Genomic DNA, 57671 nt, shown 5'->3' with positions numbered 1-57671 from the left:
TTAAATAAGACCCATTTTCATAGAAATAACTCTTGGTACCATTCCTTTGTCTCTGGGCATATACGCCGCGGTAAAAAGCTGTCCATGCACCCGTTTGACCATCAATCGTTATTGGCTTTTCGTAATCACTGTTAATTCCATCTCTGTACATCCATTCTTTTGTTTGGTTGTAAATGTGGGCACCACTTAGCCAATCCCACTGCATAGAAAAAGTAATAAAATCCTTAATAGTAAAATCATTGATGAATGACATATTGAATTTTGGATTAGGATCGCCGAAACTATGTTGTGTGGGTGTAAAATAAGGTTGTTTTGTTAATTTATTTGCCACCCAACCATTACTTGCTACCGTATAACTTGCCTGGTCAGCTTTAGCAATGTAAGGACTGCCATCTGGCCCCAATTCATCCACACTATGAAGGCCTAAATAACCAAAAATCTGACCCACTTTTAATCCCTGCGTCAGCACATAGTTAGTGCTGCCTGCACTTGAAACTAAAACCACTTGTGGTCCTTTAACTGAAGATATAATAGAAATTTGCTTTCCAAAATTTGTGGTGAAATTCCAGCTGAAATTTCTGGTAGCCACTATGCTCGCATTTAGAGAGGCCTGAAGACCATGAGATTTCAATCCAAATACATTGTCTGTTATATTGCCGATTCCGGTTGTAGGAGCGGCATCAAGTTGCCAGATTGCATTATCGGTACGACGATCCCAATAGGTAAAAGATAAATTGATATTCCTGAACCATTCATTTTTTCCAGGTTTAAAACTCATATCTGTTCCTATTTCCAACTCTTTTGAAACTTCTACATTCAACTTTGGATTGGGCTGGCTTGATCCAACATAAAAAGCATTGCTGTTACCCAACGTACGGGTGCTAAGCGTAACATAACGCTGAAATGGGCCAGGCTGGATACCTGCTTCCCCATAGGCAGCCCTTATTTTAAAATCAGCAATGATATTGTCAATATTTGCAGCATGCCAGAAATTCATCGAAGAAGGTCTTAGGTATGCATCTCCTCTCGGGAAAGTAAAAGGCTTGGATCCCTGACCAAAGGCAGAAGAATAATCACTCCTGAATCCACCAGAAACACCGCCAATATCCCCATAATCAAAACGTTGTGTTACCAGGTAACCATAGGTAATAAATGGCTCTTTATAATCTGAAGTTACTTTAAAGGATGTTGCCTGGCTGGCAGTATAAGGTGAGTAGGTGGGTACGCCTACAGCATACGAACCGTATTGCTGGTACTTGTTGCTTCGCCAGTCTACTGCACCTTGAGTGGTAGAAATTATTGGAATTTTCAAATGAAAATCTTTTTGAAAATCAAGCCTTACAATTGCAGTGGTAAGTGAATTTTGAAAAATTGTTTTAGACCTGCTATCGTCAATTTCCCCGTTCCTGTCTGGTGCGTTAGAAGCCACCCAATGGTCCGTTTCTACAGAACTTTGATTATTGGATTGATTGAGCACATTGTACCTTGAATCTTCGCTCCTGTAATTAAGTCCATATTTTGTATCAAGCTCTACAAAACGAGGGAACTTATAATTTAGGTCAAAATTTTGCACAACATCTACCTTATTATCCTTGGTGTCTGAATTTTGATTAGTATAATTTGGGTTATTGCCGTTTACACCAGCCGCGTTACCTATATATACAGAGTAGTTACCATCTGCATCCTTATAATTATAATCAGCAAAGGGTCTTGAGTTAAAAACAGGATAAATCAGCCCTTGATTACCATTAATGGTATTTTGGGTATAAACTACTTGTGAAATGGAACGAAAATGAAGGTTTTTAGCCAATTCAAAACCAACGTTAGAAGTCAGATTCGAACGGTCATTAAACCCCATCTTTCTGAAATTACTCTCCTGGTGATTATTTGAAGCGCTGATGGCAAAATCAAATTTATCTTTGGCGCCAGACATACTTATTGAGTTATTATACAGATTAGCGGGTACAAAAAACTCTTTAAAATGGTCGTAGTATTTTAGATTTTTATCATAAAGTTTTTTGGTTTGGTTAGTTGGGTCAAGGGCATTCCATGTAAGATTTGCACTTAATACACCTGCGGCATCGTAGCTAAGTACATTTCCTGCACCCGAAATAACTTCATTGTTAGCATTCGTATTAAAAGCATGAGTTTTAGCCTTTCCAACATTACCTAAATTGAGGTAAGTATTATTGGCGATGCTGGAAGAAATATCGATATTTAATTGTCCTGCCTTCCCTCTTTTCGAAAACATCTGTATAACGCCGTTGGCACCCTGTGCGCCATAAATAGTAGCTGCTGCGGCACCTTGAACCACTTCAATTCTTTCAATACCATTCAGGTCGATTGTATTGATATCTGTTGCACCCAATTGGATTCCATCCAGAACAATTAGAGGATTTGTGCTGCCTTGTAAGGTATTGATACCTCGCAGTAATATCCTGGCCTGGGCGCCGGGAACACCGCTGATGCTACTAATCTGGGCTCCGGCAATTTTACCTACAAGAGCCTGGTCAACAGAGGACGTTCCGCCCTGAGGTAGTTTATCAGCTGTTATTGATTCCACAGAGATTGCAAGTTTTTTCTTACTTGTAGCCACACCAACACCTGTTACTACAACCTCGCTTAACGCTTTTAAATCCTGCACTAATGAAATTTCCAGATTACCTGACCCGGAATACTTAACTGATTGGCTGATATGACCAATATCGGTAACATCTAAAGTCATACCCGATTTTGATACAATTTCAAATGTTCCGTCAGATTTTGTTGTTACCGACGTTCTTTCACCTTTTACTCTGACTGTGGCACCTGAAACCGGTGATCCATCTTTGGAGTCCGTCACTTTGCCTTTAATCGAGGTTTGGGCAAAAACGGAGCATGTGCTGCAAAAGAGCACGACTAGCATTACTACAGTTTTTCTCATAAGAATTGTTTGGTTTATAAAATAATAAATAAATGTAGTAAATAAATAGTCACTACCGTTTAAATAATTTAACCATTTATTTGCATATACAATTAATCAAATAATTTATATATATATTGTTTTATTTTTAAAATAACCAAAATGATGTGCTAAACATGATTTAGTTGAATAAATTATCTCTTTTGAAAGTAATTATTTAAAAATATTCAAAAAAATAAGCATTTAGTAAATATGTAAATAAAATTAGTTGTAAGATCTAAATCTAAATTATATTCTGCCGGTGAAGAAATGATCCTTTACATAGCCTTAATATTCGAAGAGTGCTGTATTGTTGTTTGTTATTTTATCTTACCATAAAACCAGTTTGGAATTTTGATGTATAACATTTAGTGCCAAACCCAATATGCCATTTTTAATATGAGTCGCATTCATGGTATTGCCGAAATCGCCACCGGTAAAACCTTTGGCAACTTTACTTTGCCTCACCGGTAAACGGTCGAATTTTCACTCAGTCTTATTTTTTCAAATGGATGTATAATGAAGCATCCCATAATGGGTTTGTCGGATTATCTTACCTACATTAAGTATTGAGTCTACATTACTTGAAATCCTATTAGAGCTACAACCAATAAGGTTTTTTTACATGGTATATAAATTTTGCTCAAACGAATAAGTATAATAATTTAATGTTAATCCTGTGTTACCTAATTGTTACCTTTTAAAAATGGCTTTATTCTGTTAAGTCAATACCCAACCTTTGCCCAAACTTTTAAGCCATGGGATTAAATTCAATATTCAAGATTTTTTTACCTAAAGACCGGGTGTTTTATCAACTATTTGAAAGTGTAGCAGAGGAGTTGGTTAAGATGGGTTATAAGTTAAAAGAAGTGGTAAACGAACCTGATTTTGATAAAAGGGGGCAATTGATTCAGGAAATTGAAGATATGGAACATGTCAACGATGATTACACGCATAATATTTTTATAGAATTAGGCAAAAATTTCATTACTCCTTTTGACCGGGAAGACATTCACTATCTGGCTACATCGCTGGATGATATTGCTGATTACATTTACGCTTCTGCAAAAAAAATAAATTTTTACAGGGTAAATCCCAACGAAACCGGCTTTCTTAAAATGGCAGAATTAATTGCCGTTGCGTGTGTGCAGGTACATAAAGCGGTTACAGAATTACGCAATATGAAAAATATGCGCCAGATAACCGATGCATTGGTTGCTATAAACAGTATAGAAAACCAGGCAGATGATATTTTTGATATGAGTATTGAACGGCTGTTTGCTACCGAACCAGATGCAAAGGAAGTAATAAAGAAAAGAGAAATTTACCAGGTAATGGAAATAGTAACTGATAAGTGTGAAGATGCTGCAAACGTTATTGAATCTATCATTGTTAAATACGCCTAACCTAATTAGCTAATTAGATATTGTGCTGATGTGCTAATGGTAACTGCAAATTGTAATCACCTGGTATTTCATTAGCAAATTAGCTAATCAGCAAATTGCCAAATTATTTGTTATGACCCTGCTCATCGTTATTGTTATTTTAGCTTTAATATTCGATTATATCAATGGCTTTCATGATGCGGCCAACTCAATTGCCACCATTGTTTCTACAAAAGTATTGACGCCCTTTCAGGCAGTAATTTGGGCAGCCTTTTTCAATTTTGTTGCTTACTTTATCTTCAAAGATCACGCTGTTGCCAACACAATTGGTAAAACAGTTCACCAGGAATTTATTACGCTGCCGGTAATATTAGCCGGTTTAATTGCCGCCATAATGTGGAATTTATTAACCTGGTGGTACGGCATTCCTTCTTCATCGTCGCACACTTTAATTGGTGGCTTTGCTGGTGCTGCCATTTCACATGCCTTTTTAACCAAAGGGTTTTCTAACATTGCTACCATCATAGAAATTAAAAAAATTACGGAGATTATATTGTTTATTTTTCTTGCTCCGTTGATTGGTATGGTTATTTCCATTTACATTAGTGTAATTACCATCATGCGTAATACCTGGGCAAAGATTGGATTAATTATACTAACAGCAATTGGAACCTGGTTTTTATTTGCCCATTTTGAACAAACTAAACTGGAAGAAAACCTGGTAAACTTTTATAAGATAGATATTCTGAAAAAAGAGCTTGCAGAAGATCCCACCAAAGCTGCTAACTATGCATCAGCCGTTGCTTTTACAGATGCTGCTAAACCAATGCTGGCTGATTATAAATCGCTGGGCGCAACAAAACTTGCAGAAAAGATCAAGACGAATGTAGACGGTAAAGTTGATGCCATTGCATTATCGAAAGCTTTGGCAAAAGGAGATAATTCAATTATTGTTTATGGTATTTTAATAATGATATTCATCTTTATTTGCGCCTATATTTATTCTGAAAAAATTAAGTCGCCCAATGCTTACAGAACCGGCAGAATGTTTAAAAAACTGCAATTGATTTCCTCAGGCGCTTTCAGTATCGGGCATGGTGGCAATGATGCCCAGAAAGTAATGGGTATAATAGGTGCTGCTTTTGTTGCCTACAATAGCACAAAATATCCTGATGTAGGCGTTGCCCTGAAAGAACTTAGCTGGGTACCTTTTGCATGTTATACCGCCATTGGTTTAGGTACCATGAGTGGTGGATGGAAGATTGTAAAAACAATGGGTACTAAAATAACCAAGGTTACACCATTGGAAGGAGTAGCTGCAGAAACTGCTGGTGCATTCACTTTATTTATGACCGAACAAATGGGTATCCCTGTAAGTACAACACATACCATTACTGGTGCTATTATTGGTGTAGGTGCCACCAAACGGTTAAGCGCCGTACGTTGGGGGGTTACCGTAAGCCTGCTGTGGGCATGGATACTAACTATTCCGGTAAGTGCCTTGCTTGCAGGTATTATTTATTTGATTACTTCGCTTTTTTTAAAATAACAAAGCATAACTGTTTTCCTTTCTACTCCACTCAGCAACAACGGGTTATTTTTATTTTGATGAAAACATACCCTAAATTTGCGGAAGCTGTATTCAGTAATTGAGGCAATGCCCTCAACAAATGCCTGGACGTAGATAGCACTTTATGAAAATATATCTGAATTTTTAATAACTGAAGTATGAATAAAATATTGGTTACCGGTGGCTGCGGCTATATTGGGGTACATACAATTGTAGACCTGGTGCAAAACGGGTACGAAGTAATTTCTGTAGACAATAATTCCAGGAGTAATATTGCTATTTTGGAAGGTGCAGAAAAAATAGTTGGTAAAAAAATAAAAAACTATGTAGTTGATCTTTGTAATTTAAAAGATACAGAAATGGTTTTTGAAGAAAACAAAGACATCACTGGCATTATACATTTTGCGGCTTATAAAGCCGTGGGGGAGTCGGTTGAAAAGCCTTTGATGTACTATGAAAACAATATTGGTTCGCTGGTTAATATTTTAAAATGTGCTGAAAAATATGCCATATCTAATTTTGTTTTTTCTTCCTCCTGCACGGTGTATGGTAATCCTGACGCCATTCCGGTAACAGAAGAAACCCCGCAAAAGCCGGCTGAATCGCCCTATGGAGCTACGAAACAAATGGGTGAAGTTATCGTTTGCGATGCCGTAAAAAGCAATACCATCCAAGCAATATTGTTGCGTTATTTTAACCCGGTAGGGTCACATCCTTCCACTTTAATTGGCGAAATTCCTTTGGGCAGGCCGGCAAACCTGGTGCCTGCTATTACACAAACTGCCATCGGTAAATTACCTACTATGCACGTTTGGGGAAACGATTATGACACAAGAGACGGCAGTTGCCTGCGGGATTATATACATGTTTGTGATATTGCTCATGCACATACACTGGCGCTAAATTTACTTTTTGGCAAACAAAATAAAGTGAACCCTGAAATATTTAACCTGGGTACGGGTGATGGCTTTACAGTACTGGAAGTGATTCATGCATTTGAAAAAACCAGTGGTGTTAAATTAAATTATACGGTAGGGCCACGCCGCGGCGGAGATGTGGTAGCCATTTATGCCAATAATAATAAAGCAAAAACTGAACTGAACTGGCAGCCTAAATACAGCCTGGACCAAATGATGGACAGCGCCTGGAAATGGGAACTGGCTCTACAAAAGGCCTGATAATTCTTTTACAAAAAAACCGGCATTTAAATCAATCACAACACTTTATCTTGCGCCCTAATTAAAAAAAGCAAGTCAATATTTTATGTTAAAAGATATACAGGTAACAGGCAATAAAGATACCCGCAGTGGTTTTGGAGATGGCATTTTAGAAGCTGGCAGAAAAAACAAAAACATAGTAGCATTAACAGCAGATCTTTTAGGATCGATGAAGCTGAATGCTTTTGTAAAAGAATTTCCAGAACGTTTTATACAGTGCGGTATAGCCGAAGCCAATATGATTTGTGTGGCTGCTGGTTTAACCATTGGAGGTAAAATTCCTTTTACTACTACTTTTGCCAATTTTTCTACCGGGCGTGTATACGACCAAATTCGCCAATCTGTTGCCTACAGTAATAAAAATGTAAAAATCTGTGCTTCACATGCAGGATTAACTTTGGGTGAAGATGGAGCAACCCACCAGATTCTTGAAGATATTGGCATGATGAAAATGTTACCAGGTATGACAGTTATTGTTCCTTGTGATTACAATCAAACAAAGGCTGCAACAATTGCCATTGCTGACTATGAAGGTCCTGTGTACCTGCGTTTTGGCCGACCGGTTTGGCCTGTTTTTACAAAAGAAAGTGATTTTGTAATTGGCAAAGCCCAAAAAATTTCAGCTGGTAAAGACGTGAGTATTTTTGCCTGTGGCCATCTTGTTTGGAAAGCCATTGAAGCAGGAAGAATTTTGGAAGAAAAAGGGATTAGTGTAGAAATTATAAACATTCATACCATTAAACCGCTGGATGTTGCGGCCGTGCTTGAATCTATTACAAAAACCAGGTGTGCCGTTACCTGCGAAGAGCATAATATTATTGGTGGGTTAGGAGACAGTATTGCACAGGTTGCTGCAAAAAATTTACCCATCCCCATTGAGTATATTGGAACCAATGATACTTTTGGGGAAAGTGGCAAACCTACTGAACTTTTGACCAAATACGGTTTGGATACACCCAATATTGTCGAAGCTGCCAAAAAAGTGATTGCCAGAAAAAATGGCTAAATTTGATTAAACTTTTTACTATAAAACCAATCTTACGATTGGTTTTTCTATTTTTATACCTGCTAAACAAATATGGACCAACAACATTTAGACGATAGGGAGTTATTGCTACAGTTTAAAACCCCTGCAACAAAAGAGAAGGGATTTACCGGCATTATTAAAAAGTACCAGGAAAAACTGTACTGGCACATACGCAGGATGGTGGTAGATCATGAAGATGCAAATGATGTATTGCAAAATATGTTTATCAAAGTTTGGAATGCACTGGATAATTTTAGGGAAGACAGCCAGTTATATACCTGGCTTTACCGCATTGCTACCAACGAAAGCCTTACTTATATTGAACAACAAAAAAAGAGAGCATCTGTGTCGCTTAGTGATGTAGAGAATGGGTTGAGCAATAAATTGAAAGCCGACAAGAATTACGACAGTAATAAAATAGAGTGGAAACTACAATTGGCCATGCAACAGTTGCCGGAAAAACAACGGGTTGTTTTTAGTCTGCGCTATTATGATGAAATGCCATATCAGAAGATGAGTATTGTGCTTGAAACCAGCGAAGGCGCTTTAAAAGCCAGTTATCATCATGCAGTAAAAAAAATAGAGGACTATATATTAAATCATTAAACTTCTTATCTCCTTCGGGGTCTTAATAACGAATGCAATTGGACAATGACATATTAATTGAATTACAAACGCTGAGCCCGCTTTTAGCAAGGGTACAGAAAAAAAATATTTTTTCTGTACCCGATGGTTATTTTGACACCTTGAAGGATACTATTTTAATTTGCTTAAACGAACGAGAAATAATAATCCCTGTCCTCCAAACCGCAGATATTCCAACCAGTTATTTTGACAATTTATCATCGGCGATTCTGAATAAAATAAAAGAACAGCAGCAGGAAAATATTACGTCTGAAGAGGCTTTATCTCCCTTATTAAAAAATTTACAGCATAACAATATTTTTAAAGTACCGTATGAGTATTTTGATAATCTTGCTACCGCTGTTTTGGGTAACATAAAAGAGTTGGAAAACAATACTACAAACGGGCAGAAAGAAATATCACCTCAATTGCTGAGCATTCAACATAAAAATATTTTTGAAGTACCCGAGGATTATTTCAGTACTGTACCAGGAAATATTTTAAATGCGATTAAAGTTACACCAGCCAAAGTAGTAAGTATATTTAAGGTAAGAGGGCTATTAAAATATGCAGCCGCAGCGTTAATAACCGGTGCAATGGCTTTAGGTGTTTATAAATATGTTAATCAGCCCGCAGCTACCCATATTTCCTTCGGTGCAGATGTAGTCAGACTAAGCCCTTCTATTGAAAAAGGCAAAAATATGAATGAACAACAATTTGATGATGCATTGAATAATCTAACAAAAGATGATATTACCAGATACCTTGAAAAAAACGGCAGTGAAGTAGATATGTCTCTGCTAAGTTCCAGCCTGGATGAAATTGATTTGCCTAATAATGTAGAGTACCTGCTGGATGAAAAAACTTTAGACAATTATATTGATAAAATTAAATTTCAGAACTAAACAGAAAGGAGAAAGAGATATGAAAAAGCTATACTTTTTGCTGGCATTTGTAACCATTACAGGTTTGGCAAGTGCACAGGATGAACAACCACCTTCTGATAAAAAAATTGCAGATATTGAAGCGCTTAAAGTAGCATTTATCAGTAAGGATTTGGAACTTACAACTGAAGAAGCGCAAAAATTCTGGCCTGTTTATAATCAATATTCCAAAGAATTAAAGGCAACGAGAAAAGATAATCCGGATCCCTTAGACAGGGATGAAAAAGTATTAAACCTAAGAAAGGGGTATAAGGAGCAACTTACAAAAATATTGGGACCACAAAGAGTAAACAAAATGTACAATGCCGAAGGAAGATTTCATGCATTATTGTTTAAAGCAATGCGCAAACAAAATCAAATGCAAACGAGGCCCAACAGACCTTTGAGAAGAAATTTTTAGTTTTGGCTCTAACAATTTACAGAGGTCAGCGCTGAATACAGTGCGGTCACTGTTTTATACTATCGTCTTTTAAAATGCAAAAAAGGGCGTTTTAATATCATGGTAAAAAAGAAAAGTCCATTTTTGTTGCTGACCTGTTTGCCACCATTGCTGCCGTAGTTCCATACACTTCTTACCATTAAAATCATATTTTGCAATAAAACGGCTTTTCATCTGTTGCAACTGAGGCGCAACATCACCACCAAAAAATATTATTTTATCTTCTTCCTCAATCCAGAACACCTGGTGAAAAGGAGAATGTCCACCAGTAACTTCATACCTGATATAGCCGTCAATAATGCCATTGCCTTCCGTAAAAATTACTTTATCTGTTTTGGTAAGGATGTCAAAATCTTCCGGATGATATGAGGTGTTTGCCTTATCCAATCCAAATGCCAGTTCATCTTTATTAACGTAATACATGGCGTGAGGAAAATTGATAAAACGTTGGTGAAGTACTTTGTCTTCAATACTTACACCGCCGGAATGATCTTTATGCAAGTGACTCATTAAAACTTTGGTTACGTCCATGGGGTTAATGCCATTATTCAGCAGGTTTTGATGTATTTGCAAAACCCCCTCCTTATCGGTAAAACCAAGGCCGGTATCAATTACAATAATATCATTTTTTGTAACGATACAAAACGGTTGTACTTCCACCAGTAAACTGCCCGTGGAACGTTGTTGCAAATCGTCCTTGTTTTTATCAAAAGCAACAAATTGTTTTGTTTTATCAACAGTGAAAGCGCCTTCGCTGAGTGGAATAATTTTCATTGAATGCCCCTGTCTTCCGGGGGATGAATTTTAGACTCCAAAATTAAAGGAGTAATTATTTAAATAAATGTCTGTATTAAATTGGTTAACCTTATCTCAACACCATTTGCCTGTCTGCATCCAGCCTTATCAGTATAAAAAGTAAAATGGTAAACGATAGTAATGATGACCCGCCATAACTTAATAAGGGTAATGTAATGCCAATAACCGGAGCCAGCCCGATGGTAACAGAAATGTTTACTGCCACATGGAAAAAGAAAATGCTTGCAACGCTATAGGCATACACTCTGCTAAAAGTGCTTCGCTGCCGCTCTGCAATAGTTACAATGCGTAAAATTAAACCCAGGTAAATCAGCATCAGCAAACTACTGCCCCAAAAACCAAAATTTTCACCTACAGACGTAAATATAAAATCGGTATGTTGTTCCGGTACAAAATCGCCCTCGGTTTGCGTTCCTTTTAGAAATCCTTTACCAGCCAAACCACCGGAACCGATGGCAATTTTTGATTGCTTCACATTGTAATTCTGCTGATTATTTTTTTTCTGTTTTGCTTTTTCATCGGCAGTACTAATAATCTCTCCTGTATTTTTATTTACAAATGGATTGTCAACACCCACCATACTAAATATCCGGTCGGCCTGGTATTTTTTAAATACATGTTTAAATGTAAAAGGTACTATCACCCCCACAAATAAAATACAAAAAGCCCAGCAGCCTGCAATCATCAACAACAATCTATTGTTACGCCTGATTTGCCTTTTATTTATAAAGAGCGCCAGAGCACCCCAAACCGTAAATGTAATCAGTAAAGTTTTGGTACTTAACAGCAGTGAAGCAACGAGCAATACCGCCATCGAAGCCCCAAATATCAAATATCCCGGGGGCAGTCCTTCGCGGTACATGGGGATGAGAAAAGAAAAATATACCAACGCAAGACCCGTTTCACCCTGTAAAATTGATAAGGCAGCAGGTGTAAAAGAAATAGCCGCAGCTACCAGTTGAGCTGGTGGCTTACTAAAATTTGTTTCTGTCATTGACAGAAATTTTGCCAGTGCCAGCGAAGTAAATATTTTACACAATTCCACTGGCTGCAAATTCATAAAGCCTAGTGGTATCCAGCTTTTAGAGCCTTTTATTTCTTTACCAACAACAAAAGTAGCCAGTATTAAAGCTATCCCTGTCAGGTATGATAAATTAGCCGTTGCAGTAAAGAATTTGCTATCAGTTAATAAAATTAAAACAGCCAGTACTACGCAGGCTCCGAAGTAAAAAAATTGTTTGCTGTAATTTTTTTTAAATCCTAAAAAACTTTGCAAAACACCATCGCCACTGCGGTATTCTACAGAAAAAATACATAGCAGGCCAATAGCCACCAGTATGGCATACAGCCATATCAATATCCAATCCACGCCTTTTCCTATTTCCGGACTTTTCTGATACATTTTAAAAAAGTAGTTTTAATTTTTTACAGTGTCTTTGAGTTCCGGTTTTCTTTTTCCGTTGGGTAAAACAGCTTCTGTTTTTATTACAGGGCGGTCATTATTACTATCTTTTTTAGGCAATTCTTTTTCGATGGTTGTATCAGTATCTTCCTTTATTTTTTCCAGTAAATCTGATTCATCGTCCTGTTCCAGCCCAATGGTATCCTTTATCCCTTTTAGATAGCCTTTTGCAACCAGGTAAGCTGAATCTTTCAAATGACGCAGCGAGTCCTGTGTTTTTAAAGCAGCATAAATACGGGCGGGTATCAAATTAAGGTTAGACAACTGTTCAATTTGTGCCAGCCTTGCCGTACCGGTAACGGAATCTTTTAAATATTTTTCAATCATCAAACCAACAATAGGCGCTGCATAAGTTCCTCCAAAATGACCGCTGTTTTCCACAACACACATTATGGCGATACGGGGATTATCCCTTGGTGCGAAGCCGCAAAAGAACGCATGGTTAGGTTGCTTGACTGATCCAATATAATTTTCAACCGTACCTGTTTTTCCACAAATGGTAATACCTTCTACTTTGGCTCCTACGCCGGTACCTCTCTCAACTACCCCCTCCATACCGTCATGTACCGCATCAAAAACGCTATCTGGAATATCAATTGCATTGTGTTCTTGAGTAAAAGCTTTTAGCAAACCAAATTTATCACCTCCTTCAATAGAATCAACCACATGCGGTATTTTATACCAGCCTTTATTGGCAAGATATGCCATCTCATTGGCTACCTGCAAAGGCGTTACGTTTACCTCACCCTGTCCAATGCTTACAGAACGAAAGTTACAATAGTTCCATTTTCCATCGCCGTAAGCTTTGTCAAAATGAGCCGGCGTTGGAATATTGCCCCTTTTTTCCGAAGGTACGTCTACTCCTAATCTATGCCCAAGTCCAAAAGCATACATATACCTGTCCCAGCTTGCAAGGCTGCTATCAATTGTTGGATATTTTGGATTATTAATTACCTTTTGCATTACGGTGGCAAAATAGGTGTTGTCTGATATAGTGATGGCGCCCCGCAAGTCAAATACGCCCTTGTCTAAACACTTCATTGGTCTGCTGGTACCACAACCATAAAAAGCTCCGGTACAGACAACTTTAAAATGCGTATTAATCACGCCTTCGTGCAAACCTACCAATGCCTGCAATGTTTTAAAAGTAGAACCGGGAGAATAAGTTGCACCCACCGTTCTATTTAATAACGGTAAAGCCGGATTAAGAAAGAGTTCGGAAAAATGCTTTCTTCTTTCGCTGCCTGAAAGAAATTTTGGCTTGTAAGTTGGCGCACTTACCATTGCCAATATACCACCCGTTCTGGGATCAATTGCCACAATTGAACCTAATTTATTTTGCATCAGCTTTTCACCCAATTCCTGCAAGTCAATATCAATGGAAGTATGCATATTTTGACCTGCGATAGCTGCCGTATCAAACTTGCCATTTTCTAATTTTTCAGTCAGGCGGTTTTTATTATCCCGTTTCCAGTATTCAATACCTCTTTCGCCCATCAGTACTTTTTCATAACTGCGTTCTATCCCCGTCATACCGGCGTAATCCCCGGAAACATATCCTTCCTCTTTATGTCTTTTTAAAAAATTGTTATCTACTTCTGCGGTATAACCCAGCACATTGGCCGCCGCATCATAAGGATAACTTCTCACAGACCGCTCCTGCAGATAAAATGCCGGTGCAAATTTGTACAATACTTCATTAAGCATAGCCATTTTTGCTTCGCTTAATAAAGCTTCAAAAACAGATGGCCTGGTTCTGCCATTTTTAACAATCAAATCCACAACTCTTTTTTTAAACTGTGCTGTATCAATTTGTAAAATTTTGCACAACGCAAAAGTATCAACGCCTTTTAATTTATTGGGCGAAAGCATCAAATCGGAAATGATTGTATTTTGCAGCAGCACTTTATTGTGACGGTCGTATACAATGCCTCTGTCCGGATAAACTACCTTTCTGAATTTACCCTGATCGTCGGCCATTATTTTGTATTTGGATGAAACTATCTGCAGCGAAAAAAGCCTTGCAATGATAATAACAAACATAAAGGCAAAAATTAAGCGGATTACATTTTGGCGGGATTGGTTAAAGACGGACAATTTTTATGGTTTAATTTGTTGTTTATTATATTTCAGTATCGATACACTTACCAAATTTAAACTATAGTTGGGCTAAATAAAATAAGACTTTAAAAAATAAGCCATTACACTGTGTTAGTTCTGAATTTTTGTTTTCTTGAAAACAGCAATTCTGCAATAACAATTAATACCAGGCTGATGAGTGTTGAAAACAATGTTTTTATAATGAACTCCCAATAATTTCCAAACTGCAGGGCCTCCAGCAAAAACAACCAGGTATTGTGCAGCAGGGTTAATACCCCGGCATATATCATGTAGGGGATAAAGCCACCCATGCTTTTTAAAGAGGGTTCTTCGTAATTGGTTTCGGCACCCTCATGTGGTATCATAAAGTTAATTACGAAAGGTCGTACATAAGCAATCAGCACACAGGCGGCTGCGTGAAAGCCTGGGTTATGGTGGAAACTATCCAATGCATAACCCAGTAAAAATGCCAGTATCATTTGCAGGGTACGGCTAAACTTAAATGGCATCCAGAAAATAAATAAAATATAAATGTAGGGAGTTGCCATATAGCTAAGGTGTACCCTGTCCAGTACAAAAAACTGTACCAGTATCAGTAAAATAAACCGCAGGATATTTTTAACCAGTGTACTCATAGTTGCTGCCCGGACAGTTAATTATTGATCTTTGTTTTTGCTTTTTCCACTAACTTATTAATTTCCTCCCTTTGGTAATTTTCAATGGCATACACGTATTGAAGATTATAGAAATTAGCAGTGGATTTTATTTTGATGATGTAATTATTAGTACTCTTTTCAGGCATCACCTCTTCTACGGTACCAATCATTAAGCCATACGGAAACGTAGTAGTGATGCCACTGGTAAATACGGTATCGCCTTTGGCTACTTTTACACTTTTTCTTACATTGATCATGGAAAGATAATTGGGTTCTTTTCCGTCCCAAATAATGGTACCTCCGCCCTGCGGATCGTTTTTTAGTATTGCATTTATCCGGCTGTCTTTGTGCAGCAGGCTCATTACTACCGCATAATTTTCGCTAACATCTGTTACAATACCAATTACACCGTTATTGGCATCTATAACACCTTCATCTTTTTTTACCTGCTGTGCAGTGCCCCTGCCTAAGACGATAAAATTATTTTGTGTAGATACTGAATTTGAAACTACTTTGGCCGCCTGGTATGCCCACTTGCGATGATGACCCAGCGTATCGTAGGGGATAGAATCAGTTACTACTTTAGTACTTGTGTCAGGTATCGCAAAGTTTTCTTTCATTAAATTGAGAAGGCGTTCATTCTGTCGCTGAAGTTCCAGATTCTTTTTTTTTAGTGCAAAAAAATCATCCAGTTTGGTATATTGCTCATTTACCCTGCCGGTAACTTCATTCATATACACAGAAGCTCTAGCATTATGGTAGCGGTTGTAATGCACTATTAAATAAATACAAAACCCCTGCAGCACCAGGAAGACAATAAAATTAAAATACCTGCGGATGAAAAGAAAGATATTACGCATGAAGCATTCCTCCAAATCTCTCGGCGGGAGAGCAATTTGAGTATATGATATGTAGCACAGTTTTCAAAACAAAAGAACTTAAACTCACGAACGGTTATAAATAATCCAGCAAAAAGGGAAGTTAAATCAGCGCATTACAAAAGGATATTTATCGTAATTTTTCAACGCAATACCCGTACCTCTCACCACGCTTTTCAATGGATCGTCCGCAACATGTACCGGCAATTTTATTTTTGCGGCAATGCGCTTATCCAAACCCCGCAACAAAGCGCCGCCACCGGTAAGGTATAAACCACGCCGGTAGATATCTGCAGCCAGTTCCGGTGGGGTAGTTTCCAATGCCTTTAAGATGGCTTCTTCTATTTTAAAAATACTTTTATCCAATGCTTCTGCTACTTCCTGAAAACTAACCATCACCTGCTTGGGAATACCCGTAACAAGATCACGGCCATTTACAGGAATATCATCTGGTGGATTTTCAAGATCTTTCATGGCAGCGCCAACCTGTATCTTTATCTGTTCTGCGGTACGTTCGCCAATGAGTAAACTATGGTAACGGCGAAGTGCCTCCATAATATCTGCTGTAAATTCATCACCGGCAATACGAATGCTTTGATCACAAACGATACCAGCCAACGCAATTACGGTAATGCCCGTAGTGCCACCGCCAATATCAATAATCATATTGCCTACTGGTTCTTCCACATCAATACCAATACCCAATGCTGCAGCCATTGGCTCATGTAAAAGATATACTTCTTTGGCACCAGCCTGTTCAGCACTGTCTCTTACTGCACGCTTTTCAACTTCGGTAATACTGCTGGGTATGCAAATCATCATCCGCCAGCTTGGGGCAAACAACGGTTTTTTGGGATAGATCATTTTTATCATTTCCCGTATCATTAATTCTGCCGCATTAAAATCGGCAATTACGCCATCTTTTAAAGGACGTACGGTACGTATGCTTTCATGGGTTTTTTCGTGCATCATTAATGCCTTTTTACCCACCGCTAAAATATTTTTAGGATTGTTTCTGTCAAGGGCAACAATGGAAGGTTCGTTTACGACCACTTCGTCATTAAAGATTATCAGGGTATTTGCCGTGCCCAAATCCATGGCGATTTCCTGAGTGAAAAAGTTAAAAAGACCCATAATTTGTTATAGAGAAAAAGGATGTAAGATAATGAAGGCAAAGTTGAACTAATTTATTTGAATTAACAATGACAAATACTTTATTTTTCAATAAATTAAAGAAAGATTTTAATGATCAGACAATCATGAAAACCTCCTCGGAAAAGCGCTCTGCTAATTTGTCCAGTCAATCAATAAGGCAGGTAACCCGCTGGTTTAAAAGTTCAGTTTTACTCAGATAATAATTTTGCCTGCATTGTCAATCACCTGAATTCAAAGCCAATATCTTCCCGGTAATACATACCGTCAAAATGAATTTGTTCCAGCATATAATTAGACTGCTCTGCGGCTTCAGCGAGGCTTTCACCAAAAGAAGTAACGGCTAAAACACGCCCACCATTGGTAAGTACCTTATCGCCTTGCTGCTTTGTACCTGCATGAAAAATGACGGTACCTTCCAGCACAGTATCCGTAAGGCCTGTAATAACTTTACCGGTTTCGTGTTCATTGGGATAACCGCCGCTAACAGCCATTACTGTTACTGCATATTGTTTGCTGATACAAATGTTGATTTCATTTAAACGTTGCTCTGCCGTAGCAGATAAAATTTCCACCAGATCGTTTTCAATTCTTGGAATGATTACTTCTGTTTCAGGATCTCCCAGGCGGCAATTGTATTCTATTACAAATGGCTCTCCCTGTACATTTATTAACCCGATAAAAATAAATCCTTTGTAATCCAGCGACTCTTTTTGTAACCCTTCAATGGTGGGTTTAATAATTTTTTGGGTAACAATTTCCATATAAGCTGCATCTGCAAAAGGCACCGGGCTAACGGCACCCATGCCGCCTGTATTGGGTCCTGTATCTCCAATGCCAATTTTTTTATAATCTTTTGCTTCCGGTAATATCACAAAATTTTTTCCATCTGTTAACACAAAAACACTTACTTCAATGCCATCCAGGAATTGTTCTATTACCACTCTTTTTCCGGCTTCACCAAATTTAGAATTTTGAATCATCAACTGAAATTCGGCCAATGCTTCAATGTGGTTATTACAAATAATTACCCCTTTACCTGCTGCCAGTCCATCTGCTTTTAATACTATTGGCAACGGGTGGTTGCGGATGTATTGAATGCCGGCATCGTAAGTGCTGGTGTCAAATTCTTTGTAAGCAGCCGTTGGAATGTTATGCCTTTCCATGAATGCTTTGGCAAATGCCTTACTTCCTTCCAGCTGCGCCGCTTCTTTGGATGGCCCAATCACCTGTATGTGAGCAGTGTCTTCCCGGTTTTTAAAATAATCATAAATTCCTTTTACCAATGGTTCTTCGGGGCCCACTATCAGCATGGCAACTATATTTTTTATACAAAAAGCAGCCAGGCCTTCAAAGTCATTTACAGCAAGTGGAATATTGGTTCCAAATGGGGAAGTGCCTGCATTTCCAGGGGCAATAAACAGGTGGTCGCATAAGGTACTTTTATTAATTTTCCACGCCAGTGTATGCTCCCGTCCGCCGCCGCCTACTAATAATATGTTCATGGGTTATTTTTTATTAAAAATATCTTTGAAGTTGTTAAAAAATAGAATTTTCATTTGCTCATCTTAAGCTGATACCTGCCGTACAGGCTGCAACCACTCCTGGCAGACCCACGTGGCGGATGTCATCACCGGCCACTCTTAAGATTATAAAGCTTTCTGGAAATCTTTATTAAACAACTTCTTCGGTCTGCGAATTTAAAGCAGCCACCACAGTTAACCATAAATTTTTTAAAAAGTATACTCCCGTTGTTTTTAAGAAATAGCAGAATGGTTAGCCGTACTTAAAAGAAAATTACTACTTTGGAGGGATGAACTATATTTATCAGCAGCACCTAAAAAATATACTATGATTGAAAAACCCGTTTCAGCCAAACATCCACGTGGCTTGTACGTATTGTTCTTTACAGAAATGTGGGAAAGATTTGGATTTTATTTAATGATAGGTATTTTGCCTTTGTTTCTGCGGGCTACTGATAAAGGCGGCAGGGGAATGGACAATGCTTTATCCATTGATGTAGTAGGTACTTATGTTGCGTTGGTTTATCTCACACCTTTTTTAGGAGGTCTGCTCGCTGACCGGTATTTAGGATACCGCAAATCAATTTTTATTGGAGGCGGTTTAATGGCGTTGGGATATCTGATACTCGGCATTCCGGGTAGTAACAGCTTATTGTTTGCCGGCCTTGGTTGTGTTATTGTGGGCAATGGTTTTTTTAAACCCAATATCAGTACCCTGCTGGGCAATATTTATAATACAAAAGAATTAAAACCCAAAAAAGACATTGCCTATAATATTTTTTATATGGGGGTAAATATTGGTGCCTTTATCTGCAATTTTGTTGCGGCCTACTTAAGAAATAATTATAACTGGGGCTATGCTTTTATGGCAGCCGGCGTGGGAATGATTATTGCTTTAATTTGGTTTGCGTTTGGCCAGAAATATGTAAAGCAGGGCGATATTATGAATCCGGTTCAAAAGGAAGACATGCCCATGTCGAAAATTGTATTGTATGTTTTTGTGCCTGCGATCATTGCCGGTGCCATTGGCTGGTTTATTCCCGGTAATATTATTGGCTCCGATTCCAACGACGCATTTATTTTTGCCTGCGTTCCTATTATTATCTTTTATTTTAGTATTTGGGCAAGATGTAAAGGCCTGGATAAAAGGCGCATTGGCACATTGCTTACCTTATTTGGAGTAGCCATTATTTTCTGGAATATTTATAACCAGAACTCTACTGCCCTTACCATTTGGGCCGAAACCTACACTAACCGGGAAACGCCACCTGCCGCAGAAAAACTATTAACGCCTTTTGCTTTTTTAGAAAAAGTAAACACCAATCCACATGAAGTTCCTGTAATTGACAATCAGTTTAGAACCAGTTTGGGCACGGATGGAAAGGTAATTACAGGCCTTGGAATAAACCCGTATTTTAAAAATTTACCCAAAGATAAATGGCCACCGCAGGGCCAGGATCTCAAATTGGTGTCAACAGAAATTTACCAATCCATCAACCCGTTCTGGATCATTTTATTAACGCCTGTTATTGTCGGTCTTTTCGGATTTTTAAGGGCAAGAGGCAAAGAGCCTTCCACACCGGAAAAATTTGCCTGGGGAACTTTAATCGCCGGCTTGTCATCGCTTGTAATGGTGTTCGCCTGCCTTTCAACCAATATCTATTTAAACAAAGTTTCTTCAGGATGGATATTTGCCAGCTATGGTGTATTCACTATCAGCGAATTATTTATGAGCCCGGTGGGTTTATCGCTGGTATCAAAAGTAGCACCCAGGCGGTTTACTTCGCTAATGATGGGTGGATGGTTTATTACTACTTCACTGGGGGGGAAAATATCAGGAATTTTAGCCGGCTTCTGGGATCAGTTTGATAATAAAGCTTTTTTCTTTGCAATCAGCGCCGTGGCAGCCATTGTAGCCTGCTTCTTTATATTTCCACTTACGAAAAGATTATCAAAAGTTGTTGATGAAGCTACTGCACAAATTGAATAGGCCGTTAGCTATGATCAAATGATAGAATCATTAAATTTTAATTACTACGTAACCGGTTTTGCAGATGCCGGTTATTTTTTGTAAAAAAAACTGCTGCCATCATGATAGAGAAGAAAATATTTAAACCCTTTGTTAGTGCAGACACCAACATGAAAGAGTTTACTGTAAAGGCATTGGTGATGGGAAGTATTTTTGGAATTTTATTTGGCGCTGCCAATGTTTACCTGGCACTCAATGCAGGGCTTACTGTTTCTGCTTCTATCCCGATAGCTGTGCTGGCAATTACATTGGGCAAAAGGTTATTCAAAACTACCATTCTCGAAAATAATATCATTCAAACAACTGGATCGGCAGGCGAAAGTATTGCATCTGGTGTAGTGTTTACCTTACCGGGCTTCTTATTTTTAACAGCCAAAGACTCCGTTCATTATTTTGATTATGTGATTATTTTGGTATTGGCAATTTTTGGTGGTTTGTTGGGTACACTGATGATGATTCCGCTTCGCCGTTCCTTGATTGTAAAAGAACATGACACCCTTCCTTATCCCGAGGGAACTGCCTGTGCGTCTGTTTTAAAAGCAGGAGAAAAAGGAGGGGCTGTGGCAAAAACTGCTTTTTATGGATTGGGTGTTGCCTTTGTATATGCCATTTTTCAAAGAGGGTTTAAACTCATTTCAGAAACATCTTCGTTTGCCACAAAAGTAACCAATAAAATTTTTCCCTCCGCAACAGTAGCAGCTGATATTACTCCGGAATATTTGGGTGTTGGATATATTATAGGTTTTAGAATTGCCGGCATTTTGGTGGCGGGTGGCATGTTAAGCTGGCTGGTGTTGATTCCTTTATTGTCTTCTCTAATTCCAGACCAGATGATTGCGCTGCAACAGATAAAATTAGGACTGTTGGCAGATATTACAAAAGCCAGTCAGAATTCAGGAAGCTGGAATCCAGTTACCCAAACTTTTGCCAATAAAGCCGATGCCATTTACCGGGCCTATATCCGGCAAATTGGTGCCGGTGCCGTGGCAGCAGGTGGAATGATTACGTTGATAAAAACTATTCCTACCATCATCTCCTCTTTTAAAGAAAGCATTGCATCTGTAAAAAATAAAACGGAAGGAGCCGTTAGCCGGACTGATAAAGACCTCAGTATAAAGATTGTTTTATTTGGCAGTATCGCATTGGTAGTTTTTATGGCTGTATTACCTATTATTCCTGGCAATAACATTTTAAATAAAGCGTTGGTCGGAATTTTGGTGATTATTTTCGGGGCATTTTTTGTTACGGTTTCTTCCAGGATTGTGGGGATTATCGGCTCCTCTAATAATCCTATTTCAGGAATGACAATTGCTACCGTAATGATTACCTGTTTAATTTTTGTTGCCGTAGGCTGGACAGGACAATCTTACGAACCAATGGCACTGGTAGTAGGCGGCATGGTTTGTATTGCCGCAGCTAATGCGGGTGCCACTTCGCAGGATTTAAAAACAGGCTATCTTGTTGGCTCTACCCCAAAATATCAGCAACTGGCACTTTTTGTTGGCGCCATTGTTTCCTCTATCGTTATCGGCATTACTATAAAAGTTTTAGATACGCCTTCCACAGCGATGGCAGCGCAGGGAATTACCCACGCCATCGGCACCAAATATAATGCCCCACAGGCAACATTGATGGCCACTTTAATAAAAGGTATTTTATCTTTTAACCTTGATTGGAATTTTGTATTGGTGGGTGCGGCCCTGGCGTTGGTGATGGAATTGTGTGGTATTAAATCGTTGAATTTTGCCGTAGGTGTTTATCTTCCTTTGTCTACAACCTTACCAATTTTTATTGGAGGAGCCATTCGTGGTTTGGTTGACAAAGTAAAAGCAAAACAGCTTACGCAATTAAAAGACGGAGAAGAAGATTTACAAACAGGCAATTTATTTGCTACCGGTTTGGTAGCAGGTGGATCTTTGATGGGGGTAATATTTGCTTTTTTAAGTGTAAATGAAGCCATTGCCAACAGTATGGAAAAAATAAGTTTACAAAGTTGGCTGATAAAAATATTGAGTGAAAACGGTTATTATTTATTGGGCGCTTTTTTATTTGGACTGATGGGCTGGATGTTATATAAAACAGCTATGAAGAAAGCTGAGATAGAAATGGAATAACAGCTCACTCAACAATTAAATATTGTAAACAGGATTATAAAGAGCAGCACGAAGTTTAAATGTACACGTGTGCGACGCCACTGCAGCTGCACATAGCTGCTGTATTTGCCGGGCCAAAAATTGTTTTATAAAAAATCTAAATACCTGTTCTTTGTGCCAAGAATAAGGGAATCATCTGCGCCAAGCCATTTATTTAAAACAGTGGCATACACATTTTTAAAATCTACGGTGTGTTTTAAATCGCCTTCGTTTAAATCGGCGAGGTCAGGCATGGCATTGAGTATGCCTTTTTGTTTTAAACCACCACTAATAAAAAACATATTATTGGCCGTTCCATGATCGGTTCCGCCACTGGCATTCTGCGTTACCCGCCGGCCAAATTCGCTAAAGGTCATCATCAATACATCCTCAAAAAGGTTGTTCTTTTTCAGGTCGCTTGTAAATGCTTTTACAGCATCATTCAATTCAGTAAATAATCTTTTTTGTTGATTTTCCTGGTTAACATGTGTATCAAAACTTCCCAAAGAAACATAATATACTTTGGTGTTGATATCGCTCATGATCAATGAAGCAATTGTTTTAAGATCTTTACCCAATGCAGTAGCAGGGTAGGTTTCAGCCGTTGGATGTACTTTACTTTGCTGAAAAATATAATCGGCACTGCTGAGTGTTTCACTCATTGTTTTGTAGAGATAGTCTACCGTTTCTTCACCCGTGTGATGGTCTGCACTCAGGTCTTTAAAATATTTTTCGTTGCTGGTGCTGTACAATCTTCGCGGATCTTTAAAAGCCAGTCCGTTGGTATTATTTCCTTTTAATGCAAGGCTTAAAATATCATCAATTTCCAAAGCCTGCGTTGGCTTGTCACAACCCTTACATTGCGCATCTAAGTAACGGCCAATCCAACCCGTGCTTACATATTCATTGCTATTACTGGCGGTTTGCCAAATGTCCATACTTCTAAAATGAGAGCGGTCGGGATTGGGGTAACCTACATTATTTAGTATGCCCAGGCTACCATCGTTGAACAGCTCTTGAAAGCCCGCCAATGCTGGGTTCAACCCTACTTCATCTGTTAGTTGTACAGCATTGGTTTTGGTAATACCCAGCTTAGGTCTTTCCTTGTAGTAGATATCATTGGTAATGGGAATTACAGTATTCAGTCCATCATTGCCACCACTAAACTGTACCACCACCACCACCTTATTACCAGCAGGCACCATCGCTGGCTTTTCAAAAGCTTTTAAAAATTTAGGTAACATTAAAGATGCTGTAGCCAGTGAACCAACCTGTAAAAAATGTCTGCGTTTAATAAGCATAATAAACCCCTCCTTATTTAATCTTTAAAATAATATTTAAACCTGTAAGCATATTCAAATCATCTTGCGCTGTCTTTCCTCCTTCGGGCAGTTGGAGGTTGCCTTCAACACAACTGATACTCCGGTGTGCTCATCAAATTTATTATAGCACTTTTTATAAAGTTTTCCCTGCTTTCATTGTTGAGATATTTTGCTAGTAAAACAGTACTCAGTTTACTGTTGCTTTGCAGAATAGTTTTCGCAATATTATCCTGCAAATTTTCCCGTGGCACTCCTTTAAATATAGCGGCTACCGCTTCCCAATTAACAGTTACCGTACCGGTTTTTGCCGCATAAGCTTTGTTTACCCGGGCGGTTACTTTGTCGTCCATCATTTGACCCATCATAACATCATCATCGCTTTTGGGGCGAATATTGATGGCTTCATCTGTTGTTAAAATTTGTGGAATGCGCAAGCGCAACATTAGTGTGCTGCTATCTATCCAGCTTTTCCCTCCTGGCCATCCTGCCACGTTGGGCGGATAAAAAAGGATCTGTCCAAGTGCCCTTTGAAATAGTAATTGGGCATTATTATTTTGCATGTCCATTGGTAACAACCTGCGGATACCTGCAATCAATTCTACTGGTGATTTTATTTTTGTGCCGATATTTTTTTCTTCATAAAACCAATCGCTGGTAAAAACATCTGTCATCAGTTTTTTGATATCATACCCACTTTCATACAACCGGTTGGCAAGCCACGTAATTTTTACTTCATTTGTTTTTTCATTTACAAAATAGCGGTATATCTTTTTTGTAATAAAGTAAGCCGTTTGTTTTTGTTCCAGTAAAATATTAATAATATCATCACCGTTAAAATTGCCGGCCTTACCTAAAAAAACTTTACTGCCAGTATCATGTTGAAAAGGCCGGAATAAAAATTCACCCTGCTGATTAAAACCCCATCCTGTAAAGGCCCGGGCAGCTTCCTTTACATCATTTTCTGTATAGTTACCGCGGCCCATGGTAAACAGTTCCATTACTTCGCGGGCAAAATTTTCGTTGGGATGTTGCTTTTTGTTTTGCCGGTTGTTTAAAAATTGTAACATGGCCGGGCTTTTACTTACCGATCTTAACATGTCACTGAATTTTCCGAAAGCATTGCTTCTAATTATATCCAGTAATTGTTGCTGATAATAAATATTGACCACCCTGCATGCAAAATGCCCATGCCAGAATAAACTCATCTTTTCCCTCAGCTGTGCCTGGCTGTTGATCATTTCATCCAGCCAGCGAAGGTTTAAGCTTTTAAGATCTTCCCTGGATTGCTTTTGTAAGGCCCGTTTTTCATCTTTTGTAAGTTTTTCCATCTGCGCTACATCCCGCATCCCTGTTACCAAACCATCCGTTAAATTATTCGCTACTTCTATTTTTTCCAGTGGCTTTGCAGAGGTGGTTAACAAAAGTTGCCACAATTGTTTTGAAGTAATATTATCGAGGCTGGCAGCATTTTCAGCCGTTGGGCCAAAACCGGCCCGCCATAAAAGATGTTGATTTTTTAAACGGTTGGATAAAGGCATATGTCTAATTTAAGTCAGTTGCTATTGACTGATTTAATACGTGCTGGTTTAACGCTCCTTTAATATTTTTAGTCTTCTATACTATATTTTAACAGGTTTCAATTAGCTACATTAAATGGTTACTTAAAATAGAACTGGGCTAAACATGTAGCCTACTTTCAATTTTTATTTTTTAGCAATCAACCATCGCATGCCAATCTATATCGGCACAACGCTGCCCAGACTGGAAGAAAAACTAAAATTATTATTTACCCCTTTGTAGTTTGGTACATTCTCCCCTGTTGCTCTGTATTTGTTCTTGTGTAGCCTAAAGTAACGAGATTGTTTAAAGCCATTTCAAGAAAAAGGCATTTAGTTATTTGATAAGATACGCCAGGGTAAATCATCGCACTAATAGAGTAACCTTTTACTGTGTGAAAATAATCCGGGATACCATTGTTTAAATCTTTCCTGTAATTTGACTGTCCGCCCAGGCTGGCATCCGCAAAAACAAAGAAGGCTTTCGCCAACGGCAGGTATTTGCGCACATAGATTGATGCGCCAATATTTTTTACATTATTATGAATAAGTGGCGGGTTTTGATTGTAATCATAATTGTAAGAAGAAAAAACAAGCCGGACTCCTAAAACGACATTATCCCTTACAACGCAAGCAAAAGACGGGCTTAAATTAAAAGAAGAATATTTTGGGTAGAAGGAGTGGTCGCTCGGATTATTTGATTTATAGTCAGATGAGAAAAGCCTACATCTCCACCCAAAAAATGCGAACCTTTTGAAATTTGTGCAGCAGCACTGATGCCGGCAAAAAAAGTAATAGCAAGTAAAAAAATTTTCATAGAGCAAGCTTAGATTATTATAAAGTATACGCAACTATTGAGCCACCCGTGGGCTCATTCGCTGCAATATATCTGTTAAATAAAATCAAATAAGGGGGGCGCCGAAATATGAGTGCAAAACTTTAGGGAGGTTAATACCAGTTTCGGTTTGATTATTTTCCAGCAGGCATGCAACGACCCTCGGCAGTGCCAATGAAGAGCCATTTAAAGAATGTAACAGTTGTATTTTCCCGTCCGCATTTTTATAGCGTATCTTCATCCGGTTGGTTTGATATGTTTCAAAATTGCTTACAGAACTCACCTCAAGCCATTTTTGTTGGGCTGCACTAAACACTTCAAAATCGTAGGTGAGGGCGCTGGTAAAGCTCATGTCACCACCGCATAAACGCAGTATCCTGTATGGTAACTGAAGATGATTTAACAGCCTTTCTACATGGGTTACCATCGCTTCCAGCACATCGTAACTTGTATCAGGATGCACCAGTTGTATAATTTCTACTTTATCAAATTGGTGAACCCTGTTTAAACCACGTACATCACTGCCAAAACTACCAGCTTCTCTTCTAAAGCAGGGAGTGTACGCCGTCATTTTAATGGGTAGCTCTGTTTCCTTTACTATCTCATCCCGGTAAATATTTGTTACGGGTACTTCGGCGGTTGGTATTAAATATAAACCATCTGCTGTTGCATGATACATCTGGCCCTCTTTATCGGGCAACTGGCCGGTACCATACGCACTGGCTTCATTTACCATCAATGGTGGTAAATATTCTGTGTAACCCGCAGCAGTATTATAATCTAAAAAATATTGTATTAATGCCCGTTGCAGTTTAGCTCCTTTGCCTTTGTACAATGGAAATCCACTGCCGGTTATTTTGGTTCCTGTTTCAAAATCAACCAGATCGTATTTTTTTATTAAATCCCAATGTGGCAAAGCATTTTCAGGCAATGAAGGTTTTATGCCACCTTCTTTTACCACTTCATTTTCTTCCGGGCTTTTACCTTTTGGAACAGATGTATGCGGCAGATTGGGAAATTTAATCATGGAATCATGCAGTTCTCTTTCAGCAATATTTAGCTGATCATTTAATTGCTGCAGGGTAGATTTATGCTGTATAACCTCCTGTTTTTTTTGTTCGGCAGCTTCCTTTTCACCTTTGCCCATCAGCAACCCGATGGCTTTACTGGCCGCATTTAAATCGGCTTGTAAAGTTTCACTTTCAACTTTAAGTTTACGTACCTGCTCATCTATTTTCACTACTTTATCCACCAACAATAAATCGTCAAAGTGCTTTACACTTAACCGCTCTTTTACCAGGTCTGTATTTTGACGAATAAAACTAATCTGTAACATTTTAAATAAATTTTTTCCAAAGATAGAACACAGAGAACGCTGATGAAGCAGATTTTCACACATTTTGATTTTGCTGTTTCAAATAATTAATTGAAAGCTGTTTCAAATTATTTGTTCTCTATCATTAAAAATCTATCCATTGCTTTTTTTCTTATCTATATAAATTTATAATTACTATGTAATATTTTTTATTAGTTATTAAAAATCTGTCATTGGTATCCTCCTTCTTTTACAGCTGTTTTAGCCCACCTAGCTTCATCCGAAATGAAACTTTCAGGCTGGCGTGTTCCATCTTCCTTATTAAATTATCTTTGCCAGATGGACCATGCAAAAGAAGATTTACAGGTTAGGTGGCTAAAGCTTCGCATTAAACTAAAGGAAAAATTTGGCATTAAGCCAGATATGGATGGCATATTGTTTTTGATTGGTGTACAGGAACTGGGTACCGCCAAACAGGTGTACACCAAAGAACAAAAGCAAGACCTGATGCACATTGCGGTTTGCACCTTATTGTCACAAAGCGGTTATTATGTTATGGAGGGATTGGATGAAGAAGGTTGGCCGCACTTTAAACAATTAAAGCCTTTGCCGGAATTCAATATGTACGAGCAGGAGAATTTTTTAAAAGACCATGTTTTGCTTTACTTTGGGCAGATTTTTAAAAAAGAAGATTAAGAATGCAACCATTTTTTAAGTTTATTTTGCCATTAATCTTGTGTATGCCTGTTTATTTATTGCAGGCACAAGGAATTAAAAAACCTGTAAAAAAGCTACCGGTTCATACAATAATAAGTAATGTTGTTGTAAAAGAAAGTGTGGCTGACACAGAAAAAATAACAGCTCCTGTACGCATTAAAATCACTACCAGCCTGGGCGAGATTATAGTAAGGTTATCAGACAAAACTCCTAAGCACCGGGATAATTTTGTAAAATTGGTGAATGCCCATTTTTACGACAGCTTACTTTTTCACCGCATCGTTAGTGGTTTTATGATACAGGGTGGCGACCCCAACAGTAAAAATGCTGCACCAGGAATTTTGCTCGGTAATGGAGATGTTGGCTATAAAATACCTGCTGAATTCGACTCTACCCTTTACCACAAAAAGGGTGCATTGGCTGCCGCAAGAGACAATAACCCACAAAAAGCCAGCAGCGGTTGCCAGTTTTATATTGTGCAGGGAAAGAAATACAGTAACACTGAACTGGATATGATTGAAGCAGAGAAGGGCATTTATTTTTCTCCTTCAAAACGCATGACCTACGCAATGAACGGCGGTACCCCTAAGTTAGATATGAACTATACCGTTTTTGGAGAGGTAGAAACCGGTATGGAAATAGTGGATGAAATTGCCCTATCGCAAACAGATAACAATAACCGGCCCCTAACTAATATCAGTATGAAAATGGAAGTGATGAAAGAAGATGAAAAATAAGTTAATTTGCGGCTGAAAGCAAAAAACTGAAAGTATCAGTTTAAAATATCAGACATCAGTAAATTTTTTACACCTAAATTATACATCATGAATGTTCCTTCAAATCTCCGGTATACAAAAGACCATGAGTGGATTGCTTTAGACAATAATATCGCCACCATTGGTATTACAGATTTTGCACAGGGCGAATTGGGTGATATTGTGTACGTGGATATTGCAACAAAAGGAAAAACCCTTGCAGCAGAAGAAATATTTGGCACTGTAGAAGCCGTTAAAACCGTCAGTGACCTTTTTTTACCGGTTTCCGGAATAATTATTGAAATCAATCCTGCGCTGGAAGCCCAGCCTGAACTGGTTAATACTGATCCTTATGGCGAAGGCTGGATGATTAAAATGACTGTTGATAATGTGAGCGATGTGGCAGCACTAATGAGTGCAGAAAATTATACATCTCTGGTAGGGTAATTTTAAAGTTTGGATTTTATTTATCCATATATTATTTAAATTCAGTAATTTTTTTGTAATTAATGCAAGCAGAAAATAAAGTTTCGGTTAAAAAATTTATTCCGGGTATCATTTGGCTGGGCGTGGTATTAACACTTGTTATGATACCCGGAAAAGAATTACCTGAGTCAGAATTTTTATTTAAGATCAACTTCGACAAATTTGTGCATGTAGGTATCTTTGGTTTGCTCGCTGTTTTATTTTGCTGGCCATTTTACAAAACCAACATTGACAGCAAAAAAAAGATCCGCTATTTTATCATCATCGCTTTACTAACAAGTGTATTCGGCTATTGCACCGAACTGATGCAGAAATACTGGGCAGAAGGAAGAACGTATGATTTAATGGACTGGCTGGCCGATAGCACCGGCGCATTGGGAGCTTTTGTTTTTTGCAGGATGTTTTTTATCAGTAAAAAACAGCCATAACAGCTATTTAACTATTGTAAGATAGAAATTAATCATTCTTTAAGTTTACCCCCATTTCTTACTTCAGAGCCTTTTATTTTAAGGCAGGTAATTTTTTTTGCCCACAATATTTTTATGATAAGAAAAACATTCATTAATTGCTGCATGCAGCAGTTTTTAGTACATTTGCCTATATGATGAACGTAGAGAACATGGAATACAATACCACACGTAGTTATTTAACGATGCGGGAGTATGGCCGACATATACAAAAAATGGTTGATTATGTGCTGACCATTGAGGACAAGGAAAAGCGTCAGCGCAATGCTATGAGCCTTATTGAACTGATGGGATTTTTAAACCCGCATTTAAAAAATGTGGAAGATTTCCGTCATAAATTATGGGATCATTTATTTTTGATCAGTGATTTTAAATTAGAGGTGGATAGTCCTTACCCGATCCCCACCAGGGAAACATTAAAGGCGAAACCAGAGCCATTACCTTATCCAAAAAGATACCCTAAGTTTAACCACCTGGGTAAAAATATTGAAATAGTTATCAATAAGGCTTTGAAAGAAGAAAATCCGGAAAAACGCCAGGGTTTTGCCAATGCAATTGCCTACTACATGAAGCTTACTTACAGTAACTGGCATAAAGAACTGGTGCATGATGATAACATACAGACCGAACTGCAAAGCATGACAGATGGTCAACTGGAGTTTAATAATCGCCCGTTTGTGAAACACCGGGTAGATAACAGGACGGATGATTATCCGGCCCGTGGTGCCAGCAATGGATACCGCAAAAATTTTAGTGCCAGAAATAATAACACCAACGCAGGAAGAGATAATAGGGGGGGAAATACCGGAGGTGGAAATAGAGCTGGTAGCGGTGGTAATAACAGGCCAGGTGGTGGAGACAACAGGAATAATAACACCCGGAATTTTAAAAAAAGATTTTAGAAAGAATTACCTGGTTCAGGCGCAAATAAAAAACCCTGGTTCAATATTTGAATCGGGGTTTTTTATTTAAAATTGTTACTTTCATTTTTAGAATTTTTCATTTTCATTGTAGCATATATTTTATGAGTTCATTTGAAGTAACGGGCGGCAAAAAACTTTTCGGCGAAATAACTCCGCAAGGCGCCAAAAACGAAGCATTGCAAATTATTTCAGCGGTATTACTTACAGCAGAAAAAGTAACCATCAATAATCTTCCCGACATAATTGATGTAAACCTGTTGATAGAATTACTGGGCGAAATGAAAGTAAAAATTAACAGGGTAAGCAGGGATACCTGTATTTTTCAGGCAGATGATGTGGATGTGGATTACTTAAACAGTGATGCTTACCACAAAAAAAGCGGCAAGCTAAGAGGCTCTGTAATGCTTGCGGGGCCTATGCTGGCACGTTTTAAGAAAGCGTATATTCCAAAACCAGGTGGTGATAAAATTGGCAGAAGAAGACTGGATACCCATATCATTGGATTTGAAAAACTGGGTGCTGGTTGTGAATACAATCCCGATGGCTTTTTTTATTTGGCGGCCGGTAAATTAACAGGCGCCCACATCGTATTGGATGAACCAAGTGTAACCGGTACCGCCAATATTTTAATGGCCGCGGTAATGGCAAAGGGTATTACCACTATTTACAATGCAGCCTGCGAGCCGTACCTTCAGCAACTGTGCAAAATGCTGAACCGCATGGGTGCCCGCATCAGCGGCATTGCAAGCAACATGCTCACCATTGAAGGTGTAGATGAATTAGGAGGCACCGAACACCGCCTGTTGCCTGATATGATTGAGGTAGGCAGTTTTATTGGTCTTGCTGCCATGACGCAGGGCGACATTACCATTAAAAATGCAGGGCTGGAATATTTGGGTGTAATCCCTGAAAGATTTCAGCAACTCGGCATACATATGGAATTTATTGGGGATGACATTCATATCCCATCGCAGGAATTATATGAGATTCAGAAATACATGGATGGGGGCATTTTAACTATTTACGATCATCCCTGGCCGGGCTTTACACCCGATCTGTTGAGCATCGTTCTGGTAATTGCCACGCAGGCCAAAGGCAGTGTGCTCATTCACCAGAAGATGTTTGAAAGCCGTTTGTTTTTTGTTGATAAATTGATTGATATGGGGGCACAGATAATTTTATGCGATCCTCATCGTGCTGTGGTAGTAGGGCTTGAAAGAGAACAACAACTGCGGGGTATTACAATGAGTAGTCCGGATATCAGGGCTGGCGTGGCTTTGCTAATTGCGGCGTTAAGTGCTCAGGGCAAAAGCGTGATACAAAATATTGAACAGATAGACCGGGGATATCAAAATATTGATTTGCGGCTGCAGGCGTTGGGTGCCGGTATAAAAAGAATTGATTAGTCTGTACAGTTTTCTTTTCTTTGCAAATGGCCATCCCCAATAAAATCATCATCATTACAGCCCCATCGGGCGCAGGTAAAACATCTGTAACGCTTCATTTAATGCGTACCTTTCCGCAACTGGCTTTTTCTGTTTCAGCCGCCACCAGGCAGCCAAGAGGCACAGAAAAAAATGGGGTAGATTATCATTTTATAAGCATGGAAGCTTTTAAACAAAAAATTCAGCAAAACGAATTTGCTGAATGGGAAATGGTGTACGAAGGAAAATATTATGGCACGTTAAATAGCGAACTTCAACGCATTTGGGATGCCGGAAAAATCCCCATACTGGACATTGATGTAAAAGGCGCCATACATGTCAAACTGCAATATCCAAATTCTTCACTCAGCTTATTTATTGTTCCTCCATCGGTAGCCGCATTAAAATCCCGTTTGGAAAGCCGTGGTACAGAAACGGCAGAATCGCTGGCTGCAAGGGTTAACAAAGCAGCATACGAAATTTCTTTTAAAGACCAGTTTGATGAACAAATTGTGAATGATACGCTGGAGCATGCCTGTAGCGACGCAGAGCGCATTATACGGGCATTCATCAACAGTTAAATTGATTTTTCTTTTAAATCAATGTTTGTTATTATTTTTACTTTATGGATTGGATTGCACTTATAGCCATTATTATTTCTTTACTCCTGATTGGGTTTTTTTCGGGGATAGAAATTGCGTTTGTATCTGCCAACAAGCTTTCGATGGAGTTACGAAAAAAGCAGGGTACTTACAGCGGAAGGGTTTGGGGCGAATTTGCTGATAAACCTGCCCGGTTTATTGGTACAACGCTGGTAGGCGTAAACCTGGTGCTGGTGGTGTATGGCTTGCTGGTAGGTGAGTTTTTATATCCCCTGTGGCACTATATTGAATTGAAATTACCTTTATCCCTGGCAGATTATGTGAAATACATCAAGCTTTTGGTAGAAATAATTTTATCTACCCTTATTGTACTGTTCATCGAATTTGTTTTTAAAGCATTTTTCAGGGCAACCAACGAAAGCATTTTAAGCAATGGTTTTATAGCCTGGATTGTACAATTTTTTTATGCTGCTTTTTCTGCCACTTCTACCTTTTTTGTAAATATAGCCGAGTGGATATTGAGGTATATTTTTAATGTAAGGCTAAATGAGAAAAAAGAAGTGTTTACCAAGATTGACCTGGAACATTTTATGCAGCAAAGCAAACATCATGATGAAGAAGATACCAGCGATATCAATAAAGAATTATTTGAAAATGCGCTATCGCTGAGCGAAATTAAAATAAGGGAATGCCTGATACCCCGCAAAGAAATTGAAGGGGTAGATATTACTACCAATATTGAAGTGGTAAAAAATACATTCATCGAAACAAAGCTAAGCAAGCTGGTGGTGTATGACGAAAATATTGATAACATAGTGGGTTACGTTCACCAGTTAGACCTTTTTAAAAATCCGTTGGATATTCAATCTATATTGTTGCCCATTCCGGCAATTCCTGAAAGCATGAGCGCTACAGACCTGATGAATAAATTTAGTAAGGAAAGAAAAAGTATTGCCTGGGTGGTGGATGAATTTGGGGGTACTGCGGGCATTGTAACCATGGAAGATTTACTCGAAGAGATTTTTGGCGATATCCGTGATGAACATGATACTGAAGAATTTGTAGAAAAACAATTGGCCGCTAACGAATTTATTTTTAGCGGAAGGCTGGAACTGGATTACATAACCGAAAAATATGAGCTTAATTTTCCGGATAGCGAAGACACAGAAACCCTGAGTGGTTTTATCATTCATAACCGCAATGAAATACCCAAACAAAAAGAAACCTTCACCATAGGGAATTACCAGTTTGACATTTTAAACGTAAGCGATACCCGGATTGAAACGGTGAAATTGAGGGTGTTGAAATAACGAAGATCAGCAATCTTTTTAGAAAGGTATTGTCCTGTTTTGCAGCTTCTCCAATGTACTAGCGTAATATCAAAAAGCATGGGACGGAGTACAGCCTATTGTATTTTTTCATTTTGTGCGCAATAAATTAATAGTTTTTTGTCAACCTCTTTCTGCACAGCATAAAGGCTTGTACATTAGCAGGATCCGATTGACACCCCTATTTTTGCAGTAATGAACATAGTAATCAATATTAACTCATTGCCGAAAATGGGGCAGTATGATGACAGGTTTTTTTTGAAGGATTGTATTCAACAATTGATCATCAGTCATCCACAACATAATTTTTTTATAATTTCTGCTGATAAAAATGAGCCGCTGGCATCTTTAAAAAATTCCAGTATAGTAAAATCAAATTCCTATGGTGATAATGTTAGAATGGCACTATGGTATGCCTGCAGGTTACCCCGAATTCTAAAAAATACAGAGGCTGCTATTTTTATAAATATGGCTGCCATTTGTTCTTTAAAAACCACGGTGCCACAATGTTTGATATTGCAGGAATCTCCAACGGTTGCCAGCTCCACCGTATTTTTAAAAAAAACGGAAGTGTATTTAAAAAAGGCAATAACCATTATTGCCTCAAGTGAGTTTTTAAAAAATGACATTTGCAAAAATTTTAAAATTACTGAAGATAAAGTACAGGTAATTTATAACGGAACCATCAATAATTTTTTACCTATTGGACAGCCGGAAAAAGAAGGCACCAAAGAAAAATATGCAGACGGAAAAGAATATTTTTTATTTGCAGGAGAATTAAACAAGGACAATAATTTAGTGAATTTATTAAAGGCTTTTTCCTTTTTTAAGAAAAGGCAAAAGAGCAATATGCAATTGCTGATTGTAGCAAACAATTATTTACCTGGTAGTCTTTTTGAAAAAAGTTTGCAATCATACAAGTATAGGAACGAGGTAAAATTATTACCAAACCTTCCTGAAGATGAACTTGTAAAAATTATTGCTGCCGCTTATGTGTCTGTATATGCGACATTTAAAACCGCTTCTTATCGTTCTGTAGTACAAGCCATGCAATGTGGCGTACCTGTAATTGTAAGCAATACCCTTTTAATGAATGAAATTTGTAAGGATGTTGCTTTATTTACCGATCCTGCCGTTTTTAAAAATATCGCTGATAAGATGATGCTGGCTTTTAAAGACGAAACTTTACGAAATGATTTGGTTGCTAAAGGCAAACTACGGGCAGCCAGTTTTAATGTTTCTGCAGCCAACGATTTACTATGGCAATGCATTGAAAAAAATGCCGCTAAAAACGATTAAACACAAACGCTTTATCTTTGTCTGCATAAATTAATCACTATAAAAAAGCAATCTGGAAAACAGGTAATAATAATTGTATGAACCAGTCTACTATAAAAATTGATGTGCTGTTAGACCCCAATAAAATTCCGGAGCAAATAAGCTGGGTTGCCAGCGATAGCAATGCAGATATGGCCCAAAAAGCAAAAGCAATGTGCATTGCTTTTTGGGATGGTGCAGATAAAACTGCACTGCGCATTGACCTTTGGACAAAAGATATGATGATGGATGAGATGGCTGATTTTTATTACCAGATGCTAATGACAATGGCAGACACTTTTAAAAGAGCTACCCAACAGCAGGAACTGAGCGATGATATGAAAAAATTTGCCAAAGAGTTTTTTGATAAATTCAAAGCAATGCAATTGAAAGAACAACAATAAATTTACAGCAGCGGATTTACTAATGTGCTAATAAAGAAATAATTCTTTAACGAAAAAAAAGTCCTGTACTGTTTGTGCATGGCATTATACCAATGAGTCTTGAACAACAAATAATGACAGAAATGAAAGATGCCATGAAATCGAAAAACGAAGGTGTTTTACGAAGCCTTCGTGCAATAAAAGCAGAGATCATCAAAGCAAAAACAGAGCCGGGGGCCGGAGGCGAGATTGATGCGGCAACCGAACAAAAATTTTTACAAAAAATGATGAAACAACGCAAAGATTCACTGGAAATTTTTGAAAATCAGGGGCGTGAAGATTTAGCGGTAAAAGAAAGAGAGGAGTTACAAGTGATTGAAAGATTTTTACCCAAGCAAATGAGCGAAAGTGAAATAAAAGAAGCTGTAGCAGCCATCATAATCCAAATGGGTGCAGCTTCACCGGCAGATATGGGCAAGGTAATGGGTGTAGCCAGTAAACAATTGGCAGGCCTTGCAGATGGAAAAACAATCAGTACCATTGTAAAAGATTTGTTGAGCAAATAAAAAATTCTTGTTGATAGATATCATTTTTGTCATATTGATTTTAATAGCCATTATTAAAGGTTATCAAAAAGGATTCATTATAGCCGTCTTTTCGATCATCGCATTTATACTTGGCCTTGCAGCAGCACTAAAATTATCTGCGGCAGTGTCGGTTTATCTGCAAAACCACGTAACTGTTTCTGCCAGTTGGTTACCATTTATATCTTTTGCGATCGTTTTTTTGATAGTAGTTGTATTGGTTAATCTCGGTGGTAAGTTAATTGAAAAAACTTTTGAGATTGCATTGCTTGGCTGGCTTAACCGCATTGTGGGCATTGTACTGTACGTTATGTTGTACCTGATTATTTTCAGTGTGTTTTTGTTTTATGCACAAAAAATACATTTGTTTAATGAGGCTGCTGTTGAATCATCTAAAGTATATCCTTTTGTAAAACCCTGGGGGCCTGTTGTTATAGATGGGTTTGGTAAAATTATACCGGTTTTTAAAGATATGTTTACACAACTGGAAGGATATTTTGACAGTCTCTCTTCCAAAATTGTTCATTAATTTCAGGCATTATTTTATTTACTGTAATTTTAACCCTAATCACTATTTTAGTGGTTGGTATCATTTATATTTTTATCAGTTCCAGCAATGAGTTACGAATTTAAACAAGACGGGAAATTTAAATATATAGAAGTTGGAGAGGGCGAACCATTATTACTGCTTCATGGCCTGTTTGGTGCATTGAGTAATTTTAAAGACCTGATTGAACATTTTAGACAAACGCACAAAGTAATTGTACCCATACTTCCTTTGCTTGATATGGATTTATTACATACCTCCGTAGGCGGTTTAGAAAAATTTGTTCATCGGTTTATTGAACACCGGAATTACACCAACATTCATTTACTGGGTAATTCTTTAGGTGGGCATGTGGCATTAATACATGTTTTAAAACACCCTGAGCGTATTAAATCGTTGATATTAACCGGCAGTTCCGGCTTATTTGAAAATGGCATGGGCGATACCTATCCTAAACGAGGCGACAAAGAATATATCCGTAAAAAGACGGAACTTACCTTTTACGATCCTGCTATGGCAACAGAAGACCTGGTAAATGAAGTATTTGAAATAACCAATAACCGCATTAAGGTAATAAAAATAATAGCCCTGGCAAAAAGCGCTATCCGCAATAACCTGGGCGAAGAATTGAATGATATAAAACAGCCTACCTGCCTCATCTGGGGTAATAACGATAGTATTACACCCCCTTTTGTTGGTAAAGAATTTAACAATCTTATTCCAAACAGTGAGTTGCATATTATTGACAAATGTGGCCATGCACCGATGATGGAAGTGCCACAGGAATTTAACAGCATACTGGATACTTTTTTGGTAAAACAAAAAACACCCGTTGCAACAATTAAACAAATTTAATTGTCTATTCTTAAAATAAGTATTCAACCGTTATTCTAAGGATACAATTATTCTTTTATGCTTACAGCAGAACTGATTAATACAAACATTCCGAGACTGCAATTGCAGGACTCAGTTGGCAAGGCGCTCCGTCTTATCAACGATTATCGTGTTACACATCTCCCTGTGATAAATGATGAAAAATATTTGGGAATGATTAGTGAAGATGATCTGCTGGATGCCTATGATGAAAAAACAGGGGTTGAATCATTGCAGGAACATTTTGTGCATGACTCGGTAAAAGACAATGTTCATTTTTTAACTGCAGTCAATTACATCAGTTTGCATGAAACTTCCATAGTGCCGGTTATTACATCTTCCAATGCCTTTGTTGGTGTAATAACAGTACCGGATCTCTTAAAAACATTGGCTGCTTTTTCAGGTTCAAACGAGTTGGGAGGTATCATCGTAATGGATATGGAACGCTCCCAGTTTGCCGTTTCGCAGATAAGCCGTATTGTAGAAAGTAATGATGCAGTTATATTACATCTCAACACAACAAGGCACCCCGACTCTGAAATACTAACTGTTACGCTTCATTTAAACAAGCAGGAAATTACTGGCATTGTTGCAGCGTTTGAAAGATATGAGTACAATGTTATTTATACTTTTTTTGATGAAAAATTTGAGGATAATATAGATACCAACTACCGGCATTTAATGAACTACCTGGACATTTAACTTTCTTTGCTTATTTCCATTCCTATCTCCTGTAAGAAAATTGCTGCATTTTTTTAAAAATGCCGGTTATTTCATAACCGATTGCTCCAGGGTTAATCTGGTATTTTAACTAAATAATTTTGAGTAAAATATATTAGTCAAATTAGGAAAGTTTGTAAATAATATAGTTATCGTCTGTTCAGCTAAACAGTTTATTTTTACACTGATTGTGTTAATTGCGGGTATAGTAAAAGCTTTTCCGTTTATGGACAAAAAGTATTAAAAATGAAAATTGCAATATATAGCAGGGGTATAGAAAATGATCAGCATAAAGACATTGAAACCTTTATGGAAGAACTGAAAACCTACAATGTTGAACCTGTTTTTTTTCAGGATTTTTTTAACCAGTTTTATTCAGCTGTAAACATGCGGGGCAAATACAGCACATTTAATGCAGCTGAAGATCTCGACGATAGTTTTGATTTTATGATCAGTCTGGGCGGAGATGGTACCCTGCTGGATACGGTAACTTTTATACAGGATAAAGGTATCCCCGTGCTGGGTATCAATTATGGCAGGCTTGGTTTTTTGGCCACTATTGGTAAAGAAGATCTTAGCAGCGCCATAAAAGCCCTGGTTGACAGAACCTATGTACTTGATAAAAGAACCCTTATTCACCTGAATGCAGATCTTCCTTTATTTGGCAATGCGCCATTTGCTTTAAATGAGTTTGTAATACATAAAAAAGACACCTCGTCCATGATAAAAATTCATACTTATTTAAACGGCGAATTTTTAAATACTTATTGGGCAGATGGCTTAATTGTTGCCACGCCAACGGGATCTACCGGTTACTCACTCAGTTGCAACGGTCCGGTTGTTTTCCCGGAAAGCGGCAATTTTGTAATTACACCGGTGGCTCCGCACAACTTAAACATACGGCCAATTGTAGTTCCAGATGATAATATTATTTCTTTTGAAATTGAAAGTAGAAGTGATGGCTTTTTATGCAGCATGGATAGCCGGAGAGAACTGGTGCCAAAAGAAGTTCAGATTGCCGTAAAAAAAGAAGATTTTTCCTTTAACCTGGTGCGACTAAACGAAAATAATTTTTTACAAACCCTGCGCAATAAACTTTCCTGGGGGCTTGATAAGCGCAATTAATTTTCGTTCCTGCCGTTATCTGTTATTACGTAAAGTTCTTTTAATAAGTAAACGGGCTTAACTGATTTTTACAAAACAATTCTTTACTTTGCAATTATGAAAAAAAACATCCTTTCCCTATTCCTGCTTTTTACCCTGCTTTCCGGGGTAAATGCTCAGTCAGATTATGGCACGGTTCAGCAGGGCGAGTTTGGGATTACTGCCGGTGTAGCACACTATTTTGGCGACTTAAATACCCGGGCTCAGCTTAACAGGCTTAAACCTGCGGTGGGTATTTTTTACAGAAAGCAATTTAATAATTATCTTGGTCTGCGGGTTAGTGCGCATTATGCCCAACTTGGTTATAGCGATATTTACAGTAAAAATACTTTTCAAAATACAAGGAACCTTAGCTTTAATACTGACATTATTGAGTTTGCTGTACATGGAGATTTCAATTTTTTTAAATACGTTCCCGGCGATCCTGAATTTTCATTTACACCCTACGTATCTATTGGTTTAGGCATTTTTAGTTACAATCCATATGCATATTTAAATAATAAAAAAATATTTCTTCGTCCATTGGGTACCGAAGGACAAAATATTAAATATATTGGGGCTGATGGCAAAGTAAGAAAACCTTATGGAAGTACGGCTGTTTGTATCCCCATCGGTCTTGGGATAAAATACAGCCTTAACAACAGCATGAACTTTTCTGTTCAAGTTGCGCAACGCCTTACCACTACAGATTACCTGGATGATGTGAGTACAACTTATGTAGGGATAGATAAGTTTCCGCCATTGAATGGACGGCCTTCCATCGCTGGTATTTTGCAGGATAGAAGTATTGAAAAAGTTGCTGTTCCCATTGGTACGGAAGGCATGCAACGTGGGTTGAGCAATCAAAAAGATCAATATATAATCATTGAAGTAGGTCTGTCTTTTAATATTAGCAGTTATGTGTGCCCTAGTGCCAAATAATATTTTTATGGGAAATTTTTACTGCCGGATATAACTCCGGCATTTTTATTTGAGGTAAGTATTAACAGGCTAACATTTGCTTAAAACGCTTATTGCAACTAAATTTTATTACTTTTGCAGCCCAAAGTCAGCCACTTGGGCAGATGATATTTTATATGAGTTTGAAGGATACTATCAATATGCAAAAATTGCCCCGTCACATAGCCATCATAATGGATGGCAACGGAAGGTGGGCAAAAGAAAAGGGGGAAGACCGTCTTTTTGGGCATTTGCATGGGGTGGAAAGTGTAAGAAATATTGTAGAAGGCTGTGCAGAATTAGGTATCGAATATCTTACCCTGTATGCATTTAGTACCGAAAACTGGGACAGGCCTGCCTATGAAGTAACTGGCCTAATGGAGTTACTGGTAGATACTATCCGCAAGGAAGTTCCTACACTAAATAAAAATAATATTAAACTGCATGCCATTGGCGACATAAGCATGTTGCCTGAAAATGCGCAAAAGGAATTAAAAGAAGCATTTGAAGAAACAAGCACTAATACAGGGTTAAACCTTATTATGGCACTAAGTTACAGCAGCCGGTGGGAACTGATGGCTGCGGTTAAACAAATTGCAATTGACGTAAAAGCCGGCTCTCTTCAGCCCGAACAAATTACGCAGGATACGTTACAACAATACTTATCTACCAGTAGTTTCCCCGACCCTGAGTTAATGGTGCGCACAAGCGGTGAATACCGTATCAGTAACTTTTTATTGTATCAGCTTGCTTATGCCGAGTTATATTTTACCAATACCCGCTGGCCCGATTTTAGAAAAGATAACCTGTATGAAGCGATTATAGATTTTCAAAACAGAGAAAGAAGATTTGGTAAAACCGGCGATCAGATCAGGGAAGAAATACCCATCTCATAACTTTATTGTTTGTTCTTAAGGTAAATTGTTTTAAAAAGAAATACCTCTTGAATAATCAATAAAATTAATAACCCATGCAACGGATTAATAGTCATCGCATATTTAAAACATTTTAAAGGGCAATAACAATTTTTTTTAAATATGTTGAAAGTGCGGGATTGTTTAACAAATAGTTTTCATTATTGCAAGTAATTTGCCGATTAGTAAAAAACCAATTAATGCACAGGATTTACCAGAACTTATTATTGATAGTTATTACAGTTTTTGTTGGCAATACAGCGGTTGCTCAGGTAGTTCCTGATACGTCCCACCCAGTTTCTGTTAATCCGCTGCTAATGGACATTTTCAATGCTAAAACTCCTAAAGCATATACCTTGGCGGGTATCACTGTAACAGGTAACAAAGGCTTTGACGGTAACCTTATCATCTCTATCTCTGGTCTGGCAGTGGGCGATAAAGTACAACTTCCCGGATCAGATGCTTTTAGCAAAGCCATCAATAAATTATGGAAACAAAACCTGATAGCAGATGTAGCTATTTATTTTACCAAACTGGAAGGCAAGGATTTGTATGTGGAAATAGCCATTACTGAAAGGCCACGTTTATCCGACTTTAAATTCAATGGTATTAAAAAGGGAGAAAAAGATGATTTAGCTACCAAAAGCGGTCTGGTAAAAGACAGGGTAGTAACGGATAATATGAAGATGAGTGCTACGGATGCTATTCATAAATTTTTTGCAGATAAAGGGTATCGCAATGTAAAAACAGAAGTGAAAGAAAGCAAATCACCTTCTTCTGTAAATGCGGTTATTTTAATTTTTAATATTGATAAAGGAAACAAGGTAAAAGTAAACTCCATTGATTTTTCAGGCAATAATAATGTGGATGATCTGAAACTAAAAAAGCAGATGAAAGGTACACATGAGATGTCAAGGTTGACTTTGTATCCACCAAAAAGTACCAGCCCTTTCGGTGACAGTGTGAGCCAGGAGTCTTTTAAAAATTATTTGCGGGATTACGGATACCTGTCTATTTCAAAAACCAAATCTTATTTAGATCCCTGGTTTAGATTCAAATTGTTTAGTTCAGCTAAATTTAATTCTGTTAAATATGATGAAGACAAGGAGCATGTGGTAGACTACTATAACTCGCAAGGTTTTAGAGACGCCGGTATTGTTGAAGACGTTAAAGTGCCTAATTCGGCAGGTAACCTTGATGTGTATATTAAAGTGAATGAAGGTCATAAATATTATTTTGGAAATATGGTGTGGAGAGGAAATACCAAATATTCTGATTCAGTTTTAAATTTATTATTAGGCATCCGCAAGGGAGATATTTATAATCTTGAATTACTGAATAAACGTTTGGGAAAACAAATGTCTGCCGAAGGCGGAGATATTAGTAGTTTATACATGGATGATGGCTACTTGTTTTTTAAAGTTGATCCGATAGAACTTTCGGTTTATAACGATACCATCAACTATGAAATAAGGATGCAGGAAGGTCCGCAGGCTACCATCGGTAAAGTAGAAATTTCTGGTAATGAAAAAACAAAAGACTACGTGGTACGCCGTGAATTAAGGACCATACCCGGAGAAAAATTCAGCCGGCAGGATATTATACGTACCCAGAGAGAACTAGGCCAGCTTGGATTTTTTAATCCGGAAAAAATTACTCCTAATATTGTTCCCAATAGCGACAATGGTACGGTGGATATTAACTGGGGAGTAGAAGAAAAATCGAATGACCAGTTAGAATTATCCGCAGGTTTTGGTGGTGGTATTGGTTTAACAGGTACATTGGGTATTACTTTCAATAATTTTTCGATAGATAATATTTTTAATAAAAAAACCTGGGATCCTTTACCCTCCGGAAGTGGGCAAAAATTAAGTGCAAGGGTTCAGTCAAATGGCCGTGCATACAGGTCGTATAATTTGTCTTTCACAGAACCATGGCTGGGCGGTAAAAAGCGCAACTCTTTTTCTGTAAGCTTCTACAATACTAAATATGCCAATGCCTACAATGCTTATGGGCAATATTGCAACAGTTGTGGCGATAGTTCTTATTTAAAAACCATTGGTGCAGGCATATCATTAGGCAAACAATTAAAATGGCCGGATGATTATTTTTCCCTGATCACCTCTTTTAATGTTCAGCAATACAAATTAAAAAATTATCCCAATATTTTTAAAGGTATCAGCAATGGTCCTTCTACCAACGTTAGTTTAAAAATTGCGCTTGCACGCAGTGCTACCCAGGGCAATCCTATTTTCCCAACAGGCGGTTCTAACTTTATGATAAGCGGCCAGTTTACCCTCCCATACTCAGCGCTTGGGCTAACCAAAGCAGGAGACAATCCTTACCGGTGGCCGGAGTTTCATAAATGGCGTTTTAACGGAGATTATTACGTACCCATCGGCATAGCACATGGTGCAGATAAAAACAAACAATTTATTTTAAAAGCATCTGCCAAATACGGTTTTATCGGCAGGTACAATTCTAACCTGCAGATTTCGCCATTCGAGCGTTTTCAATTGGGTGATGCTGGTTTAAGTAATAATTTTGCAATACTTGGTTACGATATTATTGCACACAGGGGTTATCCTGTTTATTCCAATTCCAATCCCAAAATAAATCCGGAAAATGTTACACCTACTGAGTTCTTTACCATTTTTAATAAATATACGCTTGAGTTGAGGTATCCTTTCAGCACCAACCCAAGCAGTACTATTTACGGTCTTGCCTTTTATGAAGCAGCCAATGGTTGGTACGATTTTAAAGATTACAATCCATTTAAATTACGCCGCTCGGTGGGTGTGGGTATGCGTTTCTTTTTACCAATGTTTGGTTTGCTTGGTTTTGATTATGGTTTGGGAATTGACCGGATTCAACCTGGACAGCCGATAAAAAATGCATTTAAATTTACCTTTATGCTGGGTCAGGAACCTGAATAAAAATTGTTAGCTGAATAAATTTTATCCTTTAATTTGTATAAAAAAATGAAGATGAAAAAATTATTACCACTTGTATGCGGCTTACTACTTATATCCTTTGTAGCAACAGCACAACGCTATGCAGTAATTGATTCCAAATATATCCTGGAAAAATTACCGGAGTATAAAGAATCCCAAACTAAATTAGACCAGTTTAGTGCACAATGGCAACAGGAAATTGAAAAGAAACAGGTTGATCTGGATAAGATGTATAAAGATTACGATGCAGAACAGGTTATGTTAAGCGATGAGCTGAAAAAGAAAAGAGAAGATGAATTATTTAATAAGGAAAAAGAGGTAAGAGATCTGCAAAAAAAACGTTTTGGCTTTGAAGGAGACCTTTTTAAAAAAAGGCAGGAACTAATAAAGCCCATACAGGATAAGGTTTACGTGGCTATTCAAAAACTGGCTGTTGATAAATCTTATGATTTTATTTTAGATAAAAGTGAAGGAATTACTGTTATATTTGCCGACCCAAAACTTGACAAAAGCGATGATGTTTTAAAATTTTTGGGTGTTAAATAAGTCATAATAAAATTTCGGCATGCAGCCAAAACCACAAAAAAACACACTTTAAACAAAACAATTAAACATTTAACCAACGATGAAAAAATTATTCGCAGTAGTTGTATTTGGTGTATCAATTTTAGGATTGACAGATACGGCTTTTTCTCAAAACAAAATCGGCTATGTTAATACCGAAGAATTGATTGGATCAATGCCCGAAGCTGCAACAGCAACTACACAGTTACAGGATTATCAAACAGCTTTGCAACAACAGGGCAACGATTATTATGCTGAATTGCAGGAAAAGGACAGCGCATTTGTAAAAGACTCGGCTAAATTATCTCCTGCAGCTAAAGAATTAAGAAGAACAGGGTTAATTGAATTATCACAGAAAGTGCAGGGATGGCAACAGGTAATGCAACAAAAATTGCAGGAAAAACAACAGGAATTATTGATACCAATACGCAACAAGGCATTGGAAACAATTAAAATAGTAGGAAAAGAAAATGCCTTCACGTACGTATTAGATCAAAATTCTGTAATTGTTGGTCCTCCGGGCGATGATATTTTACCATTGGTAAAAAAGAAATTAAATATTAAAGAAAAAGAAGCAGCTTCGAAAGGACCCGGTGTAGCCAGGCCTAAGCCATAATTTAAAAAATAAATTATACAAAAGCCATCCCGCAAAGCGAGATGGCTTTTGTATTTTTGATACATGACAACAGGACCCATTGGTGTATTTGACAGCGGTTATGGAGGCTTAACAGTATTGAAAGAAATAAAAACCGCACTTCCCGGTTACGATTATATTTACCTGGGCGATAATGCAAGGGCACCTTACGGCTCCCGAAGTTTTGATGCCATTTATCACTACACGTTGCAATGTGTTGAATGGTTTTTTAAGCAGGGTTGCCCGCTGGTAATATTAGCCTGTAACACCGCTTCAGCAAAAGCCTTGCGAAGTATTCAGCAATTAAACCTGCCAAAAATTGACCCTTCAAAAAGAGTGTTGGGTGTAATCAGACCCACATCAGAAATCATCGGTAATTACACACACACCAATAAAATAGGCGTGTTGGGAACTGCGGGTACAGTTCAATCATTATCTTACCTGATAGAAATAGAAAAGTTTTTTCCTGAAATAAAAGTGTATCAGCAGGCTTGTCCAATGTGGGTACCACTGGTAGAAAACAACGAATACAATTCAGGTGGAGCTGATTATTTTATTAAAAAATACCTGGATCACTTACTTTCTCAATCAAATGAAATTGATACGATATTACTGGCGTGTACCCATTATCCCTTACTCATTGATAAAATAAAAGCATATCTGCCTTCGGGTATCTCCATAGTATCTCAGGGCGAAATTGTTGCTAAAAGTTTAGTAAACTATCTTGACCGGCATCCTGAAATTGAAAAAAATTGTACCAGGAACGGCCATTCTGTTTTTTTTACCACGGATGCTGCTGAAGATTTTGTTCAGAAGGCAACTATTTTTTATGGAAGCCCCATCCATGCTGAACATTTAGCATTATAATGATAAAAATTTTAAATCAAACCGATCAAATCACAATTTTCCCTTACCTTCGCCGTCCTTTCACAAGCAGCAGGGATGGTGCCCTGATGAATGTAGATTAAAATGTTTTAGTAACTAATTTTTGTAAAGGAAAAAACTCAATACAATGCCAGGTAAAAAAAGAACATACCAACCACATGTACGCAGAAGAAAACATGTTCACGGATTTCGTCAGCGCATGCAAACAGCCAATGGCCGAAAGGTATTGGCAAGCCGCCGCAAAAAAGGTCGTACAAAACTGACCGTTTCTGATGAACGCTTCGGAAAAAAATAAACCACTCCGTTCCTGAAGAGGGATCTGAAATATTAAAATATAAGCTTTCCATTGGAAGGCTTTTTTTATTTTTGTTGCAATTGCAAAATAAAATACGATACACACTTGGTAAACAAGAGCGCCTGAAAAGCCGCAAACTAATTGACCAGTTATTTAAAGAAGGGAAATTTTTTTCTGTTTTCCCTATAAGAGTGGTTTGGAAATACCAGCAAAATACAAGCGGTATTTTACAGGGGGGATTTACCGTAAGCACAAAACATTTTAAAAAAGCTGTACATCGTAACCGCATTAAACGGCTAATGAAAGAAGCTTACCGCCTGCAAAAAAATGATCTGCAAAATGATGTTGACGCAGTAAATAAACAATTGGTTATTTTTTTGATGTATTTTGGTAAAGACATACCCGGCTATCCACTGATTACAGAAAAGATAAACAGTATTTTAAAGCGGCTTCAAAAAATTGTGCATGAAGAAAATACAGCAAATAATTAGCGCCCCTTTTATACTGCTGATACGGTTGTACCAGTTAATAATATCCCCATGGTTTGGAAGCAGGTGCAGGTTTACACCTACCTGCTCGCAATACGGCATAGAAGCCCTTAAAAAATATGGTCCATTTAAAGGGTTGTGGCTTACCGCCAAAAGAATTGTACGTTGCAACCCATGGGGTGGCAATGGGCATGACCCTATACCTTAAAAAAGCCATTTTGTAAAAACAGGTATTGTTTTATACAAAATGGCAACAAAATAACGCTGTGTTTTAGTTACAGACCGTTATTGCGTATTAAGCATTTACATAATTTTCATTACTTTTTCCCGCATTTTCCTTTCCATTAAATTTACCATCGGTGGGGCCGGAAGAATTTAAAATGAAATCATGAAGATCTTTGTTTAGTCTTTCTTTGGCTGTGTAAAATAATCCATGAGGTTCTCCTTCATACACAATAAAAGAAGCTCCATTTATTAGCCTTGCACTCTCTTCGCCTGCAACTTTAATAGGTACCGTTTTATCACTATCACCGTGAATAATCAAGGTGGGTACATTAATTTTTACAATATCCTTTCTGAAATCAGTAGCAGAAAATGATTGAGCACATTGAAGCGTTGCAACAGGTGAAGCTTCCATTGTTTTGGTTAAACTGTTGGCCAAAAAAGCATCACTAACAGCATGGTTACTCAATGATACCCCGAAAAAATCTTTATTAAAATTTTTCATAAATGCAGGTCTGTCTTCCATCATACCCTTGGCCATTTTATCAAATTCTTCCTGAGGCACACCATTAGGATTATCAGCGGTTTTAAGCATGAAAGGCACAACGGCACTTATTAACACAACTTTTGAAACCCTTGCACCTCCATACAATGAAAAATATTTTGCAATCTCACCACCGCCCATAGAAAATCCAACAAGAGCCACATCCGTTAAATCCAGTTTATCCAATAATGATTTTAAGTCGCCGGCAAGTGTATTGTAATCATATCCGTCAAAAGGCCAGTCCGATTTGCCAAAGCCTCTTCTGTCGTACGTAATACATCGCATGCCTTGCTGCGTTAATTGTGTTACCTGGTATTCCCACATGGCACCACTTAATGGCCAGCCGTGAATAAATACTACTGGTTTTCCTTTTCCACAGTCTTCATAATAAATACTAACGGGGTCCATATTATTTTGAACCGATTTTACAAATGGCATAATAATAAAATTTAGATTAGATAATAATATTTTTCAACAAACACCAACAATGCTGCCAGTAAAAACGCAATTAAGATTTATCATAAAGAGAGAATATCGTAGAAGTATTTTCTCTTTAAGTGAAACAATTACCCACATAAAAAAAGCTGCAATAATTATATTGCAGCCGATAAAAAATATGAAAGGAATTACTTTGAGGAAGCATCAAAATGCTCCGCTGCTTTATTCCAGTTAACTACGTTATAAAACGCCGTTAAATAATCAGCACGTTTGTTTTGGTATTTTAAATAGTAGGCGTGTTCCCAAACATCAACACCTAATACCGGCTTTCCTTTTACTTCTGCTACGTCCATTAAAGGATTATCCTGGTTTGGGGTAGAAGATATTTCCAATTTACCATCTTTAACAATCAACCAAGCCCAGCCACTTCCAAAACGGCCAAGGCCTGCCGCGGCAAATTTTTCTTTGAATGCATCAAAAGAACCAAATGCTGCGGTGATGGCATCAGCCAATTCACCAGAAGGAGTTCCGCCCGCACTAGGAGCCATACTTTCCCAAAAGAAACTGTGGTTCCAATGGCCACCTCCATTGTTGCGTATGGCCGATGACAGCGTGCCGGCAACTGCTACCAGTTCTTCAATAGTTTTTCCTTCATTCGGTGTGCCTGCAACCGCTTTGTTAAGATTATCAACATAAGCCTGGTGATGTTTACCATGATGTATTTGCATGGTTAATGTGTCAATATGTGGCTCCAATGCATCGAATGCATATGGTAATGCCGGTAGTGTAAATGCCATAGTGTGTTTATTTTATTGATTGATTTAAAATGTGAATATTTATAAAGCGTGCAGTATAACCTGTTATTATTTACAAATTTAAAGTGCTTGTTCGGAAATTACAAATACAATGCCGTTTCATTTTTTAAGAAAACTTTAGGAAATATTGACATCTTATACGTTACGATAAGCGGTAGTTTTACGGGCCATAAATTAAATTCTATGTTTAAGTCTTGTTTACTTGCTGGCTGCTGCCTTTTAACCATCAGCACTTTTGCGCAGCCTCTTTCATCCACTGACAGTTCTCAAAAAATAATCATTCAAAATAATATTGCCGAAAAAAAAGCCGTAGAAGAGTCGCAGGCGTCTCTAAAAATTTATCCTAATCCTGCAAAAAATAAAATATCCCTTCAGGTAGCAGGTTTTACACCTGGAATTGCACAGGTAAAAATTACAGACACTAAAGGAAAATTATGGAGGCAGGATAACCGTTTGCTAACAAATGGCCAGGAAGAAATTGCGATGTTTTTATTATTAGCTCCCGGTATTTATTTTATTTCAATTACCAAAAAAACTACAGTAGTAAAAAAAAAACTGGTTATTCTTTAAGCGGTCATGTGTTGTAAATGGTATTGTATGCGTTAACGCTACCGCCTTGCTTTAAAAAAATCTTTTATCAATTGTGCGCATTCCTTTTGTAAAATGCCCCCGGTAATAACTGTTTTAGGATGAAATGGTGAAATATGTTGCGCCACTCTCTTGTACCCATTTTTTTCATCTTCAGCGCCATACACCACCCGCCCAATTTTGCTCCAGTATAAGGCGCCGCTGCACATCAGACAGGGCTGAATAGTAACATACAAAGTAGCTTCAGGCAAATATTTACTTCCCAAAAAATTGAATGCGGCCGTTAGTGCGATGATCTCTGCATGGGCTGTGGGGTCGGTTAATTTTTCTACTTGGTTATATCCCCTCGCAATGATGCGTTCATTCATAACAATGAGGGCTCCTACGGGTACTTCCCCTTCATCAAAAGCCCTTTGCGCTTCCTTTAAAGCCTGTTGCATATACAGTTCATCCGTCATACCAATGGTTTAATTACCTTGCTGCAAAATTATAATTATGGCAGTTATAAATGATCTTTTAAAAATGCGTACATATTTTGAAACGGGCGTAACAAAATCGCATGCATTCAGAAAGGAGCAACTGACCCGTTTAAAACAAGCAGTAATAAAATATCAATTTGCTATACAGGAAGCGCTGTATAAAGACCTTAAAAAAAGCCCCGAAGAAGCCTGGGTTACTGAAACAGGTTTTTTATTATCAGAAATTTCTTACACGCTGAATCATTTAAAACGGTGGATGAAGCCTGAATCTGTATCTACCAATTTACTCAACATTCCTTCCAGAAGCTATATTGTGAAAGAACCTTTGGGAACAGTACTCATTATTGGCCCATGGAACTATCCCCTGCAACTGCTGTTTACGCCCCTTGCAGGCGCCATTGCAGCAGGCAATTGTGTTGTGTTAAAAGCCTCTGAATTTGCCCCGGCAACAGCTTCAATTATGAAGAAAATTATAGCTGAGACTTTTGAGGAGCAATATGTTTTATTTACGGAAGGCGATGGAGCCACCCTCATTCCGGAGATGATGAACGACTTTGTATTTGACCACGTTTTTTATACGGGTAGTACTGCGGTTGGTAAAATTATTTATCAGATGGCCGCCAAAAACTTAGTGCCGGTAACGCTGGAACTGGGTGGTAAAAGCCCCTGTGTTGTAGAAGCCGATGCTAATATAACGGTGGCTGCTAAACGCATTGCCATGGCTAAATTTTCCAATGCGGGGCAAATGTGCGTTACCCCGGATTATGTACTGGTGCATGCATCTCAAAAAGAGGCGTTGGTTGATGCAATAAAAAAAGCTTTACTGCAATTTATGGGTAACGATGCCAGGCAGAGTTATGATTACGGCCGCATCATCAACGAAAAACAGTTTGACCGAATAGTTGCATACTTCCCCCAGGGAAACATTTTAGCCGGTGGAAAAACGGATAAAGCAACCTTATACATTGAACCGGTTTTAATGGACAATATATCCATGGATTCACCTATAATGAAAGAGGAAATATTTGGTCCGGTATTACCAGTTCTTACATTTACAACAACGCAGGAAGCGGTAGCTATTATTGCCAGAAACCCCAACCCGCTTGCATTTTATGTGTTCACAGGCAGTAAGCAAAAGGAAAAAGAATGGATCAATGCCGTTGCATTCGGGGGTGGTTGTATAAACAACGCGGCTTTACATTTAACCAACCATCAACTGCCTTTTGGTGGCCGGGGATTTAGTGGTACGGGCAGCTATCATGGTAAATTTTCCTTTGATACTTTCAGCCATAAAAAAGGCATTTTAAAAACCCCCACCTGGTTTGACCCAAACATGAAATACCCGAGTTATAAAGGCAAACTGAAAATATTTAAATGGCTGATGAAATAAAAATCTTTTAAAAAGAAGTTAAGATCTATGACCATAAAACAAAAATTATTAAAGAGCATTTACCCATTTTTAATGAAATTGAGTGGGCTTAAAAGCGACCGGATAAAAACAAATATACAACACAAAATGCCCCTGGTTTCTATCTATACTTTAAAAGCAATGAAGATAAATAACCAATTGCTTTTGCTAAAAGATTTAAAAGGAAAAAAAATATTATTGGTGAATACAGCATCTGATTGTGGCTACACCGGGCAGTACGAAGACCTTGAAAAATTATACCGTCAATACGAAGGTAAACTGGTTGTACTGGGTTTTCCGGCCAATGATTTTAAGCAACAGGAAAAAGGTACTAATGAGGATATTGCATCATTTTGCAAAATAAATTATGGAGTAACCTTTCTTTTAATGAAAAAAAGCCAGGTTAAAAAAGGGACAGGACAAAACCAGGTGTTTAACTGGCTAAGCGATGCACATAAAAATGGCTGGAATAACAAGGCACCTGTTTGGAATTTTTCAAAATATTTACTGGATGAACAAGGAGTGCTGACACATTATTTTGACCCATCTGTATCCCCGCTTAGCAATGAAGTTTTGGCTGCCATTGGTTAAATGATCTTTATTTTTTATCTTACCTCAATAAAGAAAAAGCGTGTTTACAAAAGCCGATATTGAAAAGTATTTTAACGCCGAAAAAAACGAAAGCCTGCTGTTAATCGTTTTTGGTATAGCCGCTATTACACTGGCTTTACTATTTTTCTTTTATCTTAAAACAAACTGGTACAAAGGCTTTGCTATTCCTTTTTTATTAATGGGGTTGATACATTTGGTGGTTGGGTGCAACGTTAATAAAAAATGCGATGCAGATCGAAAACGGAATGTGTATGCTTACGATATGAATCCCGGAGAATTAAAAGCCAAAGAAATTCCGCGGATGGAAAAAGTAAATTCAAGCTATATTGTTTACCGGTACATAGAAATTGTTTTACTGCTTGCCGGCCTTGGATTGTTTTTTTATTTTCGTAACAATGCTGATAAAGCTTTTTGGGCAGGCCTTGGTATGGCGCTTGTTATTGAGGCGGCCATTACTTTAGGAGCCAATTTTACTGCTGAAAAAAAAGCACATCAGTATACAAGCGGCATTCAGTCTTACCTTGATCAACTTAAATAATACCGTATAATAAAAAATAAAATAATATAAATGCTGTAAGCGCCGGGCACGAAACAAACAAAAAATGAAACCGGGAGTTAGTTATACCGGACATTTTTCATGATAATTGATTAATTCAATCGGTGTTTTTTCAAACTGGTAGCCTGCATATTTAATTACAATTTCATCCAGCACTGCATCAATTTCTTCAACAGTTTTTAAAGTTACCAACTGGTACCTGTATTCCTTAATACCGGGAAGACCCTTTAAATAATTGGCATAGTGACGGCGCATTTCAAAAATTCCCACAACAGGCCCCTTCCATTCAAACGATTTGTGTAAATGTTTTTTGCATACTTCCACCCTGTCTTCAATGGTGGGTGAGGGTAGGTGTTCTCCCGTTTTAAGGAAGTGTTTTATTTCTTCAAATATCCAGGGGTAGCCAATGGCGGCACGACCAATCATGATACCATCTATGCCATATTTATCTTTATACTCCAAAGCTTTTTGGGGGCTGTCAATATCACCATTGCCAAAAATAGGAATGGTAATGCGGGGATTATTTTTCACCTTGCCTATCAGTTCCCAATCTGCATGACCTTTGTACATTTGCGAACGGGTACGGCCGTGTATGGCAAGCGCTTTAATGCCTACATCTTGCAGGCGTTCGGCAACTTCTTCAATGTTCCTGTGTTCGTCATCCCAGCCCAACCTTGTTTTAACAGTAACCGGCAGCGAGGTTGATTTTACAACGGCGGCGGTTAAACGTACCATCAGGTCGATGTCTTTTAAAACTCCGGCACCTGCACCTTTCATCGCCACTTTTTTTACCGGGCAGCCAAAATTAATGTCCAGCAAATCCGGGTTGGTTACCTCCACAATTTTTGCAGCCAGTGCAAGGCTTTCTTCATCGCCACCAAAAATTTGTATACCGACCGGTTTTTCGTAATCAAAGATGTCTAATTTCTGACGGCTTTTAATTGCATCCCTGATCAAACCCTCCGATGATATAAATTCTGTGTACATCAGATCGGCTCCTTTGTCTTTACAAACGGCTCTAAAGGGCGGATCGCTTACATCCTCCATGGGAGCCAGTAATAAAGGGAATTCAGGAAGTTGTATGTTACCAATGGAAGGCATAAGAATTTTTTATAGTTGACAGTTGATTGTTTGAAGTTATAAACCGGATCAATATCCCGGTTTCAGTAAACAACAAACTGTAAACTGTAAACTTTTTAGTGTGTAAATTTACGCACTTATAAGCAATCACTATGGCGCATTTTGCAACCAAACGTTATAATTACTGGGCACAATTGGGTATTTTAACCGCCTTTTGTGGTGCCGGTCTTATTTTTGGAGGATTATTAAGTTTGCTTCCCCTGTTAGGAAAATTAAACCTGAAAGATTTTACAGGTGCATCTTCTGCCACTTTGATGGATAAAATAATGGTGCCTGCAAATGCTACGGCTTTAAGATGGACGCAGTTTATAAGTACTTTATTCCTGTTTTTTTTACCTCCGTTTTTTTATGCTTTGTTGTGCCATCGAAAGCCTTTGCTGCACCTGGGTTTTACGCATAAGGTACACGCCAAACAAGCCATTTTGGTGGTATTAATAATGCTTGCCTGCCTGCCCATTGTAGGTTCATTGCAGGAACTTACAGAAATGCTGCCCTGGTCAAAAGCAACACTGCAGCAATTTAAAGAAGCAGAGGAAGCCTACAACAAACAGGTAGCAGTTATAGCCCGGATGGATAATTTTATTGATTACCTTATTTCGGTAGTTATGATTGCTTTTTTACCGGCAGTTTTTGAAGAAACCATGTTTAGAGGTGGCCTGCAAAATCTGTTATCCCGGTGGTTTAAAATGCCCATATTGGCGATCATTATTACTTCTATTATTTTTAGTGCGGTGCATGGGTCATATCTGGGGTTTTTAAGCCGCTTTGCGCTGGGCTTTGTTTTAGGTTGGGTGTATTACCGCACAGGCAATATCTGGTTAAATATCATTGGTCATTTTTTTAATAACGCTTTTGCCATTACCGTTTTATACTTTTCAACCAAACCCGGGCAAAAATTAGATCCATCCAAAATTGATGATCATTTTCCGTTGTGGATAGGATTGGCAGGCATTGCAGCCGTATATGGACTATTTAAATATTTTGAAAAAATAAGTAAAAATGAAATTGACCGGCCGGGAGAAGAAGTATTGATACCTGGTTACATTGATACCAATAATCCTTTTTTAAGCGATGTAGAAAATATGGGCAATACAAATCAATCTTAATTTTAATGGCGATAAATGTTGAAGTATTAAAAACCCGTGCATTAACGGCAATTGTTTTTGTAGCGGTAATGCTGGTTGGTTTATTGTGGAACCAGTGGAGCTTTATTATGCTGTTTACCATTATTCATTTTGGATGCTGGTATGAGTTTGTAAAACTGATGAAAAAAATTTATGGAGAGAAATATTTGATGTATTGTTTGTTTGGACTCGTGTACATCACTATGCCTGTTTTGATGCTTATTAATTTAGGATTTGAGGGAGATATATCTACGCATGACAGGATGGATGAAATAACAAACACTATCCGGTATTCTCCACTCATTCCAAGTGTTATTATTTTTTCTATCTGGATCAATGATACCATGGCTTATATAGTAGGTTCGCTCATTGGTAAAACCCCTTTTTCAAAAATTTCACCTAAAAAAACATGGGAAGGAACTGGCGGTGGAGCGATATTGTGTGTGATAGTTATTGGACTTTTTTTTCCACTGCTTGCGGATAAATATTTTTATCCTTTTGCCCAAAAACAAATCTACTTCGCCATTGCCGCAATCTGCGCCATCTTCGGCAGTGCCGGCGATTTACTGGAAAGCAAAATAAAGCGCATGGCCGATGTAAAAGACAGTGGGACTTTAATGCCTGGCCATGGAGGCTTTTTAGACAGGTTCGATTCCTTGCTGGTGGCCGTTCCGTTTGTTTGGTTGTATGTAAAATTTTTTATTTGATCAATGAATTATTTTTTCACAAAGAAGTAAAGAATACCAGGAAGCTGTCTAAAAATAGAATTTTTATTTGTCATCTTGAGGTTGGTGGAGAACAACAACCCCGGCTAACCGCTGTAGCCTTTGTCACCGCCAGACACTTTTTAAGTTATGAGGTATTCTAAAAATCGTTTTAAGACAGCTTCTAAGAAAACAAAGAAAAAAGATCATTGATGAAATATTTTTTTGTGTACTTTGTTTTAGTTGCAGGCTTTGTGTGAAACATTTGTACCGCAAACTAAAAATTTTATATTTCTGCAACGTACATTTGCCATTCAAATCTAACGCATGACGATTCACAGGGAAGGATACAAATCAATTGCCATCGGTGCCTTAATTTTCGGCGCAATTAATTTCATTTACTTTTATTTTTTCAGTGCCAGCAATGCCTGGCTGGGATATATTCTTTTTTTTGCCACTTTATTTTTATTGCTGTTCCTGATCTCTTTTTTTCGTATTCCCAAACGTGCATTAACCATCAGCGAAAATGCTATTATTGCACCGGCAGATGGAAAAGTGGTGGTAATAGAAGAAACGATTGATCCGGAATATTTTAAAGATAAACGTTTGCAGATATCCATTTTTATGAGCCCGGCAAATGTACATGTAAACCTTAATCCCATTAGTGGTACGGTAGTGTATAACCAGTACCACAAAGGAAAATACCTGGTAGCCTGGCATCCTAAATCATCTACAGATAATGAACGCCATTCAGTAGTTTTACGAAAAGGGAATACGGAGATTTTGGTAAAACAAATTGCAGGAGCTTTGGCAAAACGCATTGTAAATTACCTGCAGGTTGGTCAGAAGGTAAGCCAAACACAGGAGTTTGGTTTTATTAAATTTGGCAGCCGGGTAGATTTGTTGTTACCTGTTGGCACAAAGGTTAATGTAGAACTTAACCAGGCAGTACAAGGTGGCGTAACCGTTATTGCAACTTTGCAACCTTGATAAAATTTAATAGTTCTGGCTTGGCTGAAATAATAATAATGTTCAGCATTTATAGCTGCGCAATCAGCGTATCTAGTTTCTTTATAAAATGCTGGTGTATAGTTGCAAAATTTACTAAAATATTCCTTCCAGTTCTTTCAGGTGATGAATGATGTAAGTTGCTTT

The 57671-nt window shown here is 38.0% G+C and carries 57 protein-coding genes (1 of these 57 running past the window's edge); 40 read left to right on the top strand and 17 right to left on the bottom strand.

Annotation, left to right across the window (positions count from 1 at the left end):
* Nucleotides 1-2905: the 5' portion of a SusC/RagA family TonB-linked outer membrane protein gene (locus H7254_RS03825; protein WP_301931729.1), read on the bottom strand. Its footprint begins 233 nt before the window's first position; the window shows 2905 of its 3138 coding nt (coding positions 1-2905); it begins with the start codon at nt 2903-2905; the stop codon falls past the left edge of the window.
* 794 nt (nt 2906-3699) lie between these two features.
* On the opposite strand from H7254_RS03825, the gene H7254_RS03820 reads away from it, so the two are divergent.
* The 7 genes from H7254_RS03820 to H7254_RS03790 all read left to right on the top strand — a co-directional run bounded on the left by H7254_RS03820 (nt 3700) and on the right by H7254_RS03790 (nt 10108).
* Nucleotides 3700-4347 (top strand): DUF47 domain-containing protein, encoded by a 648-nt coding sequence (locus H7254_RS03820; RefSeq protein ID WP_301921520.1) that lies wholly within the window; start codon nt 3700-3702, stop codon nt 4345-4347.
* Between the two features lie 112 nt (nt 4348-4459).
* The gene (locus H7254_RS03815) at nt 4460-5875 is read left to right on the top strand and encodes an inorganic phosphate transporter (protein ID WP_301931723.1); all 1416 of its coding nucleotides are present in this window, start codon (nt 4460-4462) and stop codon (nt 5873-5875) included.
* Between the two features lie 179 nt (nt 5876-6054).
* Nucleotides 6055-7074 (top strand): UDP-glucose 4-epimerase GalE, encoded by a 1020-nt coding sequence (galE, locus tag H7254_RS03810; RefSeq protein ID WP_301931722.1) that lies wholly within the window; start codon nt 6055-6057, stop codon nt 7072-7074.
* 85 nt (nt 7075-7159) lie between these two features.
* Nucleotides 7160-8119: a transketolase family protein gene (locus tag H7254_RS03805; protein WP_301931721.1), complete on the top strand. Its 960-nt coding sequence runs from the start codon at nt 7160-7162 to the stop codon at nt 8117-8119.
* A 72-nt stretch (nt 8120-8191) separates the two neighbouring features.
* Nucleotides 8192-8746 (top strand): RNA polymerase sigma factor, encoded by a 555-nt coding sequence (locus H7254_RS03800; protein ID WP_301931720.1) that lies wholly within the window; start codon nt 8192-8194, stop codon nt 8744-8746.
* A gap of 38 nt (nt 8747-8784) precedes the next feature.
* A complete protein-coding gene (locus tag H7254_RS03795) occupies nt 8785-9669 on the top strand; it encodes a hypothetical protein (RefSeq protein ID WP_301931719.1) in 885 nt (294 codons plus the stop codon).
* 19 nt (nt 9670-9688) lie between these two features.
* A complete protein-coding gene (locus H7254_RS03790; RefSeq protein ID WP_301931718.1) occupies nt 9689-10108 on the top strand; it encodes a hypothetical protein in 420 nt (139 codons plus the stop codon).
* 69 nt (nt 10109-10177) lie between these two features.
* Here H7254_RS03790 and H7254_RS03785 read toward each other — a convergent pair whose 3' ends face one another.
* The 7 genes from H7254_RS03785 to purD form a co-directional block, all read right to left on the bottom strand.
* Entirely contained in the window at nt 10178-10921 is a 744-nt protein-coding gene (locus tag H7254_RS03785) for an MBL fold metallo-hydrolase (protein ID WP_301931717.1), read from the bottom strand.
* 91 nt (nt 10922-11012) lie between these two features.
* Nucleotides 11013-12365, bottom strand: a complete 1353-nt coding sequence (gene rodA / locus H7254_RS03780; protein WP_301931716.1) for a rod shape-determining protein RodA — start codon at nt 12363-12365, stop codon at nt 11013-11015.
* Between the two features lie 15 nt (nt 12366-12380).
* Nucleotides 12381-14468: a penicillin-binding protein 2 gene (locus tag H7254_RS03775; RefSeq protein WP_301931715.1), complete on the bottom strand. Its 2088-nt coding sequence runs from the start codon at nt 14466-14468 to the stop codon at nt 12381-12383.
* 158 nt (nt 14469-14626) lie between these two features.
* A complete protein-coding gene (mreD, locus tag H7254_RS03770) occupies nt 14627-15160 on the bottom strand; it encodes a rod shape-determining protein MreD (protein WP_301931714.1) in 534 nt (177 codons plus the stop codon).
* 17 nt (nt 15161-15177) lie between these two features.
* Entirely contained in the window at nt 15178-16041 is an 864-nt protein-coding gene (mreC, locus tag H7254_RS03765; protein WP_301931713.1) for a rod shape-determining protein MreC, read from the bottom strand.
* 126 nt (nt 16042-16167) lie between these two features.
* The gene (locus H7254_RS03760) at nt 16168-17193 is read right to left on the bottom strand and encodes a rod shape-determining protein (protein ID WP_290339851.1); all 1026 of its coding nucleotides are present in this window, start codon (nt 17191-17193) and stop codon (nt 16168-16170) included.
* 242 nt (nt 17194-17435) lie between these two features.
* On the bottom strand, nt 17436-18716 hold the full coding sequence (purD, locus tag H7254_RS03755) for a phosphoribosylamine--glycine ligase (RefSeq protein ID WP_301931712.1): 1281 nt from the start codon (nt 18714-18716) through the stop codon (nt 17436-17438).
* Nucleotides 18717-19062: 346 nt separating this feature from the next.
* Between purD and H7254_RS03750 the strand changes: the two genes are divergently transcribed.
* Nucleotides 19063-20724 (top strand): peptide MFS transporter, encoded by a 1662-nt coding sequence (locus tag H7254_RS03750; protein ID WP_301931711.1) that lies wholly within the window; start codon nt 19063-19065, stop codon nt 20722-20724.
* Between the two features lie 101 nt (nt 20725-20825).
* Nucleotides 20826-22877, top strand: a complete 2052-nt coding sequence (locus tag H7254_RS03745; protein WP_301931710.1) for an OPT family oligopeptide transporter — start codon at nt 20826-20828, stop codon at nt 22875-22877.
* Between the two features lie 125 nt (nt 22878-23002).
* Here the strand turns inward: H7254_RS03745 and H7254_RS03740 are convergent, their stop codons facing one another.
* From H7254_RS03740 to serS, 5 genes are all read right to left on the bottom strand, one after another.
* Nucleotides 23003-24196 carry a DUF1501 domain-containing protein gene (locus H7254_RS03740; protein WP_301931709.1) on the bottom strand — a complete coding sequence of 398 codons (1194 nt, stop codon included), beginning with the start codon at nt 24194-24196 and terminating at the stop codon, nt 23003-23005.
* Nucleotides 24197-24300: 104 nt separating this feature from the next.
* On the bottom strand, nt 24301-25755 hold the full coding sequence (locus tag H7254_RS03735; protein ID WP_301931708.1) for a DUF1800 family protein: 1455 nt from the start codon (nt 25753-25755) through the stop codon (nt 24301-24303).
* A 248-nt stretch (nt 25756-26003) separates the two neighbouring features.
* Nucleotides 26004-26264, bottom strand: a complete 261-nt coding sequence (locus tag H7254_RS03730; RefSeq protein WP_301931707.1) for a hypothetical protein — start codon at nt 26262-26264, stop codon at nt 26004-26006.
* Between the two features lie 155 nt (nt 26265-26419).
* Nucleotides 26420-26590, bottom strand: coding sequence for a hypothetical protein (locus H7254_RS03725; protein WP_301931706.1), 171 nt, complete (start codon nt 26588-26590; stop codon nt 26420-26422).
* Between the two features lie 85 nt (nt 26591-26675).
* Nucleotides 26676-27944, bottom strand: a complete 1269-nt coding sequence (serS, locus tag H7254_RS03720; RefSeq protein ID WP_301931705.1) for a serine--tRNA ligase — start codon at nt 27942-27944, stop codon at nt 26676-26678.
* A 264-nt stretch (nt 27945-28208) separates the two neighbouring features.
* Between serS and H7254_RS03715 the strand changes: the two genes are divergently transcribed.
* The 24 genes from H7254_RS03715 (at nt 28209) to yidD (ending at nt 48094) form a co-directional block, all read left to right on the top strand.
* Nucleotides 28209-28619 carry a hypothetical protein gene (locus H7254_RS03715; RefSeq protein ID WP_301931704.1) on the top strand — a complete coding sequence of 137 codons (411 nt, stop codon included), beginning with the start codon at nt 28209-28211 and terminating at the stop codon, nt 28617-28619.
* Between the two features lie 44 nt (nt 28620-28663).
* Nucleotides 28664-29377, top strand: a complete 714-nt coding sequence (locus H7254_RS03710; protein WP_301931703.1) for a peptidylprolyl isomerase — start codon at nt 28664-28666, stop codon at nt 29375-29377.
* Between the two features lie 87 nt (nt 29378-29464).
* Nucleotides 29465-29842, top strand: a complete 378-nt coding sequence (gcvH, locus tag H7254_RS03705) for a glycine cleavage system protein GcvH (RefSeq protein ID WP_301931702.1) — start codon at nt 29465-29467, stop codon at nt 29840-29842.
* A 62-nt stretch (nt 29843-29904) separates the two neighbouring features.
* Nucleotides 29905-30309 (top strand): VanZ family protein, encoded by a 405-nt coding sequence (locus H7254_RS03700; protein WP_301931701.1) that lies wholly within the window; start codon nt 29905-29907, stop codon nt 30307-30309.
* Nucleotides 30310-30482: 173 nt separating this feature from the next.
* Nucleotides 30483-31250: a DUF4290 domain-containing protein gene (locus H7254_RS03695; protein WP_301931700.1), complete on the top strand. Its 768-nt coding sequence runs from the start codon at nt 30483-30485 to the stop codon at nt 31248-31250.
* A gap of 122 nt (nt 31251-31372) precedes the next feature.
* On the top strand, nt 31373-32677 hold the full coding sequence (gene murA / locus H7254_RS03690) for a UDP-N-acetylglucosamine 1-carboxyvinyltransferase (protein ID WP_301931699.1): 1305 nt from the start codon (nt 31373-31375) through the stop codon (nt 32675-32677).
* A gap of 26 nt (nt 32678-32703) precedes the next feature.
* Nucleotides 32704-33276 (top strand): guanylate kinase, encoded by a 573-nt coding sequence (gene gmk, locus H7254_RS03685; protein ID WP_301931698.1) that lies wholly within the window; start codon nt 32704-32706, stop codon nt 33274-33276.
* A 44-nt stretch (nt 33277-33320) separates the two neighbouring features.
* The gene (locus H7254_RS03680) at nt 33321-34607 is read left to right on the top strand and encodes a hemolysin family protein (protein ID WP_301931697.1); all 1287 of its coding nucleotides are present in this window, start codon (nt 33321-33323) and stop codon (nt 34605-34607) included.
* Nucleotides 34608-34820: 213 nt separating this feature from the next.
* Nucleotides 34821-35924, top strand: coding sequence for a glycosyltransferase (locus tag H7254_RS03675; RefSeq protein ID WP_301931696.1), 1104 nt, complete (start codon nt 34821-34823; stop codon nt 35922-35924).
* Between the two features lie 77 nt (nt 35925-36001).
* Entirely contained in the window at nt 36002-36346 is a 345-nt protein-coding gene (gldC, locus tag H7254_RS03670; protein ID WP_301931695.1) for a gliding motility protein GldC, read from the top strand.
* A gap of 92 nt (nt 36347-36438) precedes the next feature.
* Nucleotides 36439-36891, top strand: a complete 453-nt coding sequence (locus H7254_RS03665) for a GatB/YqeY domain-containing protein (protein ID WP_301931694.1) — start codon at nt 36439-36441, stop codon at nt 36889-36891.
* Between the two features lie 10 nt (nt 36892-36901).
* A complete protein-coding gene (locus tag H7254_RS03660) occupies nt 36902-37438 on the top strand; it encodes a CvpA family protein (RefSeq protein ID WP_301931693.1) in 537 nt (178 codons plus the stop codon).
* Nucleotides 37439-37525: 87 nt separating this feature from the next.
* Entirely contained in the window at nt 37526-38311 is a 786-nt protein-coding gene (locus H7254_RS03655; protein ID WP_301923536.1) for an alpha/beta fold hydrolase, read from the top strand.
* Between the two features lie 57 nt (nt 38312-38368).
* Nucleotides 38369-39031 (top strand): CBS domain-containing protein, encoded by a 663-nt coding sequence (locus H7254_RS03650; protein ID WP_301931692.1) that lies wholly within the window; start codon nt 38369-38371, stop codon nt 39029-39031.
* Between the two features lie 264 nt (nt 39032-39295).
* A complete protein-coding gene (locus tag H7254_RS03645; RefSeq protein ID WP_301931691.1) occupies nt 39296-40174 on the top strand; it encodes an NAD kinase in 879 nt (292 codons plus the stop codon).
* 96 nt (nt 40175-40270) lie between these two features.
* On the top strand, nt 40271-41134 hold the full coding sequence (locus tag H7254_RS03640) for a DUF6089 family protein (protein WP_301922714.1): 864 nt from the start codon (nt 40271-40273) through the stop codon (nt 41132-41134).
* Nucleotides 41135-41226: 92 nt separating this feature from the next.
* Nucleotides 41227-42048 (top strand): isoprenyl transferase, encoded by an 822-nt coding sequence (locus H7254_RS03635; RefSeq protein ID WP_301931690.1) that lies wholly within the window; start codon nt 41227-41229, stop codon nt 42046-42048.
* Nucleotides 42049-42266: 218 nt separating this feature from the next.
* Nucleotides 42267-45002, top strand: a complete 2736-nt coding sequence (locus H7254_RS03630; protein WP_301922716.1) for an outer membrane protein assembly factor — start codon at nt 42267-42269, stop codon at nt 45000-45002.
* Between the two features lie 51 nt (nt 45003-45053).
* Nucleotides 45054-45566, top strand: a complete 513-nt coding sequence (locus H7254_RS03625) for an OmpH family outer membrane protein (protein WP_301931689.1) — start codon at nt 45054-45056, stop codon at nt 45564-45566.
* A 79-nt stretch (nt 45567-45645) separates the two neighbouring features.
* Nucleotides 45646-46200: an OmpH family outer membrane protein gene (locus H7254_RS03620; RefSeq protein ID WP_301931688.1), complete on the top strand. Its 555-nt coding sequence runs from the start codon at nt 45646-45648 to the stop codon at nt 46198-46200.
* Between the two features lie 63 nt (nt 46201-46263).
* Nucleotides 46264-47085, top strand: a complete 822-nt coding sequence (gene murI / locus H7254_RS03615; RefSeq protein WP_301931687.1) for a glutamate racemase — start codon at nt 46264-46266, stop codon at nt 47083-47085.
* A gap of 145 nt (nt 47086-47230) precedes the next feature.
* The gene (gene rpmH / locus H7254_RS03610) at nt 47231-47398 is read left to right on the top strand and encodes a 50S ribosomal protein L34 (RefSeq protein ID WP_301922720.1); all 168 of its coding nucleotides are present in this window, start codon (nt 47231-47233) and stop codon (nt 47396-47398) included.
* A gap of 80 nt (nt 47399-47478) precedes the next feature.
* Nucleotides 47479-47889: a ribonuclease P protein component gene (gene rnpA, locus H7254_RS03605; RefSeq protein ID WP_301931686.1), complete on the top strand. Its 411-nt coding sequence runs from the start codon at nt 47479-47481 to the stop codon at nt 47887-47889.
* Nucleotides 47864-48094 carry a membrane protein insertion efficiency factor YidD gene (gene yidD, locus H7254_RS03600; protein ID WP_301931685.1) on the top strand — a complete coding sequence of 77 codons (231 nt, stop codon included), beginning with the start codon at nt 47864-47866 and terminating at the stop codon, nt 48092-48094. Before rnpA ends, yidD begins: the two co-directional genes overlap by 26 nt.
* An 87-nt stretch (nt 48095-48181) precedes the next feature.
* Here yidD and H7254_RS03595 read toward each other — a convergent pair whose 3' ends face one another.
* Nucleotides 48182-49090: an alpha/beta fold hydrolase gene (locus tag H7254_RS03595; RefSeq protein ID WP_301931684.1), complete on the bottom strand. Its 909-nt coding sequence runs from the start codon at nt 49088-49090 to the stop codon at nt 48182-48184.
* 188 nt (nt 49091-49278) lie between these two features.
* Complete coding sequence (locus H7254_RS03590) at nt 49279-49887, bottom strand: superoxide dismutase (RefSeq protein ID WP_301931683.1); 609 nt, start codon at nt 49885-49887, stop codon at nt 49279-49281.
* A 201-nt stretch (nt 49888-50088) separates the two neighbouring features.
* Here H7254_RS03590 and H7254_RS03585 point away from each other — a divergent pair, with 201 nt between their 5' ends.
* Nucleotides 50089-50475 carry a T9SS type A sorting domain-containing protein gene (locus tag H7254_RS03585; protein ID WP_301931682.1) on the top strand — a complete coding sequence of 129 codons (387 nt, stop codon included), beginning with the start codon at nt 50089-50091 and terminating at the stop codon, nt 50473-50475.
* A gap of 38 nt (nt 50476-50513) precedes the next feature.
* On the opposite strand, the gene tadA is transcribed toward H7254_RS03585, so the two are convergent.
* Nucleotides 50514-50951: a tRNA adenosine(34) deaminase TadA gene (gene tadA, locus H7254_RS03580; RefSeq protein ID WP_301931681.1), complete on the bottom strand. Its 438-nt coding sequence runs from the start codon at nt 50949-50951 to the stop codon at nt 50514-50516.
* Nucleotides 50952-50988: 37 nt separating this feature from the next.
* On the opposite strand from tadA, the gene H7254_RS03575 reads away from it, so the two are divergent.
* Genes H7254_RS03575 through H7254_RS03565 form a run of 3 tightly spaced genes read left to right on the top strand, consistent with a single transcriptional unit; the run spans nt 50989 to nt 53530 of the window.
* Nucleotides 50989-52362 carry an aldehyde dehydrogenase gene (locus H7254_RS03575; protein WP_301931680.1) on the top strand — a complete coding sequence of 458 codons (1374 nt, stop codon included), beginning with the start codon at nt 50989-50991 and terminating at the stop codon, nt 52360-52362.
* A 27-nt stretch (nt 52363-52389) separates the two neighbouring features.
* Nucleotides 52390-52971, top strand: a complete 582-nt coding sequence (locus H7254_RS03570) for a glutathione peroxidase (RefSeq protein ID WP_301931679.1) — start codon at nt 52390-52392, stop codon at nt 52969-52971.
* A 40-nt stretch (nt 52972-53011) separates the two neighbouring features.
* Entirely contained in the window at nt 53012-53530 is a 519-nt protein-coding gene (locus H7254_RS03565; RefSeq protein WP_301931678.1) for a hypothetical protein, read from the top strand.
* A gap of 81 nt (nt 53531-53611) precedes the next feature.
* Here H7254_RS03565 and dusB read toward each other — a convergent pair whose 3' ends face one another.
* Nucleotides 53612-54649, bottom strand: a complete 1038-nt coding sequence (dusB, locus tag H7254_RS03560) for a tRNA dihydrouridine synthase DusB (protein ID WP_301931677.1) — start codon at nt 54647-54649, stop codon at nt 53612-53614.
* 131 nt (nt 54650-54780) lie between these two features.
* Between dusB and H7254_RS03555 the strand changes: the two genes are divergently transcribed.
* From H7254_RS03555 to H7254_RS03545, 3 genes are all read left to right on the top strand, one after another.
* On the top strand, nt 54781-55794 hold the full coding sequence (locus H7254_RS03555; protein WP_301931676.1) for a CPBP family intramembrane glutamic endopeptidase: 1014 nt from the start codon (nt 54781-54783) through the stop codon (nt 55792-55794).
* Nucleotides 55795-55799: 5 nt separating this feature from the next.
* On the top strand, nt 55800-56519 hold the full coding sequence (locus tag H7254_RS03550) for a phosphatidate cytidylyltransferase (RefSeq protein WP_301931675.1): 720 nt from the start codon (nt 55800-55802) through the stop codon (nt 56517-56519).
* A gap of 324 nt (nt 56520-56843) precedes the next feature.
* Nucleotides 56844-57506: a phosphatidylserine decarboxylase family protein gene (locus H7254_RS03545; protein WP_301931674.1), complete on the top strand. Its 663-nt coding sequence runs from the start codon at nt 56844-56846 to the stop codon at nt 57504-57506.
* The last annotated feature ends 165 nt before the right edge of the window (nt 57507-57671 follow it).

It is taken from the genome of Ferruginibacter sp. (assembly GCF_014377975.1).
In the GTDB taxonomy this organism is placed as follows: Bacteria; Bacteroidota; Bacteroidia; order Chitinophagales; family Chitinophagaceae; genus Ferruginibacter.
Note: the sequence above shows the minus strand (reverse complement) of the source record. Positions and strands in the feature narration are given on the sequence as shown.

What these genes read in the sequence shown, in the direction of transcription:
- dusB (WP_301931677.1), bottom strand. Translation starts at nt 54,649, where the DNA reads ATGCCTTCCATTGGTAACATACAACTTCCTGAATTCCCTTTATTACTG.
- H7254_RS03725 (WP_301931706.1), bottom strand. Translation starts at nt 26,590, where the DNA reads ATGAAAATTTTTTTACTTGCTATTACTTTTTTTGCCGGCATCAGTGCT.
- murA (WP_301931699.1), top strand. Translation starts at nt 31,373, where the DNA reads ATGAGTTCATTTGAAGTAACGGGCGGCAAAAAACTTTTCGGCGAAATA.
- H7254_RS03805 (WP_301931721.1), top strand. Translation starts at nt 7,160, where the DNA reads ATGTTAAAAGATATACAGGTAACAGGCAATAAAGATACCCGCAGTGGT.
- H7254_RS03800 (WP_301931720.1), top strand. Translation starts at nt 8,192, where the DNA reads ATGGACCAACAACATTTAGACGATAGGGAGTTATTGCTACAGTTTAAA.
- yidD (WP_301931685.1), top strand. Translation starts at nt 47,864, where the DNA reads ATGAAGAAAATACAGCAAATAATTAGCGCCCCTTTTATACTGCTGATA.
- rpmH (WP_301922720.1), top strand. Translation starts at nt 47,231, where the DNA reads ATGCCAGGTAAAAAAAGAACATACCAACCACATGTACGCAGAAGAAAA.
- H7254_RS03710 (WP_301931703.1), top strand. Translation starts at nt 28,664, where the DNA reads ATGCCTGTTTATTTATTGCAGGCACAAGGAATTAAAAAACCTGTAAAA.
- H7254_RS03815 (WP_301931723.1), top strand. Translation starts at nt 4,460, where the DNA reads ATGACCCTGCTCATCGTTATTGTTATTTTAGCTTTAATATTCGATTAT.
- H7254_RS03590 (WP_301931683.1), bottom strand. Translation starts at nt 49,887, where the DNA reads ATGGCATTTACACTACCGGCATTACCATATGCATTCGATGCATTGGAG.
- H7254_RS03550 (WP_301931675.1), top strand. Translation starts at nt 55,800, where the DNA reads ATGGCGATAAATGTTGAAGTATTAAAAACCCGTGCATTAACGGCAATT.
- H7254_RS03745 (WP_301931710.1), top strand. Translation starts at nt 20,826, where the DNA reads ATGATAGAGAAGAAAATATTTAAACCCTTTGTTAGTGCAGACACCAAC.
- H7254_RS03775 (WP_301931715.1), bottom strand. Translation starts at nt 14,468, where the DNA reads ATGTTTGTTATTATCATTGCAAGGCTTTTTTCGCTGCAGATAGTTTCA.
- serS (WP_301931705.1), bottom strand. Translation starts at nt 27,944, where the DNA reads ATGTTACAGATTAGTTTTATTCGTCAAAATACAGACCTGGTAAAAGAG.
- murI (WP_301931687.1), top strand. Translation starts at nt 46,264, where the DNA reads ATGACAACAGGACCCATTGGTGTATTTGACAGCGGTTATGGAGGCTTA.
- H7254_RS03640 (WP_301922714.1), top strand. Translation starts at nt 40,271, where the DNA reads ATGAAAAAAAACATCCTTTCCCTATTCCTGCTTTTTACCCTGCTTTCC.
- H7254_RS03575 (WP_301931680.1), top strand. Translation starts at nt 50,989, where the DNA reads ATGGCAGTTATAAATGATCTTTTAAAAATGCGTACATATTTTGAAACG.
- mreD (WP_301931714.1), bottom strand. Translation starts at nt 15,160, where the DNA reads ATGAGTACACTGGTTAAAAATATCCTGCGGTTTATTTTACTGATACTG.
- H7254_RS03655 (WP_301923536.1), top strand. Translation starts at nt 37,526, where the DNA reads ATGAGTTACGAATTTAAACAAGACGGGAAATTTAAATATATAGAAGTT.
- H7254_RS03555 (WP_301931676.1), top strand. Translation starts at nt 54,781, where the DNA reads ATGGCGCATTTTGCAACCAAACGTTATAATTACTGGGCACAATTGGGT.
- H7254_RS03585 (WP_301931682.1), top strand. Translation starts at nt 50,089, where the DNA reads ATGTTTAAGTCTTGTTTACTTGCTGGCTGCTGCCTTTTAACCATCAGC.
- H7254_RS03595 (WP_301931684.1), bottom strand. Translation starts at nt 49,090, where the DNA reads ATGCCATTTGTAAAATCGGTTCAAAATAATATGGACCCCGTTAGTATT.
- H7254_RS03760 (WP_290339851.1), bottom strand. Translation starts at nt 17,193, where the DNA reads ATGGGTCTTTTTAACTTTTTCACTCAGGAAATCGCCATGGATTTGGGC.
- H7254_RS03650 (WP_301931692.1), top strand. Translation starts at nt 38,369, where the DNA reads ATGCTTACAGCAGAACTGATTAATACAAACATTCCGAGACTGCAATTG.
- purD (WP_301931712.1), bottom strand. Translation starts at nt 18,716, where the DNA reads ATGAACATATTATTAGTAGGCGGCGGCGGACGGGAGCATACACTGGCG.
- H7254_RS03665 (WP_301931694.1), top strand. Translation starts at nt 36,439, where the DNA reads ATGAGTCTTGAACAACAAATAATGACAGAAATGAAAGATGCCATGAAA.
- gmk (WP_301931698.1), top strand. Translation starts at nt 32,704, where the DNA reads ATGGCCATCCCCAATAAAATCATCATCATTACAGCCCCATCGGGCGCA.
- H7254_RS03735 (WP_301931708.1), bottom strand. Translation starts at nt 25,755, where the DNA reads ATGCCTTTATCCAACCGTTTAAAAAATCAACATCTTTTATGGCGGGCC.
- H7254_RS03545 (WP_301931674.1), top strand. Translation starts at nt 56,844, where the DNA reads ATGACGATTCACAGGGAAGGATACAAATCAATTGCCATCGGTGCCTTA.
- H7254_RS03645 (WP_301931691.1), top strand. Translation starts at nt 39,296, where the DNA reads ATGAAAATTGCAATATATAGCAGGGGTATAGAAAATGATCAGCATAAA.
- gcvH (WP_301931702.1), top strand. Translation starts at nt 29,465, where the DNA reads ATGAATGTTCCTTCAAATCTCCGGTATACAAAAGACCATGAGTGGATT.
- H7254_RS03715 (WP_301931704.1), top strand. Translation starts at nt 28,209, where the DNA reads ATGAAACTTTCAGGCTGGCGTGTTCCATCTTCCTTATTAAATTATCTT.
- H7254_RS03570 (WP_301931679.1), top strand. Translation starts at nt 52,390, where the DNA reads ATGACCATAAAACAAAAATTATTAAAGAGCATTTACCCATTTTTAATG.
- H7254_RS03695 (WP_301931700.1), top strand. Translation starts at nt 30,483, where the DNA reads ATGATGAACGTAGAGAACATGGAATACAATACCACACGTAGTTATTTA.
- H7254_RS03750 (WP_301931711.1), top strand. Translation starts at nt 19,063, where the DNA reads ATGATTGAAAAACCCGTTTCAGCCAAACATCCACGTGGCTTGTACGTA.
- H7254_RS03820 (WP_301921520.1), top strand. Translation starts at nt 3,700, where the DNA reads ATGGGATTAAATTCAATATTCAAGATTTTTTTACCTAAAGACCGGGTG.
- H7254_RS03620 (WP_301931688.1), top strand. Translation starts at nt 45,646, where the DNA reads ATGAAAAAATTATTCGCAGTAGTTGTATTTGGTGTATCAATTTTAGGA.
- H7254_RS03740 (WP_301931709.1), bottom strand. Translation starts at nt 24,196, where the DNA reads ATGCTTATTAAACGCAGACATTTTTTACAGGTTGGTTCACTGGCTACA.
- gldC (WP_301931695.1), top strand. Translation starts at nt 36,002, where the DNA reads ATGAACCAGTCTACTATAAAAATTGATGTGCTGTTAGACCCCAATAAA.
- H7254_RS03680 (WP_301931697.1), top strand. Translation starts at nt 33,321, where the DNA reads ATGGATTGGATTGCACTTATAGCCATTATTATTTCTTTACTCCTGATT.
- H7254_RS03790 (WP_301931718.1), top strand. Translation starts at nt 9,689, where the DNA reads ATGAAAAAGCTATACTTTTTGCTGGCATTTGTAACCATTACAGGTTTG.
- H7254_RS03675 (WP_301931696.1), top strand. Translation starts at nt 34,821, where the DNA reads ATGAACATAGTAATCAATATTAACTCATTGCCGAAAATGGGGCAGTAT.
- H7254_RS03625 (WP_301931689.1), top strand. Translation starts at nt 45,054, where the DNA reads ATGAAAAAATTATTACCACTTGTATGCGGCTTACTACTTATATCCTTT.
- H7254_RS03630 (WP_301922716.1), top strand. Translation starts at nt 42,267, where the DNA reads ATGCACAGGATTTACCAGAACTTATTATTGATAGTTATTACAGTTTTT.
- galE (WP_301931722.1), top strand. Translation starts at nt 6,055, where the DNA reads ATGAATAAAATATTGGTTACCGGTGGCTGCGGCTATATTGGGGTACAT.
- H7254_RS03700 (WP_301931701.1), top strand. Translation starts at nt 29,905, where the DNA reads ATGCAAGCAGAAAATAAAGTTTCGGTTAAAAAATTTATTCCGGGTATC.
- rodA (WP_301931716.1), bottom strand. Translation starts at nt 12,365, where the DNA reads ATGTATCAGAAAAGTCCGGAAATAGGAAAAGGCGTGGATTGGATATTG.
- tadA (WP_301931681.1), bottom strand. Translation starts at nt 50,951, where the DNA reads ATGACGGATGAACTGTATATGCAACAGGCTTTAAAGGAAGCGCAAAGG.
- mreC (WP_301931713.1), bottom strand. Translation starts at nt 16,041, where the DNA reads ATGCGTAATATCTTTCTTTTCATCCGCAGGTATTTTAATTTTATTGTC.
- H7254_RS03785 (WP_301931717.1), bottom strand. Translation starts at nt 10,921, where the DNA reads ATGAAAATTATTCCACTCAGCGAAGGCGCTTTCACTGTTGATAAAACA.